General features: G+C 60.4%; 55 protein-coding genes, 3 pseudogenes and 1 other annotated feature (1 of these 59 only partly in view). Of the genes and pseudogenes, 33 read left to right on the plus strand and 25 right to left on the minus strand.

Going from position 1 to position 54,993, the window contains the following annotated elements; genetic code table 11:
- Positions 1-264: 264 nt before the first annotated feature.
- Together RCCGE510_RS10630 and RCCGE510_RS10635 are read right to left on the minus strand one after the other, a co-directional pair.
- The gene (locus tag RCCGE510_RS10630; protein WP_007629766.1) at positions 265-1,074 is read right to left on the minus strand and encodes a class I SAM-dependent methyltransferase; all 810 of its coding nucleotides are present in this window, start codon (positions 1,072-1,074) and stop codon (positions 265-267) included.
- Positions 1,075-1,195: 121 nt separating this feature from the next.
- Positions 1,196-2,077 (minus strand): NmrA/HSCARG family protein, encoded by an 882-nt coding sequence (locus tag RCCGE510_RS10635; protein ID WP_007629769.1) that lies wholly within the window; start codon positions 2,075-2,077, stop codon positions 1,196-1,198.
- A 100-nt stretch (positions 2,078-2,177) separates the two neighbouring features.
- Here RCCGE510_RS10635 and RCCGE510_RS10640 point away from each other — a divergent pair, with 100 nt between their 5' ends.
- Entirely contained in the window at positions 2,178-3,092 is a 915-nt protein-coding gene (locus RCCGE510_RS10640; protein ID WP_007629773.1) for a LysR family transcriptional regulator, read from the plus strand.
- A gap of 11 nt (positions 3,093-3,103) precedes the next feature.
- On the opposite strand, the gene RCCGE510_RS10645 is transcribed toward RCCGE510_RS10640, so the two are convergent.
- The 4 genes from RCCGE510_RS10645 to RCCGE510_RS10660 form a co-directional block, all read right to left on the minus strand.
- Positions 3,104-4,570 carry a SulP family inorganic anion transporter gene (locus RCCGE510_RS10645; protein WP_007629775.1) on the minus strand — a complete coding sequence of 489 codons (1,467 nt, stop codon included), beginning with the start codon at positions 4,568-4,570 and terminating at the stop codon, positions 3,104-3,106.
- Between the two features lie 70 nt (positions 4,571-4,640).
- Positions 4,641-4,696, minus strand: a sequence feature (sul1 is cis-regulatory element that is thought to sense ions involved in sulfur or methionine metabolism; They are found in Alphaproteobacteria).
- A gap of 188 nt (positions 4,697-4,884) precedes the next feature.
- Positions 4,885-5,136: a hypothetical protein gene (locus RCCGE510_RS10650; protein WP_007629777.1), complete on the minus strand. Its 252-nt coding sequence runs from the start codon at positions 5,134-5,136 to the stop codon at positions 4,885-4,887.
- A 56-nt stretch (positions 5,137-5,192) separates the two neighbouring features.
- Positions 5,193-5,573, minus strand: coding sequence for a response regulator (locus RCCGE510_RS10655; RefSeq protein WP_007629779.1), 381 nt, complete (start codon positions 5,571-5,573; stop codon positions 5,193-5,195).
- A 159-nt stretch (positions 5,574-5,732) separates the two neighbouring features.
- The gene (locus RCCGE510_RS10660) at positions 5,733-6,521 is read right to left on the minus strand and encodes a DUF899 family protein (protein WP_037078295.1); all 789 of its coding nucleotides are present in this window, start codon (positions 6,519-6,521) and stop codon (positions 5,733-5,735) included.
- A 335-nt stretch (positions 6,522-6,856) separates the two neighbouring features.
- On the opposite strand from RCCGE510_RS10660, the gene RCCGE510_RS10665 reads away from it, so the two are divergent.
- Together RCCGE510_RS10665 and RCCGE510_RS10670 are read left to right on the plus strand one after the other, a co-directional pair.
- Positions 6,857-7,624: an adenylate/guanylate cyclase domain-containing protein gene (locus tag RCCGE510_RS10665; protein WP_007629783.1), complete on the plus strand. Its 768-nt coding sequence runs from the start codon at positions 6,857-6,859 to the stop codon at positions 7,622-7,624.
- Between the two features lie 161 nt (positions 7,625-7,785).
- A complete protein-coding gene (locus tag RCCGE510_RS10670) occupies positions 7,786-8,241 on the plus strand; it encodes a DUF805 domain-containing protein (protein ID WP_007629785.1) in 456 nt (151 codons plus the stop codon).
- Between the two features lie 140 nt (positions 8,242-8,381).
- Here RCCGE510_RS10670 and RCCGE510_RS10675 read toward each other — a convergent pair whose 3' ends face one another.
- The 3 genes from RCCGE510_RS10675 to RCCGE510_RS33290 all read right to left on the minus strand — a co-directional run bounded on the left by RCCGE510_RS10675 (position 8,382) and on the right by RCCGE510_RS33290 (position 9,760).
- On the minus strand, positions 8,382-8,759 hold the full coding sequence (locus RCCGE510_RS10675) for a hypothetical protein (RefSeq protein WP_007629787.1): 378 nt from the start codon (positions 8,757-8,759) through the stop codon (positions 8,382-8,384).
- Between the two features lie 222 nt (positions 8,760-8,981).
- A complete protein-coding gene (locus RCCGE510_RS10680) occupies positions 8,982-9,371 on the minus strand; it encodes a hypothetical protein (protein ID WP_007629788.1) in 390 nt (129 codons plus the stop codon).
- A gap of 101 nt (positions 9,372-9,472) precedes the next feature.
- On the minus strand, positions 9,473-9,760 hold the full coding sequence (locus RCCGE510_RS33290) for a DUF982 domain-containing protein (protein ID WP_081525701.1): 288 nt from the start codon (positions 9,758-9,760) through the stop codon (positions 9,473-9,475).
- Positions 9,761-9,781: 21 nt separating this feature from the next.
- Here RCCGE510_RS33290 and RCCGE510_RS35960 point away from each other — a divergent pair, with 21 nt between their 5' ends.
- Complete coding sequence (locus RCCGE510_RS35960) at positions 9,782-10,753, plus strand: rhomboid family intramembrane serine protease (protein ID WP_276310632.1); 972 nt, start codon at positions 9,782-9,784, stop codon at positions 10,751-10,753.
- 117 nt (positions 10,754-10,870) lie between these two features.
- On the opposite strand, the gene RCCGE510_RS10695 is transcribed toward RCCGE510_RS35960, so the two are convergent.
- Positions 10,871-11,212: a lipoprotein gene (locus tag RCCGE510_RS10695; RefSeq protein WP_007629791.1), complete on the minus strand. Its 342-nt coding sequence runs from the start codon at positions 11,210-11,212 to the stop codon at positions 10,871-10,873.
- A 224-nt stretch (positions 11,213-11,436) separates the two neighbouring features.
- Here RCCGE510_RS10695 and uvrB point away from each other — a divergent pair, with 224 nt between their 5' ends.
- Positions 11,437-14,403: an excinuclease ABC subunit UvrB gene (gene uvrB, locus RCCGE510_RS10700; protein ID WP_007629792.1), complete on the plus strand. Its 2,967-nt coding sequence runs from the start codon at positions 11,437-11,439 to the stop codon at positions 14,401-14,403.
- 1 nt (position 14,404) lies between these two features.
- Here the strand turns inward: uvrB and RCCGE510_RS10705 are convergent, their stop codons facing one another.
- Positions 14,405-15,907 (minus strand): anti-phage dCTP deaminase, encoded by a 1,503-nt coding sequence (locus RCCGE510_RS10705; protein WP_007629793.1) that lies wholly within the window; start codon positions 15,905-15,907, stop codon positions 14,405-14,407.
- A 498-nt stretch (positions 15,908-16,405) separates the two neighbouring features.
- Between RCCGE510_RS10705 and RCCGE510_RS35530 the strand changes: the two are divergent.
- The 5 genes and pseudogenes from RCCGE510_RS35530 to RCCGE510_RS10730 form a co-directional block, all read left to right on the plus strand.
- A pseudogene (locus RCCGE510_RS35530) lies at positions 16,406-16,530 on the plus strand (GNAT family N-acetyltransferase); the annotation flags it as partial.
- 62 nt (positions 16,531-16,592) lie between these two features.
- Complete coding sequence (locus RCCGE510_RS10715; protein WP_007629796.1) at positions 16,593-17,024, plus strand: hypothetical protein; 432 nt, start codon at positions 16,593-16,595, stop codon at positions 17,022-17,024.
- A gap of 75 nt (positions 17,025-17,099) precedes the next feature.
- Positions 17,100-17,486: a GNAT family N-acetyltransferase gene (locus RCCGE510_RS10720; protein ID WP_007629798.1), complete on the plus strand. Its 387-nt coding sequence runs from the start codon at positions 17,100-17,102 to the stop codon at positions 17,484-17,486.
- 378 nt (positions 17,487-17,864) lie between these two features.
- The gene (locus RCCGE510_RS10725; RefSeq protein ID WP_007629799.1) at positions 17,865-19,592 is read left to right on the plus strand and encodes a calcium-binding protein; all 1,728 of its coding nucleotides are present in this window, start codon (positions 17,865-17,867) and stop codon (positions 19,590-19,592) included.
- 233 nt (positions 19,593-19,825) lie between these two features.
- Entirely contained in the window at positions 19,826-20,293 is a 468-nt protein-coding gene (locus tag RCCGE510_RS10730; protein WP_007629800.1) for a DUF3828 domain-containing protein, read from the plus strand.
- Positions 20,294-20,337: 44 nt separating this feature from the next.
- Here the strand turns inward: RCCGE510_RS10730 and RCCGE510_RS10735 are convergent, their stop codons facing one another.
- Positions 20,338-21,417 carry a preprotein translocase subunit SecY gene (locus tag RCCGE510_RS10735; RefSeq protein WP_007629801.1) on the minus strand — a complete coding sequence of 360 codons (1,080 nt, stop codon included), beginning with the start codon at positions 21,415-21,417 and terminating at the stop codon, positions 20,338-20,340.
- Positions 21,418-22,137: 720 nt separating this feature from the next.
- Between RCCGE510_RS10735 and RCCGE510_RS10740 the strand changes: the two genes are divergently transcribed.
- Complete coding sequence (locus tag RCCGE510_RS10740) at positions 22,138-22,350, plus strand: cold-shock protein (protein WP_003540801.1); 213 nt, start codon at positions 22,138-22,140, stop codon at positions 22,348-22,350.
- A gap of 183 nt (positions 22,351-22,533) precedes the next feature.
- Entirely contained in the window at positions 22,534-23,535 is a 1,002-nt protein-coding gene (gene dusA, locus RCCGE510_RS10745; RefSeq protein WP_007629802.1) for a tRNA dihydrouridine(20/20a) synthase DusA, read from the plus strand.
- 117 nt (positions 23,536-23,652) lie between these two features.
- On the opposite strand, the gene RCCGE510_RS10750 is transcribed toward dusA, so the two are convergent.
- Positions 23,653-24,609, minus strand: a complete 957-nt coding sequence (locus RCCGE510_RS10750) for a trypsin-like peptidase domain-containing protein (protein WP_007629804.1) — start codon at positions 24,607-24,609, stop codon at positions 23,653-23,655.
- Between the two features lie 395 nt (positions 24,610-25,004).
- Here RCCGE510_RS10750 and RCCGE510_RS10755 point away from each other — a divergent pair, with 395 nt between their 5' ends.
- The 4 genes from RCCGE510_RS10755 to RCCGE510_RS10765 all read left to right on the plus strand — a co-directional run bounded on the left by RCCGE510_RS10755 (position 25,005) and on the right by RCCGE510_RS10765 (position 27,320).
- The gene (locus RCCGE510_RS10755; RefSeq protein ID WP_007629805.1) at positions 25,005-25,841 is read left to right on the plus strand and encodes an alpha/beta hydrolase; all 837 of its coding nucleotides are present in this window, start codon (positions 25,005-25,007) and stop codon (positions 25,839-25,841) included.
- 113 nt (positions 25,842-25,954) lie between these two features.
- Positions 25,955-26,191, plus strand: coding sequence for a hypothetical protein (locus tag RCCGE510_RS33300; protein ID WP_007629807.1), 237 nt, complete (start codon positions 25,955-25,957; stop codon positions 26,189-26,191).
- Positions 26,192-26,407: 216 nt separating this feature from the next.
- On the plus strand, positions 26,408-26,617 hold the full coding sequence (locus tag RCCGE510_RS35535) for a hypothetical protein (protein WP_081525706.1): 210 nt from the start codon (positions 26,408-26,410) through the stop codon (positions 26,615-26,617).
- 217 nt (positions 26,618-26,834) lie between these two features.
- A complete protein-coding gene (locus tag RCCGE510_RS10765) occupies positions 26,835-27,320 on the plus strand; it encodes a BA14K family protein (protein ID WP_007629811.1) in 486 nt (161 codons plus the stop codon).
- 126 nt (positions 27,321-27,446) lie between these two features.
- Here the strand turns inward: RCCGE510_RS10765 and RCCGE510_RS34720 are convergent.
- Both RCCGE510_RS34720 and RCCGE510_RS10770 read right to left on the minus strand, forming a co-directional pair.
- Positions 27,447-27,527, minus strand: a pseudogene (locus RCCGE510_RS34720) (DNA-binding response regulator); the annotation flags it as partial.
- A 207-nt stretch (positions 27,528-27,734) separates the two neighbouring features.
- The gene (locus tag RCCGE510_RS10770) at positions 27,735-28,277 is read right to left on the minus strand and encodes an NADPH-dependent FMN reductase (RefSeq protein ID WP_007629812.1); all 543 of its coding nucleotides are present in this window, start codon (positions 28,275-28,277) and stop codon (positions 27,735-27,737) included.
- Positions 28,278-28,480: 203 nt separating this feature from the next.
- On the opposite strand from RCCGE510_RS10770, the gene RCCGE510_RS10775 reads away from it, so the two are divergent.
- From RCCGE510_RS10775 to RCCGE510_RS10785, 3 genes are read left to right on the plus strand one after another with little or no spacing between them, the layout of a single operon-like run.
- Entirely contained in the window at positions 28,481-29,482 is a 1,002-nt protein-coding gene (locus tag RCCGE510_RS10775; RefSeq protein WP_007629814.1) for an ATP-binding cassette domain-containing protein, read from the plus strand.
- On the plus strand, positions 29,479-30,279 hold the full coding sequence (locus RCCGE510_RS10780) for an ABC-2 family transporter protein (protein WP_007629815.1): 801 nt from the start codon (positions 29,479-29,481) through the stop codon (positions 30,277-30,279). The genes RCCGE510_RS10775 and RCCGE510_RS10780 overlap by 4 nt, the downstream gene beginning before the upstream one ends.
- Entirely contained in the window at positions 30,237-31,085 is an 849-nt protein-coding gene (locus RCCGE510_RS10785) for an ABC-2 family transporter protein (RefSeq protein ID WP_192815300.1), read from the plus strand. The genes RCCGE510_RS10780 and RCCGE510_RS10785 overlap by 43 nt, the downstream gene beginning before the upstream one ends.
- Positions 31,086-31,097: 12 nt before the next feature.
- Here the strand turns inward: RCCGE510_RS10785 and RCCGE510_RS10790 are convergent, their stop codons facing one another.
- The gene (locus RCCGE510_RS10790; RefSeq protein WP_007629817.1) at positions 31,098-31,619 is read right to left on the minus strand and encodes a helix-turn-helix domain-containing protein; all 522 of its coding nucleotides are present in this window, start codon (positions 31,617-31,619) and stop codon (positions 31,098-31,100) included.
- Positions 31,620-31,707: 88 nt separating this feature from the next.
- On the opposite strand from RCCGE510_RS10790, the gene RCCGE510_RS10795 reads away from it, so the two are divergent.
- Together RCCGE510_RS10795 and RCCGE510_RS10805 are read left to right on the plus strand one after the other, a co-directional pair.
- Positions 31,708-32,349 (plus strand): dihydrofolate reductase family protein, encoded by a 642-nt coding sequence (locus tag RCCGE510_RS10795; protein ID WP_007629818.1) that lies wholly within the window; start codon positions 31,708-31,710, stop codon positions 32,347-32,349.
- A 267-nt stretch (positions 32,350-32,616) separates the two neighbouring features.
- The gene (locus RCCGE510_RS10805; RefSeq protein WP_007629819.1) at positions 32,617-32,820 is read left to right on the plus strand and encodes a hypothetical protein; all 204 of its coding nucleotides are present in this window, start codon (positions 32,617-32,619) and stop codon (positions 32,818-32,820) included.
- Between the two features lie 25 nt (positions 32,821-32,845).
- Here the strand turns inward: RCCGE510_RS10805 and RCCGE510_RS10810 are convergent, their stop codons facing one another.
- Positions 32,846-33,721, minus strand: coding sequence for a helix-turn-helix domain-containing GNAT family N-acetyltransferase (locus RCCGE510_RS10810; protein ID WP_007629820.1), 876 nt, complete (start codon positions 33,719-33,721; stop codon positions 32,846-32,848).
- A 143-nt stretch (positions 33,722-33,864) separates the two neighbouring features.
- Between RCCGE510_RS10810 and RCCGE510_RS10815 the strand changes: the two genes are divergently transcribed.
- The 3 genes from RCCGE510_RS10815 (at position 33,865) to RCCGE510_RS10825 (ending at position 35,752) form a co-directional block, all read left to right on the plus strand.
- On the plus strand, positions 33,865-34,677 hold the full coding sequence (locus tag RCCGE510_RS10815) for a hypothetical protein (protein WP_007629822.1): 813 nt from the start codon (positions 33,865-33,867) through the stop codon (positions 34,675-34,677).
- 66 nt (positions 34,678-34,743) lie between these two features.
- Positions 34,744-35,358, plus strand: a complete 615-nt coding sequence (locus RCCGE510_RS10820) for a hypothetical protein (RefSeq protein ID WP_007629824.1) — start codon at positions 34,744-34,746, stop codon at positions 35,356-35,358.
- Positions 35,359-35,386: 28 nt separating this feature from the next.
- The gene (locus RCCGE510_RS10825) at positions 35,387-35,752 is read left to right on the plus strand and encodes a hypothetical protein (protein ID WP_007629825.1); all 366 of its coding nucleotides are present in this window, start codon (positions 35,387-35,389) and stop codon (positions 35,750-35,752) included.
- A gap of 145 nt (positions 35,753-35,897) precedes the next feature.
- Here the strand turns inward: RCCGE510_RS10825 and RCCGE510_RS10830 are convergent.
- A pseudogene (locus tag RCCGE510_RS10830) lies at positions 35,898-36,406 on the minus strand (Lrp/AsnC family transcriptional regulator).
- An 86-nt stretch (positions 36,407-36,492) separates the two neighbouring features.
- Here RCCGE510_RS10830 and RCCGE510_RS10835 point away from each other — a divergent pair.
- The 3 genes from RCCGE510_RS10835 (at position 36,493) to RCCGE510_RS10845 (ending at position 39,927) form a co-directional block, all read left to right on the plus strand.
- The gene (locus RCCGE510_RS10835; protein WP_007629827.1) at positions 36,493-37,707 is read left to right on the plus strand and encodes an argininosuccinate synthase; all 1,215 of its coding nucleotides are present in this window, start codon (positions 36,493-36,495) and stop codon (positions 37,705-37,707) included.
- 506 nt (positions 37,708-38,213) lie between these two features.
- On the plus strand, positions 38,214-39,128 hold the full coding sequence (gene ubiA, locus RCCGE510_RS10840; RefSeq protein WP_007629829.1) for a 4-hydroxybenzoate octaprenyltransferase: 915 nt from the start codon (positions 38,214-38,216) through the stop codon (positions 39,126-39,128).
- A gap of 22 nt (positions 39,129-39,150) precedes the next feature.
- Positions 39,151-39,927, plus strand: coding sequence for a phosphodiester glycosidase family protein (locus RCCGE510_RS10845; protein WP_007629830.1), 777 nt, complete (start codon positions 39,151-39,153; stop codon positions 39,925-39,927).
- Positions 39,928-40,066: 139 nt separating this feature from the next.
- Here the strand turns inward: RCCGE510_RS10845 and RCCGE510_RS10850 are convergent, their stop codons facing one another.
- The gene (locus RCCGE510_RS10850; RefSeq protein WP_007629832.1) at positions 40,067-40,669 is read right to left on the minus strand and encodes a demethoxyubiquinone hydroxylase family protein; all 603 of its coding nucleotides are present in this window, start codon (positions 40,667-40,669) and stop codon (positions 40,067-40,069) included.
- Positions 40,670-40,741: 72 nt separating this feature from the next.
- Entirely contained in the window at positions 40,742-42,625 is a 1,884-nt protein-coding gene (locus tag RCCGE510_RS10855; protein ID WP_007629834.1) for an ABC transporter ATP-binding protein, read from the minus strand.
- 235 nt (positions 42,626-42,860) lie between these two features.
- Here RCCGE510_RS10855 and RCCGE510_RS10860 point away from each other — a divergent pair, with 235 nt between their 5' ends.
- Positions 42,861-43,262, plus strand: a complete 402-nt coding sequence (locus RCCGE510_RS10860; protein WP_007629836.1) for a GFA family protein — start codon at positions 42,861-42,863, stop codon at positions 43,260-43,262.
- Positions 43,263-43,347: 85 nt separating this feature from the next.
- Here RCCGE510_RS10860 and RCCGE510_RS10865 read toward each other — a convergent pair whose 3' ends face one another.
- Positions 43,348-43,821 (minus strand): VOC family protein, encoded by a 474-nt coding sequence (locus RCCGE510_RS10865; RefSeq protein WP_007629838.1) that lies wholly within the window; start codon positions 43,819-43,821, stop codon positions 43,348-43,350.
- A 357-nt stretch (positions 43,822-44,178) separates the two neighbouring features.
- Here RCCGE510_RS10865 and RCCGE510_RS10870 point away from each other — a divergent pair, with 357 nt between their 5' ends.
- Positions 44,179-44,394, plus strand: coding sequence for a hypothetical protein (locus RCCGE510_RS10870; protein ID WP_007629840.1), 216 nt, complete (start codon positions 44,179-44,181; stop codon positions 44,392-44,394).
- Positions 44,395-44,522: 128 nt separating this feature from the next.
- Positions 44,523-45,293, plus strand: a complete 771-nt coding sequence (dapB, locus tag RCCGE510_RS10875; protein ID WP_037078307.1) for a 4-hydroxy-tetrahydrodipicolinate reductase — start codon at positions 44,523-44,525, stop codon at positions 45,291-45,293.
- A gap of 8 nt (positions 45,294-45,301) precedes the next feature.
- Here the strand turns inward: dapB and RCCGE510_RS10880 are convergent, their stop codons facing one another.
- Positions 45,302-46,222 carry an ornithine cyclodeaminase family protein gene (locus RCCGE510_RS10880; RefSeq protein WP_007629843.1) on the minus strand — a complete coding sequence of 307 codons (921 nt, stop codon included), beginning with the start codon at positions 46,220-46,222 and terminating at the stop codon, positions 45,302-45,304.
- A 72-nt stretch (positions 46,223-46,294) separates the two neighbouring features.
- Positions 46,295-46,801 (minus strand): GNAT family N-acetyltransferase, encoded by a 507-nt coding sequence (locus tag RCCGE510_RS10885; RefSeq protein WP_007629844.1) that lies wholly within the window; start codon positions 46,799-46,801, stop codon positions 46,295-46,297.
- Positions 46,802-47,879: 1,078 nt separating this feature from the next.
- Here RCCGE510_RS10885 and RCCGE510_RS10890 point away from each other — a divergent pair.
- Positions 47,880-49,295, plus strand: a complete 1,416-nt coding sequence (locus RCCGE510_RS10890) for an aspartate aminotransferase family protein (RefSeq protein ID WP_007629846.1) — start codon at positions 47,880-47,882, stop codon at positions 49,293-49,295.
- A 251-nt stretch (positions 49,296-49,546) separates the two neighbouring features.
- Positions 49,547-50,332 carry a class I SAM-dependent methyltransferase gene (locus RCCGE510_RS10895; RefSeq protein ID WP_007629848.1) on the plus strand — a complete coding sequence of 262 codons (786 nt, stop codon included), beginning with the start codon at positions 49,547-49,549 and terminating at the stop codon, positions 50,330-50,332.
- Between the two features lie 77 nt (positions 50,333-50,409).
- On the opposite strand, the gene RCCGE510_RS10900 is transcribed toward RCCGE510_RS10895, so the two are convergent.
- Positions 50,410-50,832, minus strand: coding sequence for a TIGR02594 family protein (locus RCCGE510_RS10900; protein ID WP_007629849.1), 423 nt, complete (start codon positions 50,830-50,832; stop codon positions 50,410-50,412).
- Between the two features lie 629 nt (positions 50,833-51,461).
- Here RCCGE510_RS10900 and RCCGE510_RS10905 point away from each other — a divergent pair.
- On the plus strand, positions 51,462-53,363 hold the full coding sequence (locus tag RCCGE510_RS10905; RefSeq protein ID WP_007629850.1) for a potassium transporter Kup: 1,902 nt from the start codon (positions 51,462-51,464) through the stop codon (positions 53,361-53,363).
- A 67-nt stretch (positions 53,364-53,430) separates the two neighbouring features.
- Here the strand turns inward: RCCGE510_RS10905 and RCCGE510_RS10910 are convergent, their stop codons facing one another.
- Positions 53,431-54,993, minus strand: partial view of a Na+/H+ antiporter gene (locus RCCGE510_RS10910; RefSeq protein WP_007629851.1) — the 3' portion only. 18 nt of this gene lie beyond the right edge of the window; only the last 1,563 of its 1,581 coding nucleotides appear in the window; the start codon falls outside the window, past its right edge; the stop codon is at positions 53,431-53,433.

Genomic DNA, 54,993 nt, shown 5'->3' on the forward strand with positions numbered 1-54,993 from the left:
CATGAGACGCTTTTGAGCGCGAGCGCGCCGTGGCTAGGACGGAACCTTTCATCCTCCAACGCCACCATTGAAGGCGTGCCACCTCGAGCGCCTATCATTGGGTGCGGCGCCCTCGAACATCCCTCATCCTGAGCCGCGCAGCCCAGAGGGCGAAGCCTCGAAGGACACGCCGCAACGCCGTTTCGTGCATGCGTTGTCTCTAACGCCGGCGCACCCGCCTCGTCCTTCAAGGCCCCTTCGGGCGCGCGTCAGGATGAGGCTCTCTTAGGAGTCGACCGCCACCCTACCCCGGCACGCCAACGCCACCGACGCAAACGACCGCGGCCCATCCGGCTCGCCGGCTTCATATGCGGCTCTCATGGCAACGCCGAGCGCCTTTCGCTTCGCTGACTCGAGCCCCCAGACATACTTGCCGAGCGGCCCCTCGCCTGCGGCGATCGGCCCCCAATAGTCCTCAAAGGAGCGATATTCCATCCGGATCAGCAGCGACGTCTCCTCGACGTCGACAAGGCCCTGGCTGAGGAAACTTTCCTTCATCTCACCGGGCCGCATCATCGGCTGAAAACAATATCGGCGACGCAGCGGCAGCGCATCCTCGTCGAGCATGACAGCCGTGTCCCACATCATCCGCATGCCGGACATCCCGCCGTAATGGTCCCAGACGGCGGCGGCAACCACACCGCCCGGGCGCACGACACGCGCCATTTCCGAAACAGCCTTTCCCGCCTCCGGCACAAAATGCAGCACGAGCAGCGACATCGCTCGGTCGAAGCGGTTATCGTTGAAGGGAAGCGCGCAAGCGTCCGCCTGACGGATCGTGATCCGCGGATCGGTGTTGCGCCGTGTCGCCGCCTCGACGAAAACCGGCGAATAGTCGATGGCGGCGATCTCCTTCAGGCCCGGCTTTTCCGCCAGTGTAAAGGCCAGGCTGCCGGTGCCGCAGCCGACATCGAGGACACGATCTCCATCCGCGAGACCGGCGAAATCGATCAGCAGCGGCGCCAGCCTTTTGCTCCAGCGCCCCATCAGACGCTCATAACCATCCGCACTTTCGACGTTGAAACTCGATGGCATTGAAGTTTCCCCTCCAAGGACGATGGTCTATCGCTATCGAGCCGCGGCGGGCCATCGCCTTCCGCTTAGCCGCGCTGCTCTCCGTCGTCCCCGGCTCAGACCGGGGACGACGGAGAGTGTATCAGGCAGACGCCTTGGCGAGAACACTCCAGTCGACGCCGCGCGCCCAGTCGGCATAGCTGTGCCAGCCGACATCGGGAAAATCGCGGCGCAGGGCAGCGATGTCGACGTCGTAGCCGGTACGGTCGAACCATTCGAACATCAGCGCCGCGTCCTCGCTCTGCTGCCGCATCGCGGCGATCGGCAGTTCCTGGTAGCGTATCGGCCGCTCGAGCGCCTCGGACAGGATCTTCGACTGCTGCTCGCCAGACAATTCGTCGCCGGCAATATCGAAATGCTTGCCGAACACCTGTTCGCGTCGCTCGGCCAAAGCCACGACGAACGCCCCGATATCCTTGATGGTGATCTGTTGCAGCACGCGGGCGGGCGGCAACGCTGCCGCATAGACGCCCTGTCGGAGTCCATCGATCGCCCAGGGCGCCACCGTGTTTTCCATGAAGGCGACGGGCGCACTGACCGTATAGGGAATGCCGAGGCCCGCGACGTGCTTCTCGACGAGATACTTGCTGTCGAAATGCGGAATGCCGGTCTTCTTGTCGGCATCGCCAACGGAGGAATAGATCAGGTGACCGACGCCGGCGGCCTTCGCCGCATTGGCGACGGTGATGCCCTGGCGCGTTTCCGCCTCCGGCCCATTCTCGTAGCTGTTGCCCATCAGGAACATCGTGTCGACGCCCTCAGCCGCCCTCGCCACGGATGCGCCATCGTTGAGATCGCCGGCGACAACCTCGACCCCTGCCGCGGCCAACCGCATTGCGCCGTCGCCGTCCGGTTTGCGTGAGATCGCCTTGACGCGGTGTCCCCGCGCGAGAAGCGCGTGCACGACCGCGCCGCCCTGCTGGCCGGTGGCGCCCGTCACCAGAACGCTTCGTGTGTTACCCATCTGTCTGCTCCTTGGTGTGAACGATAGAGCAAAGTTAAGGCCTGTCGCATTGAACCATAATAGCCTATAGTTGAGAAACATCGTACCATCTGAAGATACAATGCTCGATCTCAACGATATCATGATTTTCGCCCGCGTCATTGAAGCCGGCAGCTTCACCGCCGCGGCGCGCCTGCTCGGCATGCCGAAGACGACGGTCAGCCGCCGTATTGCCGCTCTCGAGCACGAACTCGGCGTGCGCCTGCTGCAGCGCACGACCCGCAGCCTCAACCCGACGGATGCCGGCCGCCTCTATTACGAGGAAAGCAGCCAGGCGCTCCGCACCATCGAAGGCGCCAACCTGCGTCTTGCGGAGGCAAGGACGGAGCCCGCCGGCACGATCCGCATATCGGCGCCGGTCGGCTTCGGCGGCCACTTCCTGCAGGATGCGATCTTCGATCTTTTGGCGACCTACCCGAAGTCGAGGGTCGAGTTGCGCCTGACCGACGACAGGCTGAACCTCGTCGAAAACGGCATAGACCTCGCCTTCCGCACCGGCATTCTGGAGGATTCGACGCTGATCGCCCGCAAGCTCGGCTCTACCCATCGCTTGCTCTGCGCGAGCCCCGACTATCTCGCCCGGTGCGGCGCGCCCGATCGCCCGGCAGATCTCGTCCGCCACGACTGCGTTGTCGCCGGCCACTCCACCCATGCGCAATGGCTGCTTGAAGGCCCGCACGGACAGGAAACTGTTCCTGTCTCGGGGCGCTTTGCCGCCAATGAAATGCAGGCGGTCATGGCCGCAGCGATCGCCGGTTACGGCATCGCTCGACTGCCCCATGGGGTCGCCAATGCCTTCATCAGGGATGGACGGCTGTGCCGCGTTCTCGACGGTTACACGACCCCGGTCGGCGGCTTGCACGTCGTCTATCCGAGCAGCCGGCACCTGCCGCCTCTGGTCAAGACCTTTATCGAACTCGCCGCCAGACGGTTGAACGCGGGAGCCGATGGCAGCGACGACTTCGCCATCATATAGCGGTAGCCCCGCTACACTTCCTTCAGCACCACCTTGCCATCGAGGCTTTCGATCAAGGTCGCACTCGCCTGATTGAGGCCGGCGACTTCCACGGCGATGCCATGTGCCTTGAAGCGCTGCACGACCTTGTCGAGCGCGGCGACGGCGGTGATATCCCAGAAATGCGCCTCGGAGACGTCGATCAGCACCGCCCTGCCGGTCGCGTCCTGAACGTCGAAGGCCTCGACGAAGACATCGGCAGAGGCAAAGAACACCTGGCCTGACACGCGATACGCGCGCCGCCCGGCGGCTTGATCGGACGCCACCTCGATGCGCAACAGGCGGGCGACCTTGAAGGTGAAGAACACGCCGCTGAGCAGCACCCCGACCGTCACCCCGAGCGCTAGGTTGGCAGTGAAGACGGTGACGACCACGGTCGCCACCATGACGGCGCTCGACATGCGGGGGTGGACGACGACCGCTCTGAGCGACGACCAGTCAAACGTGTCGATCGAGACCATGACCATGATCGCCACCAGCGCGGCGACGGGAACTTCGGAGACCCACGGCTTCAGCAGCACCATCAGGATCAGCAGAAACGCGCCGGCAAACAGCGTCGAGAGCCGGCCGCGCCCGCCATATTTCACGTTGCTCACCGTCTGCCCGATCATGCCGCAGCCGGCAATGCCGCCGAACAGGCTCGCGGCTGCATTGGCAAGGCCGAGACCGGTGCATTCGCGGTTCTTCGAACTCGGGGTATCCGTGAGATCGTCAACGACGCTCGCGGTCATCATCGACTCCAGCAGCCCGACCATGGCGATGGCAAGTGCGGGTCCGGCGATGATCCGGAGGGTTTCCAGCGTCAGCGGCACTGCCGGCCAGCCGAACAGCGGAAGCGAATCCGGCAGTTTGCCGAGATCGGCGACGGTGAGAACGGGAAGCCCGAACCCGATCGAGGCGACAGTCAGGATCAGAACGCAGATCAACGGCGACGGGATCGCGGTCGTGATCTGCGGCGTCAGATAGATGATCGCAAGCCCGGCACCCAGCACCGCGTATTCCGTCCAGCCGGCACCGATGATGTGCGGCATCTGCGCGGCAAAGATCAGGATGGCAAGTGCATTGACGAAGCCGGTGCGCACGGATTTCGAGACGAAGCGCATCAGCACGCCGAGCCGCAGCAGGCCGAACACGATCTGCAACAGCCCCGCCAGCAGCCCGGCGGCAAAAAGATATGGCAGTCCATGGGCGTGCACCAGCGGTGCCGCGACCAGCGCGACCGACCCGGCCGCCGCCGAAATCATCGCCGGTCGTCCGCCGGTGAACGCAATGACGATGCCGATGACGAAAGAGGCAAACAGGCCGACCTCGGGATCGACACCCGCCACGAATGAAAAGGCGATGACCTCGGGGATCAGCGCGAAGGTCGCCACCGCTCCGGCAAGCATTTCGCGCATGGGATTGGCGAACCAATCGCGACGGATGGAGGAAAGTAGCATGGGATGGAGTCTCGCAAAGCATGGCCCGACACGCCCTGCCGAGCGGTCGCGTGATTGCATGCAGGTTTTGCGTTGTCTGGCGGATCGGCGGCCAGAAGAGCCACCCGGGGTCTCACCGGGTCCGTGGTGAATGTCGGTGGTATAGACGAGATTTTTACCGCAGCGCAACATTCAAATGGACAGGGATGAAAAGCGAAGCTGCGCGGAATTGATAAGAACCTAAGCACGCCACTGGAGATCGTGCCGGACGGTACGATGAAAACTCGCCGAGAAGATCCTCCTGCGCGATGGCGCGACGAGAGCCGGAGCCACCCTCACTGCCAGAGAAAGTCCGGGCCTGTGCTCTGGGACGTAAGCTTTAATGTGCCATCCGGCTGAACCACATAGGTCTCGAATACACGGTAACCGAATTGACCGAGAAAGGTATTTTTGACCACCGTCCCCGGACGATAGGGTGAATGAATGACCTTTCCGCCATAGGTGAGGCTACCCGAAAGAGGCTGCGGGTCTTCCGCGCTGGCGCAGGCCGTGAGGGTGAAAAGAATGACAACGAGTGTGTGCTTCATCCGGATGATCTCCCGTGAAGGGTCCAGCGACGTGCACGACGTCAATCTGCTTCTTATCAGATCGCGGCTTTGCTGCTGTCAAAATCTTTGCGCCGGGCCGCCTCCGCCCGCGAGAGCGCGCTGACAATCCTCTCATCGGAAAACGGCTTGGAGATCACATCGAGCGCTCCAGCGATACCGTTGCCGACACTCTCCGGACTGCCGGTCACGAAGATGACATCCACGCCGAAGCGGTCGATCAGCCGGCGCGCAAGCTGCGCGCCGCTCAGCCCGTCGGAGAGGTTGAGATCGACGAGGGCTACATCGCTTTTCGGGGCATAGGCGAGAGCTTGCTCCACCGTCGAAACCGGCCCGATAGTCTGGTGCCCTGCCTCTTGCACAATGCGTTCGAGTTCCAAAGCAATAATATTCTCATCTTCTACGATCATGACCTTCATGGCTAAGCCTCCTCATCAAAGCCGGGTGCTCGGGCACATTACCGGCAACGGGTACAACGCCGCCGATCCCAAATGTTTCCACTCTGCATTGAATTCTTTTTACGAGGACGATGGCGCAAAAGGTCCGGCCGCACCGGGCTCGTTACGGCAGCGCTCTCATCACGATTTCTCGTTTGCGCTCTCGGCCCGGAACGCCGCCTCGCCGGCGTCTGAAACCTCGACCCACTTCTTGTCGGGCTCGGCGTCGGCCACATAAGCGTCGTTCCAGTTCCACCACTTGTAGGTCTGGGTCTGAGGATAGCCCTCGGGCGAATCTTCCCAAACTTCCTGGCGGCCGAGCGGCGTAATATCGAGGTAGTTCCAGGTGCCGCCCATCTGCTCATCGCCGCGGTTGTTGATGAAATAGGTGCGGAAGATGCGCTCGCCGTCGCGGTAGAACACATTGGTGCCGTGCCATTCGTCGACGCCGAAATCCTTGTCGAAACTGTCGGTGATCGTCACCCACGGCATCGTCCAGCCCATCCGCGCTTTCAGCCGGGCGATATCGGCCTGCGGCGCGCGCGAGGCAAAGACCAGCGTCGTATCGCGGGCGTTGAGATGGGCGATGTGGGCCACTTGATCGGCCACCATCGAGCAGCCGCGGCAGGCATGCTCGGGCCAGCCGAAGACGCCTGGCTCGTAGAAGGCGCGGTAGACGATCAACTGGCGACGGCCTTCAAACAGTTCGGGCAGGCTGACCTTGCCCTCGGGTCCCTCGAACGCATAGGCCTTTTCGACCGCCATCCACGGCATGCGCCGGCGCTCGGCGGCGAGCGCGTCGCGCGCACGGGTCTGGACTTTTTCCTTTACCAGCATCTGCGCGCGGGCCGCCTCCCAGGCCTCCAGCGGCACGACCGCCGGTCTCTGCATGGTCTCTCCTCTGTTTCCGTTCTCGGCTGAAGCAGTCATGGCGCAATCTCCTCATTGGGGCGAATTCCCGCGCCTCGAAGCCCGGCTCATCGCGCATTACTCGGACATAGTCTCGCATCGGAAATCGAACAGTGGGAGTAACAAGTGTGACCGTATTCCCGTTGCGCCGATCGAGCCGCGGCGGCGGTGACGGGACACCTAGCGATGCTATTCGTCGGACCCACGCAATAGTCGATTTGCCGCCGATCGGTCCGATGGAATGGCGCCACCCGAAATACGTCAGGCCATCGCGGCCCTCGACTATCAGCAGAGTTGCCAAAAGCAGTCGAGTATCGGAAGCTTGTGTCTTGGCTATCAGGGACGGATTGTTCGATATGACCACAGCCTCTTCCAGTGAGCAGGCCAGCCATGGCAACGCCAGAATCTGCCGCGGCTGCTGGGACCAGATGCATATGCCGATCCCGATCGGCGGCCCGCTCGCGTTGCCTTTCCGCGCCTTGGGCATCACCCGCAGCAAGATGAACCCCGATATCTGCACGATCTGCGAACGCTCCTTCAAATATGTCAAGAAGCAGCGCCAGATCACCGTCGACGCCACCATCTTGTTTGCCGATATCAGGGGATTTACGGATCTGTCGGAGCGCATCGAGGCGGTGCAGCTGAGCGAGATCGTCAGCCTGTTCCAGGATCGCTGCGCCCAGGCGATCTGGGCGCATGACGGCATCGTCAACAAGCAGATGGGCGACGGCCTGATGGCGATCTTCAATTTCCCAATCGTCCGCAAGGATCACGCCGCCGCGGCGATCCGGGCCGCCTTCGAGATCCAGCGAAACTGCGCCGCGGCGCTGAACGGCCTGGTGCTCGACACATTGCCCGGCCGCACCTTGGGCGTCGGCGTCGGCATCCATTGCGGCGAGGTTCAGATCGGCGAATTCTCAAGCTTCCGCAGCGATTTCACCGCCATCGGCGGCGTCGTCAACCAGGCCGCCAGACTGGAATCCCAGGCTGCGGCGGGCGAGATCCTGGTCTCGGTGGAAACGGCGGTGAACGCTTCCGACCTCACGGCAGGCGCCGAAACCCGCGTGCTGGCCCTGAAGGGCATCGAGCAGCCGGTGCAGGCACGTGTGCTGGTCAAGCACTGAGCGACGGCGATTGCGGCCTGCTCAAAGCATCATCCCGCCGCCACCATGGCAGCCGCAGTTTCTCACGCTGTGATTGCGAAACATATTCGTCTACCAGCCGGTTAATCCTCCGGAAACAAACATCGCTTATCTCTAAGCCGTTTTAACAGCTGGGGTTTCTCATGGGCAGTTTTTCTCTGTTTCACTGGTTGATCGTCTTAATTCTATTCGGCGTGCCATTGTTCTTCGTCTTCAGAAAACCGCTGGTTGGGGCGAACCGCTTCGGCGGCCGGCCGCAGGCCATGGGTTTCGGCCAGGCGATTGGAAGCTATTTCAAGAACTATGTGAACTTCAGCGGCAGAGCGAGCCGATCGGAATTCTGGTATTCCTCACTCTTCGTCTTTCTCGTCGCCATCGCTTTGCTTGTCGTGGATCGAAGCGAAACCTTGAGCCGGATCTGGTCACTGGCCACGTTTCTTCCGTGGATCGCCGTGGCCGCCCGACGCCTTCACGACATCAACCGAAGCGGATGGTGGCAGCTTCTTGCACTATTACCTCTCATTGGATCGGTCGTCGTGCTCGTATGGTACTGCAGGGCGTCGACAATGGATGATTCCAGGGAAGCCGTGTTCGCGTGAGCAAGGTGTGAGAATGGTCCTCGCGGGTTGAGCGTGTCCGAGGCACCGGTCATCGTCGTAACGCGGACTGCGGGGTGCGCGGTCCGCTTCTGACGGCATCCGGAAGGGACCGGCGAGGTTGGCAAAAGCCCGCCTCCGCCTCAGTACTTCATGTTCCGTAATTCAGGAAAATCATAGTAACGCAGCCGCTTGTCATGGCAGCGAGGGGCATTTTTTGACAGGCCCACAATCATGTTGTTTTTCAAGGTAAGGCCGATATAAGACCAGTTTGAGTTGCTCCGCTCCGTGGTGCGCGTGCAATAAGCATAGATCTGCTTTTCCGGATCAAGCAGAACCACGCTGGAAATCTCGGCCTTCACGAAGTTCCCCGGTTTGATGGTTCCCCGCAGAGCATCGACGTATTCGCGTCGAACCGCATTGGAGGCCGGACGCTGGGAATCCGCAGCGGATTGCGGCGCCGGAGTTTGGCAGCTGGCCAGTGCCAGCGCGATAGCGCAAGCAAGGAATTTGATCTTCATTCAGTTGAATCTCCCGTATCAAGGTCGATAGATCGGCCTTGTTCAGAAGGCTGTGGCTGCAAACAGCAACTCACAGCCCGTACTTCGAGGCTCCGCCCTGCGGGCCGCGCACCGCCGCATGAGGAAGGTTGAGAGGCCGCGCCGTCACAACGCTGGAGGAAAATCGCGCCGCCGCTCACCAAAGCCTGGAGCGGCGACGCGGCCCGAGCCTTCGCGCCTGCGTCAAGTCTTCATGCCGTTCATCTCAGGAAACGGGTAGTAACGCAGCCGCTTGTCTTTGCAGCGATTATCATTCGGCGTCGCGCCGAGGATTTGGCCATCAGTGAAGGAGATGCCGAGATAGGCCCAGTCTCCCCAGCTGTGCTTGGGCACGATCCTTACACAATAAGCATAAATCTGTTTTTCGGGGTCGAGCAGAACCACACTGGAAATGCGCGCCCAGACGACTTCTCCTGCTTCGTGTCTATAAGTTCTCTTGAATACAATATTGATGAAGTTCTGCCGAACTTCATTTGATGGCGGACGCTGCGAATCTGCAACGGATTGCGACACCGGAGCATTGCAGCCGGCGAGCGCTAACAGAGCAGCGCAAACAAAGACTTTTATTCTCATTCAGTAAAATCTCCAAAGAATCGGAGCGCATCGACGCTGCCTATTCCCACAAACACAGCGGGAATAATATTTGCAATACATGGAAACAAATATCGTCGGCGTTACCGGCTGTCAGCCGCATGGCCGGCATCGTCCTCATGATCATCGATCGCCACACCTGCTTCCAGCGCTGCGAGGATAAAGGCCTGCCTCACCGCCTCGGCCGGCATTCGCCCGGCAAGCCAGGCGCAGCAGAAATCGATGGCTCTCTGCTGATGAACGCCGTCATGGATCGGCCAGTCGGAGACAAGTGCATAAAGCGCATCCTGCGGTGAGCGGAGAACCAGCCGTTCACCAGTATCGAGGTCGATGGAAATGGAGTTTTCCCAGAAGGCGGAATGGTCGCTAATGGCAGTCGCACCTGCATCTGAATGGACAGGAAACTAACTGCGGAAGGCCGATCACGGTTCCACTGCAAGGCCGGTGGCAGCGCCAGCGCTCGAAGAGGGGTAGCTGCCAACGCCGGAGAGAGCCTCACTCTGAGGCGCGGAAGCCGAAGGACCAGCGCCCTTGGCGGGTCTATCTCGTCGGTCTGGCTCAATGACGCTAGCACGGTGGGTGTCGGCGCCTCCGGCGGCATCGTCGGACTTTTCGCGGCCGTCATCGTTGGGAGCATCCGTTTCCGGTCGACGCCGATTGCATCCTCCCTGCAAATGGGAGCCATTCAGATTCTGGTCCCCTCGCTGTTGCCGATCTTCAACTCTGCGAGAGACGGTCAAACCATCGATTATGCCGGCCATTTCGGCGGTGCCGTGACCGGCGCGGCACTGTCGCTTCTACTGTTGACCTTCTGGCCGCGGGAGCGTCCGACACCTCGTTATGACAGAGTGGCGATCGCCTTTAGCGCCGCATTCGTGATCATTGCGGCGGGAGCGCTGTGGCCCATCATCAATGCGCGGCACTTCTATCTCACCGATCCGATCGCCAACTATTTCGGCGGCAGGTATCAGCAGGCGATAACGGGATTTGATACAGAGGCAAATCTGAACGGAACCAGGGCTCCCTATGCTCGCGTCTGGCGCTATTTCGCTCAAACCAGAGTGGGTGATCCGAAGGCGCTGGACGATCTCAGAGCCGCCGCCGACACGGCTGATAAAACTGCATGGCCCTATCCCATCTACCGCCTTTTCCTCGGCGAACTGAAGCCCGTGGAGATGGTGTTCAAGGCCGCCGACAGCAACCAGATTTGCGAGGCGATCTTCTACAGCGGCGAATGGTACCTGTTTTCAGGCGCCACGGAAGAAGCGCGCCGGCGGTTCCGAGGCGCCTTGCTGTCCTGCCCGAGCACCTTCATTGAGCACGAGGCGGCAGGATACGAACTGGCCAAGCTCAAAGCGAAATGATCACACGCAGCCACGCCGGCGCCGTACCTCAAGAGAGTCTCACCTGAGGCGCCCCGCAGGGGCCTCAGGACGAGGCGGATGCGCAGGCCTGGCGGCCCCATCCTGCGCGCCGTGCCATTAACTCGGCAGCTTGCAGCCCTTGCTCATACCGGCGGACTGCATAGCGGAAACCTTGCCTTTTGATGCAGCAATTTCGCCTTCCTTGTCTCCCCCGGCAACACTGCCGATCGGGACGCCGACGAGGAAGACGCCGAAAGCATCGCCGTTCGCTGCGCTGATCTGCTGCTTGGACAGATCGTCGAGCTTGGCCTTCTCTTTCTTGAGCTGTACGGCGAGCGCTTCGCAACTGAGGTTCGTATAGGCCGCCATCGGAATATCGACCTGCACGATGGCGTCAGGACGTTTGGCGCAGCCGGCGAGTGCCGCCGTCGCCGCAAATGCAATGATGATCTTGTTCATGAATGGTCCCCGATTCCCGCAGCAGCTGTAACATTGCCGCCCGCAATGCGGGAGATGGCCTGACCTTCAACCACAGACTTTTATTATTCATTTGAGAGAATCCGGTTGCAGGTCTTTGAAGCAGGTACCGCCATCAATTATTCGCCATCCCGAACGATTCATTCGTTTCCCTTTTGTACTCTTCCCCTCTTCCCTTTCGCGCTGACTCTCTCCATATTCGCGCCATGGCCAAATCTCCGAAGAAATCCCCCGCCCCGAATGGCTTCGAGGAAGCCCCTCAATCGTCCTTCGAGGGCGCGCCGCTCTCCGGCTCCGTCGCCGACTGGGTGAAGCAGCTGGAGGCCGATGCCGAAGCTTCCGGCGTCGAGACCCAGCGCCAGATCGCCTCCAAGGCGGGCAAGCATCGGAAGAAGGTCGAGATCGCCGCATCGAAATCGGCGCGCGGCACCTCCATGGGCGGCTCCACCGATCCGAAGACGCGCGCCGCCGCCGGCCTCAACCCGGTCTCCGGCATGGATACGACGCTGGAGGAGGCCTCGTCGCTGCAGGCCGGCACCGCCGTCACCGCCACGGTGGAGGCGCTGTCGGCGTTGATCGAGAGCGGCAATCCGCTGCACAAGAACGGCAAGATCTGGACGCCGCACCGCCCTGCCCGGCCCGACAAATCCGAAGGCGGCATTACGATCCGGATGCGGTCGGACTACGAGCCGGCCGGCGACCAGCCCACCGCCATCCGCGATCTCGTCGAGGGGCTGGAGAATGGCGACCGCAGCCAGGTGCTGCTCGGCGTCACCGGCTCCGGCAAGACCTTCACCATGGCCAAGGTGATCGAGGCGACGCAGCGCCCGGCCGTCATCCTGGCGCCGAACAAGACGCTGGCTGCCCAGCTCTATTCCGAATTCAAGAACTTCTTCCCCGACAATGCGGTGGAATATTTCGTTTCCTACTATGATTATTACCAGCCGGAAGCCTATGTGCCGCGCTCCGACACCTATATCGAGAAGGAAAGCTCGATCAACGAGCAGATCGACCGCATGCGCCACTCGGCGACACGCTCGCTGCTCGAGCGCGACGACTGCATCATCGTCGCCTCGGTCTCCTGCATTTACGGTATCGGCTCGGTCGAGACCTATACGGCGATGACCTTCCAGATGTCGGTCGGCGACCGGCTCGACCAGCGCCAGTTGCTGGCCGATCTCGTCGCCCAGCAATACAAGCGCCGCGACATGGATTTCACCCGCGGTTCCTTCCGGGTGCGTGGCGATACGATCGAGCTCTTCCCCGCCCACTTGGAGGATGCCGCCTGGCGCATCTCGATGTTCGGCGACGAGATCGACGCCATCACCGAGTTCGACCCGCTGACCGGCCAGAAGGTCGGCGACCTGAAATCGGTGAAGATCTACGCCAATTCGCACTATGTCACCCCACGCCCGACGCTGAACGGCGCCATCAAGTCGATCAAGGAGGAGCTCAGGCTTCGCCTCGCCGAGCTCGAAAAGGCCGGTCGCCTGCTGGAAGCCCAGCGCCTGGAGCAGCGCACCCGCTACGATATCGAAATGCTCGAAGCCACCGGCTCCTGCCAGGGCATCGAGAACTATTCGCGTTATCTCACCGGCCGCGATCCCGGCGATCCGCCGCCGACCCTGTTCGAATACATTCCCGACAACGCCCTCGTCTTCATCGACGAGAGCCATGTCACCGTGCCGCAGATCGGCGGCATGTACCGAGGCGACTTCCGGCGCAAGGCGACGCTGGCCGAATACGGCTTCCGCCTGCCCTCCTGCATGGACAACCGGCCGCTGCGCTTCGAGGAATGGGACGCCATGCGCCCCGACACCATCGCCGTTTCGGCCACCCCCGGCGGCTGGGAGATGGAACAGTCAGGCGGCGTCTTCGCCGAACAGGTGATCCGGCCCACGGGCCTGATCGATCCGCCGGTCGAGGTCCGCTCGGCCCGCAGCCAGGTTGACGACGTGCTCGGAGAAATCCGCGAAACATCGGCCAAGGGCTACCGCACCCTCTGCACCGTGCTGACCAAGCGCATGGCCGAGGATCTCACCGAATATTTGCATGAGCAGGGCGTGCGCGTCCGCTACATGCACTCCGACATCGATACCTTGGAGCGCATCGAGATCCTCCGTGATCTGCGCCTCGGCGCCTTCGACGTGCTCGTCGGCATCAACCTTTTGCGCGAGGGCCTCGACATTCCTGAATGCGGTTTCGTCGCCATCCTCGACGCCGACAAGGAAGGTTTTCTGCGCTCCGAGACATCGCTGATCCAGACCATTGGTCGTGCCGCGCGTAACGTCGACGGCAAGGTCATCCTCTATGCCGACCAAATCACCGGCTCGATGAAGCGGGCGATGGAGGAAACCAGCCGCCGCCGCGAAAAGCAGATGATCTATAACCAGGAGCACGGCATCACCCCGGAATCGGTGAAAGCCAGGATCTCCGACATCCTCGACTCGGTCTACGAACGCGACCACGTCCGCGCCGATATCTCAGGCGTCTCCGGCAAGGGCTTCGCCGATGGCGGCAACCTCGTCGGCAACAACCTGCAGACCCATCTCAACGCCCTCGAAAAGAGCATGCGCGACGCCGCCGCCGACCTCGACTTCGAAAAAGCCGCCCGCCTCCGCGACGAAATCAAACGCCTCAAGGCCGCCGAGCTGGCGGTCATGGACGATCCGATGGCGCGCGAGGAAGCGAAGGCTATGGAATGTGGCAAAAGGAACGGAAAAGCCAGCCGCGAGTCTATCTCCCCACCTGTGGGGGAGATGTCCGGCAGGACAGAGGGGGGCGCCACAACCTCCAAGTCTCTCTTCCAGAAACCCTCCAACGACGACATGGGCCCAGGCACCGACACCGCCACCCCCCTCTTCCGCAAACCCCATCTCGACGACATGGGCCGCGACATCTCCGAACCCGCTAGGAAGACCCTCTTCCGCAAAAACGACCTCGACGAAATGACGGTCGGTAGGACGGAAAAGCCAGTCACGGGGCAAGTGCCGGAAAAGCCGGATGCCGCCAAGGGCACGAAGCGGTTTTCACCTTTGCTGGAGGGCCAGCCGGAGCGCGATGATGTGCGGCCGGTCGTGCGCGGGAAGACGGGGGTTGGGAGCTATGAGGATGCGGGCGAGCAGAAGCGCAAGGGGCGGACGAAGGGGAAGACTGGGCGGCCGGGGCGGTGATTTAATTGGCTTGAGAAGAAGTTACCAGCTGCGAAATGATGCTCGAATCCTCATTCTCAATATAAGCAGCGCTTTTATCTTCAATCATAGGAAGAGGGTCTCCATGATACCACTCTTTGCGTTTACCGCTGCTCATCTTGCGAGAGCGTTTTTCAAAAATATCCCGGTAGCGGCGAGGCGAAATGCCAACGAACGGCCTAAACAAGACCTTCTTATCCGCAAGATCGTCGTCGAAAGTTATTGAATCAGCATTAAGTTCCACTGCGTAACTTTTGGGATACGGTTCAAGATACACTAGAGATTTGATTCCAGATGACACAATATGCTTTGCACACATGTGACATGGAAATGTTGTGCAATACATGGTTGCTCTTTTCACCGAATTCCCTAGTCTCGCAGCATCTGTGATCGCAGACATTTCTGCGTGAATCATTCTGCCAAACTCGATAATATCCATTATCTGTGACTCTCGAATGCTTTCGTCTGCCATTATGGTTCGCAACTGATCTATTGCGTTATTCTTGGCAGCAAGCTCTTCAGACAAGAAACCTGAACTACTCATTCGAGAAACTAAATCGTAAAGTATCTGGAGCTTACGCGACTGATTGGCGTCGTTTCCACGCTCAAAGTCACGTTGCGCGCTTTCTCCATCTTCAGCCCAGTATGTTCCTCCAAACGCTTTGGGCACCTCATTGCAGCCCATAGCAACGATTTCACCAGCATCGGTAAATATTGATGCACCTACCTGTCTTGAGAGGTCGATCGAGCGGAGCGAGGCCGCAGCAGCGGTATACATCCCGTACTCCATCTTTGTTGGAGAACGACCGTTATGCCCAAACAGCGCTTCAAAGAAACGGCGCAATGTATCTTCGATACTTCTCTTATTCATTCCATATATAAATACGTCACCGAGATGGAATATATTTGAAATCTTCTGACCAAAACTACCGGTCCCTTCATCGAAATCCTTTTTTATGAGATCGATTGCCTCTTTCTCACATTCATCCTTGTCACGAGTCGTTTCATCGAAATCCTTTATCTTACTCGAAATATCTGTCCTCCGCTCTTTTTCAGAGGCGGAAACCGAAATCTGTATGAACTTGCGTCCATACGTTTTTCGCATAAGCTCGATCTCCTCAGGCCTTTTAAACTGGCGAATTACATAGGCGTGCCCCAAAGCCGGTTTTTCAACGCTTCCTGTGATTCCGGTTCGTTCATCTCTAATCTTTGCGACAGCAAGCGCTGCGAGCGCTGCTGAACTACCTGCGATTTCACAGACTTTATCAGCATAAGCGATAAGCGAGTGATACTTCGCGCTGTATGAATTCTGCTCAATGGTCACATCAGTTTTGATTGCAACCATCAACTCGGTAATACGGAGTGGAACTGAAATGTATCCTAAGTGCTTAAGTTCTTTGACGATGACTGCCTGCACATAATCCAGATCAACGCCTATAGGACCCACAAGCCCAATAAAAAGTTCCGGTTTATTGGCGTCAGCCATACGATTCCCCGCAGCGACAAGCATTGATAAATTGTGAATCAAACGGCGAATAAACCGCTAGGGATATACGCGACTCGCAGCTATCATGAATGCGTCCATAGCAACCTTTGGTGGAGGCGACATTGTCAAAAAAGAGCAATGAAGTAAAGGATGCAAACGACGCCATTGCTTCACATGGTGAATGGCTTCAGAGGCAGCTGCATGTAGCAGCAGAAAATCTAAGTAAAAGGCCTACTGAAAGACGCGGCCCCTTCGAGGTCAGCGACCGGATTATAAACGACTTAAACGAAAGGTTTTCAGTAAAGTCCGGAAACTAAGTCTACATATTTTTCGGATTTTTGCTTTTCGTTTTTCTGCCCAAGGCAATTATCGACAAACTATACCTTTTCAATATTCCGGTGGCGAGTGTGTGGTTTATTGACGAGCGATACAGTCTAGGTTGCAGTTTGCTGAAGATTCCAGACCTCTGCATCGACCGCTTTCCCCTCCGCCACCGAAATTATCGCCCTCTGGTTCGCCGCCTTTTGCCCCGCGCCCCGCGCGACTTCACGCCCATCCTCTCCAACAGCCTCGCCCATATCGGCGCCTACCACGATACGCTCATCGACTTCGTCAACGTCGCATGAGATAGCGGCATTCATACCCCCATCCCCGACACCTCAGTTCATCGGCAAAAAAACCCACAATGTCCGACACCATCCTACGCTACCTCCCAGCCAACCCGTCTTGGCAACCCTCCCCGGAAACCGCCACCAAGGCGGTCTCCTTGCTGGAAACAATCATCCCCGGGGCGGACGACGTGAAAGCGAGCTTCGCGGATGAGATCAGGTTCTACGATCCCGGCGAAAACTGGTCTGGAGTGGCGTGCAGCCGAAGATGGTGGGGCGATGCGATGGAGGCGGCTTCTACCGATGGGTTCAAAGACCTCAACACCGTGGCCCCTTGCTGCGGCGCCGCCGTATCATTGAACGACTTGCGGTATATCTGGCCCGCCGCGTTCGGCCGCTTTGCTCTCGAGGCCCACAATCCAGGCATCGGCGATACCACCGAGGAGCAGGATAGGAAGATGGCTGAATGCCTTGGAGCGCCATTGCGGAAAATATGGGGGCAGGTTTAGGTTATATCAGGACGCTCGCCAGGGCCTGTCACGCCAACCAAAGCGCCGCCAGCATAAGGGAAGGAGCCGCCACCCATGCCAGAACTCCGCATAGACCCCTTCCCCTCCGCTAGCGAATTCAACGCCCTCTGGTCCGCCGCCTGGGGCGCGCCTGCCCCGCGCGACTTCTCCCCTATCCTCTCCCGCAGCCTCACCCATATCGGCGCCTACCACGACAACCAGCTCGTCGGCTTCGTCAACGTCGCCTGGGATGGCGGCATTCATGCCTTCATTCTCGACACCTCGGTTCACCCTGATATGCGGCGGCAAGGGATCGCAACGCGGCTGGTCAGGGAAGCGACGCGGGTTGCGCGGGAGCGTGGCGCGGCGTGGCTGCATGTCGATTTCGAACCGCACCTAACCGGCTTCTATCGCGCCTGCGGCTTCAGCCCCACGGAAGCAGGCCTCATCAAGCTGATGTGAAGTCTCTCGCGCGGGAAGCCGGCGCAAGTCGAAGCTAGAACCAACCTGCGATAGTGGGGCGACCAATGGCGCCGCGCAGCACCACTGAAAAGTCCACAGAAAACACAATTTTAGCGAGAGCATCCCGCTCGAAATGAAAGACAATACTATTTAGGAGACCGAAGAATGGCTTTGAGTTCTCAAATTAAAATTCATTTCGCAGTATTTCATCCTTAGTTTTTCATTAAAAAAGCAATGAAAAGACACAATTCTGCATTGAAAACTTAATCGGGGATTGGCATAGATCCCCGAGGGGTTGTCGTCCGCTGAGCAATAAAACAGTTCTTTCGCGGATTTCTCATTTTTCCGAGTACAACGCATCTTTTGGGGAAAGATAATATGGCCTTGAATATTTTAGACACGAACGGAACAACGATTACCAAGACAGGCGCCGAATTCGAAGCTTACGACGTTATCCGGCACTCCGCCGCGAATCCTTCCTCGCCTGTCACTCTGATTGTCTCGGATTCCGGCGTGGCCGACCTGGCCGCCGAATTGGGTTCGGTCTCCGCGAATGTGACGGGCTCGGGCAGCGGCAATGTCATCACGACGGGCGCCGGTAACGATCAGCTTCACGGCGGTGATGGCAATGACACCCTGAGTGGCGGCGATGGCAATGACCTGCTCGCAGGCAGAGACGGCAATGATATCCTAAATGGTGGCGGTGGCGATGACCAGGTCGTGGGCAGCGTAGGAAATGACATCATCAGGGGCGGCGCAGGCAACGATACAATCTCAGATGGCGATGCTGGCGGTCGCACCCCTGAGGTCTTTGATATCGATGCGGGCGATGGCAACGATGCCATCACCGTGCAAGGATCCGCTCCAATGGTTTCCGGAACGATCGATGGCGGTGCCGGAATTGATTCGCTCCAAGCCTCTGAGCTAAGAGGCCTGACGATCAAGAACATCGAAGTCCTTGAAACCGCGGGATATTGGGTTTCCGGTTCGAGCGCGCAGTTCGAGAGCTTTGACAAAATCGTCTGGTCGACCGATCCGTTCCATGATTTCAACCCCGCATTGGCATTGACGGACAGCGCTCACCTCGATCTTTCTGACGAGTTGGGAGGCCATGGAGCTTTCGTCACCGGCTATGTCTCCGGTATCGACGTCAAGACCGGCAGCGGCAATGACGAATTTACCGGCACAGACGGCAATGACATTTTCGATGGCAGCGGCGGCAACGACATCCTCAATGGCAAGGCCGGCAATGACAAATTGACCGGCGGCGCCGGTAACGACACCATCAATGGCGGCGCGGGCATCGACACTGCGATCTTCTCCGGCAATTTCGCCAATTACTCCTTCGCAATGAACAACGGCGATCACATCCTGACGAGCGCCGCGGAAGGAACGGATACGCTGACAGACGTCGAATTCGCGCGCTTTGCAGACGGCGTTTACGATTTCGCTCAGGGAACCTTCAAGCCCAATAGCAGCAATAGCGCGCCGACCAATATCCAGCTCTCGAAGACCGCCCTCTCCGAGGACACGCCGATCTGGACCACGCTCGGGCTGCTCAGCGCCAAGGACGCCGATGGTGACACCCTCACCTACAAGCTCATCGACGGCGCCGACGATCACTTCCGCCTCAATGGCAATCGCATCGTCACCTCGAAGGCTTTGGATTACGAAACCGCCAAATCGCACACGATCAAGGTGGCGGTCTCTGACGGCAAGGTCACTGTCGAAAAAGACATCACGATCAGCGTTCTCGACGTCAACGAAGCCCCAGTCAATAAGGCGCCGATCAATCTCGCCTTCTCGCGCGGCTCGATCTCCGAGAACGTCGCGATCGGCACCTCGGTCGGCCTTCTCTCCGCCGTCGATCCGGAAGGCGGCGCGGTGAAGTGGCGGCTGACCGATGATGCGGACGGCATCTTCAAGCTCGTCGGCAACAAGATCCAGACCAAGGCTGCGATCGACTTCGAAAGCAACCATAGCCTGACCTTCACCGCCGAGGCCTATGACGCGGCTGGAAACACCACCAGCCACGATTTCACTATCGCCGTGAAGGACGTCTTCGAGCCGTCGTTTTCGACCCTGTCGCATGAGGCATTGATTTAATCGCGATATGATCGCCGGTGGACGCAAGATGCGTCACCGGCGATCTCGACAAAAAGAGGCCGGACTGCCCGCCTCGCTACCTCGAGCGGCCGACTTTCCTGGTAATAGCTCGCAGACACCAGCCGGAGGCTGGCAAGGCCAGCGGCCGTGCCCGGGCAATCCCCTTTCAAAAATGCAGCTCCACCTCGACATCCGTTTCGGTTATGATTTCTGCTCATCCGAGGAGAGCCCGCATGCGCCTACCCACATTCATCCTCGCCCTTGCCGTGTCGGCGCTCGCAGCCCTGCCCGCATCGGCCGAGACCTACAAGACGCCGAAGGCGCTGCTCAAGGCGCTCTACAGTTACAACACCGACAATAGCGACGCCGAGGCGCCCTCGCCGTATTCGATCTTCTTCTCCGACCATCTGAACGAGCTGCTCCAAGCCGATCTCGACAACACGCCCGATGGCGATGTCGGCGCGATCGACTTCGATCCCGTCATCGCGGGCCAGGACGGCGCGGCGAGCGACGTCAGGATCGGCCAGCCGATCCTGCTGGATGATAAGGCCGAGGTGGAGGTGCAGTTCGAAAACGGCGACGAGGTGACGCTCTTCTACACCCTGGTGCGGCAGCACGGCGGCTGGAAGGTCGACGACATCGCCAATCAGAAGGGGGAAAATCCGTGGAGCCTAAGCGCGTTGCTGAATGATGCGCAATAGGCGGTAGCTATACCGAAAGAGCAATCGCCGCACCCCTTCGACCTTTACTCAGGGCTGACGAAGAATCCGGCCGAGGGACCCGAGCGTTTCCTTAGGCGTGGAAGCCCAAGAGCTGTGACCGCCAAAACGATGACTCCGATGGCGCCTGGGCTGACCGGAAGCGGAATGAATGCAGTTACAAGAGCGCCGGAGACAAGCAGCAAGATCTGAATCAAGGCGATAATGATTGCGATCACAATCAGACGATTATTCGCGACCTTGAGTCTTCTAACATAAGAGAAAACAATGAGCGGGATCAGGACCGATGCCATTGCCAGAGCGATAATTTGCAGAGGCAACCCCTGTGCCGCAGCAATAAAACTTGGGGCAATGAAACCGATGAGGCCCAGCACATAAACTGCAGCGGTGATTGCCAGGACCGGCGGCCAGATGAGAATTTCCCTTGGCTCAACCGTCCCCTCTTCGATGGCGCCAGTCTCATGACATGCCGACCTCCACAAGACAGCCGTGACAACCACCGCAGCGACCGACAACACGAGATAACTCGCGACGATCAGCCATTGCGTCGAAGGCACGGCTCCCGTTCTCGTCATTTCGACTGAAGCGACCACGTTGTTTGGTAGGCTCAATAGGATCGGGATCGAATACAACGGCCAAAAGCCGTCGCGCAGGCCCGCGATCCTTATCCGGTCGGAAAGGAAGATCGTAAACGCCGTCGCGCCCATGTAGGATGCAATCGTGAGCATGGTGAAATTAGTCACCTTGTCATCGACGAGACCCGTCGCGCCCAGGCCGTCTGATATGGCGTAAGCCTGCATAGCAGCAACGACTAACGCGATCACAACGACGACTACAGCTCCTGAGGCAATGTTTCCACTTTGCTTGTCCTTCCGCTGGAGCCAAGGAAAACCGATCAACCGTGCGATTTCCGCAAGTCCTAGCGCGGCGTAGAGGGGCATCAATCCAAGAGCTAGGATCGATACGCGAGAGAGCATGACTGAATCGACAGTGTAATTCAGGCCGGTAAAAGCGTCCAAATCGATCCCGGGGAGCGGGATATGCAAACCCAGCATGTAAACGATGCCGATAAAAGCGAAGGTGATGACCGTTGGCCGCGAATTCATTCGACTTCCTTCGGTCACCAATCTTGATGGTTCGCGGCCCGCGAGTGCCACCCACAGCGTGTAGTGAGTCGGATCATGCGAAGTCAAGGACTTCCGAATCGGACTTAAACAGCTCCTGCATTCTGGCCACCAGCCGATGGCGCTCCATGATTTCCTTTCAGTGCCCGGCCCGACTGTTTGGCTAGCCAGCATTCTAGCTTGCCGAGTTCCAATCAATTTTCGTGCAGCTTCGGCCGCTCGGTCCAGCTTGATCCTGTCACCTACCCTCCCGATCACGTTCCGCAAGTCTCTGAAATTTGAGACTTGCGGGCTGTGACCCAAATCCTGTTTGCCGACGCCACCGCCCCTCATCCCGTTTCGGCACGAAATCCCACTACGGCACAACCATGCAAGGAACCGCTAACTCTTCCTCAAGTATCTGAATCTTCGGCATTTCCTGCCATCGATGCGGGCATGCCAAAAGAATCCCACTTGCTTTTTGCCCGAAAAGCTGGCACCAATTTGATACTCGGGCATTTGCATGCCGGTGACTGGACTGATGTGGTAATCCCTTCCGTTTGGAAGGCGGCGCGGGACTACCCGCCTACGTAGACGTTCTTTCCCCGTACGTGACTTCTCCGACTGACCCTTCGTCCCAACCGATCGGGGCGAAAGCTAAAGCCGTCCGCTTCCTCTCGGGGGCGCGGATACTACACAGACTAAGGGAAAAGGACGATCCCAATGGCCACCAAGGGCACCGTAAAATTCTTCAACCAGGACAAGGGTTTTGGTTTCATCACGCCGGACGGCGGCGCAAAGGACGTTTTCGTCCATATCTCTGCGCTGCAGGCTTCTGGCATCCAGTCGCTGCGCGAAGGCCAGCAGGTTACCTTCGACACCGAGCCGGACCGCATGGGCAAAGGCCCGAAGGCCGTCAACATCTCGGCTTCGTAAGTCAGACTTCCGCTTCGGCGGCTTGAACGGCGCTCCGCAAGGGGCGCCGTTTCTGTTTGCAGTGACCGTCATTTGTCGATCGCACCGCCAGATGTTATATGCGCGTTTGATGAACGACCCCGCCCCGCGGCGGTGCGGCGCCTCATTTGCGGCACCCGGAGAACAACGAACAATGGAACGTCGATGACGCAGAAGAGCCCGATTTTTGCGGTCGCCCCGATGATCGATTGGACGGATCGGCATTGCCGTTATTTCCATCGCCAGATCAGCCGGCAGGCATTGCTCTATACCGAGATGGTGGTGGCCGATGCGATCATCCACGGTCCGCGCGATCGGCTGCTTAGCCATGACGCCGCGGAACATCCTCTGGCGCTGCAGCTCGGCGGATCGGACCCGGTAAAGCTTGCCGAGGCGGTGAAGATCGCCCAACCTTACGGATTTGACGAGATCAACCTCAATGTCGGCTGCCCTTCCGACCGGGTGCAGTCGGGCACCTTCGGCGCCTGCCTGATGCTGACACCGGAGACGGTGGCCGAATGCGTCGCGGCGATGAAGAGGGTTGCGACGGTGCCGGTGACGGTGAAATGCCGGATCGGCGTCGACGAGCAGGAGCCGGAACAGGCGCTGCCGGCGCTGATCACCCGCGTTCTCGATGCCGGTGCAGACGCGATCTGGATCCATGCCCGTAAAGCCTGGCTGAAGGGTCTGAGCCCGAAGGAAAACCGCGAGATCCCGCCGCTCGACTACGAGATCGTCTACCGGATGAAGCAGCGCTGGCCCGACATCTTCATCGGCATCAATGGCGGCATCCGCACGCTGGATGAAGCCGCCGCCCATCTCGAACATGTCGACGGCGTCATGCTGGGCCGCGCCGCCTACCAGAACGCCGCGATCCTGTCCGAAATCGACCAGCGCTTCTTTGGTGCGCCGGCGGCCGAACCGGATTGGGAAGCGTTGCGCGACCGGATGATGTCCTATGCCGAACACCACATCGCGGCCGGCGGCCGGCTGCAGCACGTGGCCCGCCACATGGTCGGCCTCTTCACCGGGCTGCCCGGCGCCAGGCGCTACCGCCAGATCCTGTCGACCGACGCGGCCAAAAGCGGCGCCGGGCCGGAGGTGCTGGCGGCAGCCTTTGCGGCTGTCGATTTTTCGGGGACGAATCAGGAAGCAGTCAGCGCCTGACGTGGGGCGATGCCTTCGCCGGCATGACTATCCTGCAGCCACTTTGATATGTTTCCTCAAACCAAAGTGCAGTCCGGGCGGCGGCCAAAGCCGATTTGTTGCGTGGTCTGCAACGACTCACGTCCGCGCCGTCGGCAGCAAGGTCTTCTTCACGATCCGGCCCGCCACCGAAAACACCAGGATTTCCGTCTCCTTGCTGATCCTGCTGCCATCCATCAACCGGACGATATCATCGACCCCGCCGACCGGACTGCCGTCGATCGCGAGGATATAATCGCCCTCCTGCAGCCCTGCCTTTGCCGCCGGCCCTTCCGGCTCGACGCGGCGGATGCGGACGGAGGTGGTCTGCACCGTGCCCGCCGCCAGTGCCACCCGGCGCGGCAGCACGATCGTATCGCCTGCAATACCGATGAAGGCGCGCCTGACCTGGCCGTAGCGGAGAATTTCCGAAACGACGAAATTGGCCGTATTCGACGCCACGGCAAAGGCGATGCTCTGCGCGCCCTGGATGACGGCGGTGTTGACGCCGATCACCTCGCCGCTGGAAGACACCAGCGGTCCGCCTGAATTGCCGGGGTTGAGCGCCGCATCGGTCTGGATGACATCCTCCATCAGACGGCCGCTGGCTGCCCGCATCGACCGGCCGAGCGCCGAGACGATCCCGGCGGTGACTGTCCATTCGAAACCGAGCGGGTTTCCGATCGCGATGGCGATATGGCCCCGGCGCAGACGTTGGGAATCTCCGAGTTTTGCCCAGGCGCCGGTGCTGGTATTGGCGCGAATGAGGGCGATGTCGGTATCGACATCGCGGCCGAGCACCCGGCCCTCGGTGACGAAACCATCGGGCGTGGTAATGCGAACGACTTTGGCGTCGTCGACCACATGGCTGTTGGTGATGATCAAGCCGTCAGGCGAGATGGCGAAACCCGAACCATGCCCTTGCCGGCCACCGACCCTCTCGATCCGGCTGACGGCCGGCCCGACCGTGTCGACTGCTGCGGCGATCGATTGCGAATAGGCATCGATCAGCGCCCCTTCATTGTGAGGCGCTATATCCTTGTCCATGTAACCCATGATGTGATCCTCAGGCGGCGGCCACGGCCATCCGCCGCCGGCGAAGTGGTCGCCGTTGCGACGGTGGCCATTGTGCTGTTGTTGAGGATTAGATGGTTGGGCGTCGACCGGCGTTCAAGTGAGGGCGGCATCCTCCAGCGTCCCGCATCCTGAGCGGCGAACGCCGTAACTCGGCTCCCTGCACCCGTAACGCGTCGACCGGGAATGCCCCTGCCCATGGATCCTCCTCCGATAAAAAATTCTGTTATGTCAATTGAATACAAAGAGTAGCTTGATGAGATCGTCGACATATACCAACCTCGCCCCGCGCAGGCGTGCCCATGGCCTTGTCAATCTCGCGGGCGACGACGCAGACTTCTGATCGCATCAATCCAACCCACCAACGGAGTTAAAAGATGAGCACAGTCACCACCAAGGACGGCGTCGAGATCTTCTACAAGGATTGGGGGCCGAAGACCGCCCAGCCGATCATGTTCCATCACGGCTGGCCGCTCTGCTCCGACGACTGGGACACCCAGATGCTGTTCTTCCTCGAGAAGGGTTTCCGGGTTGTCGCCCATGACCGGCGTGGCCATGGCCGTTCCAGCCAGGTGGGCGATGGTCACGACATGGATCATTATGCCGCCGATGCGGCAGCTGTCGTCGAGCATCTCGATCTCAGGAACACCGTCCATATCGGCCACTCCACCGGTGGCGGCGAAGCGACCCATTACGTCGCCCGCCATGGCCAGCCGCAGGGCCGCGTCGCCAAACTCGTCATCATCGGCGCCGTGCCGCCCATCATGGTGAAAACCGATGCCAATCCCGGCGGCTTGCCGATCGAGGTCTTCGATGACCTGCGCAGGCAGCTGGCCGCCAATCGCTCGCAATTCTATCGTGACCTGCCGGCCGGCCCATTCTACAGCTTCAACCGGCCGGGTGCGAAAGTATCGGAACCAATCATCAACAATTGGTGGCGCCAGGGCATGATCGGCGGCGCCAAGGCGCACTACGACGGCATCAAGGCCTTCTCGGAAACCGATTTCACCGAAGACCTGAAGATCATCACCGTGCCGACCTTCGTCATGCATGGCGACGACGACCAAATCGTGCCGATCGCCGACTCCGCTTTGATCTCGTCCAAGCTGCTGCAGAACGCCAAGCTGAAGGTCTATGAAAAATTTCCGCACGGCATGTGCACGACCCATGCCGATATCATCAATCCGGACATCCTCGCCTTCATCAAGGAATGATCCGCCGGGTCGCGGGCGCCGATGCGGCGCCCGCGACATGACTTGACCGGCCACGACAGATTTTGCGCACACGTCGGCTGCAATAGACAGGCGACCCCGACCACCTCTATTTTTTGAAAACCGCTTACGCGTTTTCTCATGAAACCGTTTTCGCCGATTTGCGTTTAGCGGCCATGACAAGAGAACGTGAACCATCATCAAAGGCTTATCGGCAGGATCGCTTCGAAAACACCGAGCGAGCCGCCAAGGAAACCATCGAAGCGGAGCAGCGGGCTCGCCGCGAGAAAACCAGAAGGCTGAAAGAACTGCGTCTGTCGCAGCAAGGCGGCAAGGACCCCGCAACCAAGTAGATCTCCACGCTTGCGCTACCTGTGGCCGACGCGCCAGTCGGTCTCATACTCAGTTGCGCCGCCCTCGCCCCATCTTTCCCGGCGAGTTTCCTGGTGTGCGCGCGCCCCGAATTGTTTTTGAACATCGGACGTTCGCCCATCTTGCAGAGCGGAGATCGCGAAATTATCTTTTTTTCACCGATAGCGATTCACGGCATCAAAAGAGGGCAGATTGCGATGTCAGACAAGCTGTTCAGCACGCGTGACGAACCGCTCGCATCCGAAGATCTCGATGTATGCAGGCGTGTCCATGAAGCGCTGTGTAGCCAGCTCCAGATTGACCGAGCAGGCGAGGAAGCCGCCCGTCTCGGCGCCCTTGTCATCGAGCTTTACCGGCAAGGCGTGCATGACGAGAACCAGCTTCGATTGCTGGCTGGCGGAAGGTGAGCCTGATAACACACCACCCGCTATAGGCTCGAACGCAGCATTCTTTCCGGTCTGCGGCAGGCCGCAACCCACCGCACCGAACGCCGGTGGCCGAACCGCATTTTACCCCGATGCGTTAGCAGATACGCACATATATCGCGCCTCTCATCTCAAAATGAAACCTATAGCCTTTCCGTGCGTTACCCCTTCGATACATCCGTTACCCAAGGTGAGAGACATGAAAAGATTCGCCATCATTGCCCTGTCGATAGCCACGGCTTTCTCCGGAATGCCGGCCTCGGCAGGCCCGGCCTTCGTGCCGAGCCCGGCGCAATTGGCGCAGCCGGCGCCTCGAAGTGCCGATGCCCGTATCGTGACCGTCGGCTGCAATAACTTCACCAACTGCCCTGGGCAGTTCGGGAATGATCGCAGGTGGTACCGAAACCGCCACCACTATCGCGATCGCAGCAATTACCGCGACGACCGCTATGGATGGGATCGCCGCTATGATCGACGCTATCGCCACCACGACAATAGCGGCGCCATCATCGGCGGCCTCGCCGCCGGCGCGCTGATCGGCGGCGTCATCGCCTCGCAGCCCCGCGCTTATTCTTCGCGCGGCTACAGCTCGCATGCCGACTATTGCTATAGCCGCTACCGGTCCTACCGCGCCTCCGACAACACCTTCCAACCCAACTACGGCCCGCGCCGCCAGTGCCGCTAAGCCGATCCACCACCCGCCAGCATCGAGCCTCGCATGAAGATGCGGGGCTTTTTGATGCCGTACGGGAAACGCCAAATCCATGTCGCCCAAAAGTGTGCGGCGATTTTGGGACAACGGCATACATAAATCCTTCATGAGATAACCGACGTCGCGGATATTATGGATCGCGACGCCGGCACCGGCATCGACCAGCCGCTCGCGCAGCCGGTCATGCTGCCGCAATTGTTGAGGTCCAGCACAAAGGATATCCGCGGCATCTGGAGATCAAGATGATCCAACCTATCCTCCGTTTCCTCAAAAGCATTTCCTCTCCGCCTTCATCCTCGCAGCCCCGCTCGTGATACTGCACACGCTCCAGGGAAAAACAGCATTCGAGAGCGGCTTGCTGATGGAGATCCGATGACCGGGCGGACCTCAGGCGGTTTGGCCGCCGGCCTCGCAATAGGCCGAGAAGGCCTGAAGATAGGCCTGCACCCTCGAACGGTTCTCCGCCGTCTCGATGGCCCGCAACACCTCGGCCGGTTCCAACTTCATCAGAGGGAGCCGGAGGAAGATATCCCCTGCGAACCGCTCGGTGATGGTCGCAAGGATCGTGCGCAGACCTGCCAGCATGTCATCGCCCCGATGTGATGCGTGCAGCAGCGCGACCGGCTTGTGGACGATCTCTTCTCCTGACACCAGCCAGTCGATAGCATTCTTGAGACCGCCGGGAATGGATCGCACATATTCCGGGCTGGCAATGATCACCCCGTCGCTCTCAGCGATCACGTCGATGAAATCCCGCACCGCCGTCGGCAGAGCGTCCCCCTCGAGATCCGGCGAAAACACCGGCAAACCGCCCACGCCATCGAAGATCGCAATTTCGATCTCACTTGGGGCGACGTCGCTGATAGCCCGCAGCATCGCCGTATTGGTGGAATCGCGCCGAGCGCTGCCGGATATTGCGAGAATCTTCATGACCCCAACAGCGATCGATTGAACATGCCTGTCAACGCAAAAGGCTGCGGCGCCGTGTCTCTTTTCAGATAGGCAAAGGACGCTGCAGCGCTTTGAAATGCGCGATTGAGTGATGGCCAAAAGCGACTTTTGCTTGCACTGGCCGAGCCCGGCGTTAGCCTGGGTTCCAATCCTCACAGCTGCCGAATCGGCGGGAAATACATATGACGGCTTTGATCGAGGCACGGGGCGTCAGCAAGCGCTTCCGGCAGCACAAGAGATTTCCAGGCCTGCTTGGTGCCCTGAAGACGCTGGTGACGAGCGAATATACCGAAGTTCTGGCCGTTTCCGACATCGATTTCGACGTCGCGGCCGGCGAAGCCGTGGGGTATCTCGGCCCCAATGGCGCCGGCAAATCCACCATGATCAAGATGATGACCGGCATCCTGGTACCGAGCGCCGGCACGCTTACGGTCCTCGGCCGCACGCCGCATCTCAAGCGAATGGAGAATGCGCGCGAGATCGGCGTTGTCTTCGGCCAGCGCAGTCAGCTGTGGTGGGACCTGCCGCTGGTCGACAGTTTTACCTTGCACCAGCGCATCTACGACATCCCTGTTGCCCGCTATGCGGACAATCTCCGGCGCTTCAGCGAGCTGCTCGACCTCACGCCCTTTCTCGACCGCGCGGTGCGTCAGCTCAGCCTCGGCCAGCGTATGCGGGCCGAGATCGTGATGTCGCTGCTGCACGATCCGAAGATCCTGTTTCTGGACGAACCGACCATCGGGCTCGATGTGGTCGCCAAGGATGCCGTGCGGCGTTTCCTGGCCGAGATCAACCGCGAACGCGGTGTCACCATCATCCTCACCACCCATGACCTGCAGGACATCGAAACCATCTGCCCGCGGCTGATCATGGTCGATCACTCGAGGCTGATCTTCGACGGCGAATTGAGGAGCCTGCGCGCCGCATTGGGCTCGGCCCGGCGGCTGACCCTCGAATTTGTCAGCGACCCCGGGCCGCTGCCGCTCAGCACCGCGACGCTCGTCAGCGACGAGGGTCTGCGCAAGAATTATCTGATCGAACGCGAAGACGTTTCGCTGGTCAGGATCCTGTCGGAGGTCGGAAGCGAGCGCGACCTGAAGGATGTGGCGCTGCACGAGCCCGACATCGAAGAGGTCATCCGCACCTTCTACCAGGGCCGCAACGCCAGGGCGCGGGCGTCATGAGCGCTTATTCCGCCTTCGCGCGCAGCGCTTTCCATTCCCAGCTCGCCTACCGCAACGAGGTCTGGGCCAACATCTTCGGCAAACTGGTGCAGGTCGTTGCCCGTGTCGCCATCTGGCTGGCCGTCTATGCCGGCGTCGGCGCAACGATGGTCGACGGCGTCTCGCTGCAGCAGATGGTGACCTATGCGCTGCTTGGCGGTGCAGTGATGGGCGCTACCCGCCCGGAAAGGATCATCAACGAGATCGGCCGGTCGCTCAAGACGGGGGACGTCGCCGTCTGGTTGTTGAAGCCCATCTTCTATCCGCTCTACATCTTCGCCAATGAATGCGGCAGTTTCGGCTATCGCCTGATGACGCAGGTCATCCCGACCGTCGCCGTCACAGCCATGTTCTACGGCATGCTGCCGCCGGCAAGCCTGTTCGACGGCGCCATGTTCATCGCCTTCTGGGCGCTTTCCTTCATCCTGCTGTCGCTGATGTCGATGTTCTGCGGCCTCATCGCCTTCTGGCTGATGACGAGCTTCTCGCTCGACTGGATCCTCGGCGCCCTGCTGCAATTGTTCTCCGGCCTGCTGGTGCCCTTCTGGTTCTTCCCCGAGCCACTGGCGACGATTGCCCGCCACCTGCCCTTCGCCTGGGTGGTCTATTATCCCAATGCTGTCTATCTCGGCCAGCTTTCGGTTGCCGACACCTGGCTGCATTTCGGCCTCGGTCTCGGCTGGGCCGGATTGTTCCTCCTGGGCGTCCTTTGGCTATGGCGCTCAGCCTCCACCCGCATCACCGTGCAGGGAGGCTGACCGTGCTGCTTCATCATCTCCGCGTGATTCCGCTGCTGGTGCGCATGTATATCCGCTCGCAGATGGAATATCGCGGCGCCTTCTGGCTCGATCGCCTCGCACAGATCCTCTCCTATGGCAGCGTCTTCGCCACCATCGCCATCCTGCTTGCCCGCTTCGATACGTTGGGCGGCTGGAGCTGGCCGGAGCTCGCGCTGCTCTACAGCTTCCAGCTGCTGGCCTATTCCCTCGGCGCGGCGATGAGCTTCACGCAGTTGCGCGATCTTGAGGAACTGGTGCGCCTCGGCACGTACGATGCGCTGCTGGTCAAACCGTTCAGCCCCTGGGTCTATCTGATCTTCTCCGGCCTCAATATCGGCTATGCCGGCCACATCATCCTTGCCGTGCCGCTGCTCGGCTGGGCGGTTTTCTCCGTCGATTTCGCCTGGTCGGTCCCTTCAGCCCTGTTCCTCGTCGCCGCGCTGGTCAGCGCCACGCTGCTGACCGCCGCCCTGATCACCATGATCGGCGCCACCGCGCTGATCTGGGTGCGCTCCAACCATTTGTTCTCGATCTTCTTCGGCTTCTGGGAACTGATGCGCTACCCTCTCAACATTTTTCCCGGCAGCATCCAGATCACCCTCCTCACCGCCGTTCCGCTGGCGCTAACCAGTTCGGTCCCCGTCGCCGCCCTGCTCGGCAAACCCGTCCCGATCCTTGGCGACTGGGCCGGCCCAGCGGCTCTGGCGGCCGGCCCGGTCTGGGTGCTGATCGCAATGGCGTACTGGCGATACGCCACCGGCAAATACCAGGGCGCCGGCGGCTGACCTTTCTCTAAATCATGAGACAGGCGCCGACGATTTCGCGCGGACCTCGAGGAACGCCGCCGTCAGCTTCGCCAGCACCGCCGAAGTGCACGTGCCATTGGCTCCACCGATCGGATCGACGATATGGATTTGCCGGAGATCCTCCATGAATTCGTCCCAGAGCGGCTGCCCGCCTTCTTCGAGAAGCTGCGCTCGGATGCTCAGTTCCTCGCTGACCGGCAGATGGCGCCGCCCCCAGGCGCCGATCATGGCGAAGACGGGAACAAGCTGGATCGCCGGCTCCTCGAGGCTGTAGATCGCTTTCTGGCTGTGGCTCGGATCATCCCGCCTGCTGATAAACCCGAGCGAGAGCAAGCGCTTCAGCCTGGCTGCCAGGATATTCGAGGCGATCCCTTCCTCCGAATGGGTCAGAAGATCGCGGAAATGGCGACGGTTGCCAAACATGATGTCCCGGATGATGATGAGGGTCCACCGATCTCCCAGCACTTCCATCGTCAGGTTGATCGGGCAGCCCGAGCGCAGTTCGATATCCACCAAGCATCTCCTTCAAAAACCGGTTGCATTATAGGATCACCTATGCGACAAAGCAACCAGTTTCAATTTACAATCAGATGGAGGAACCATGTCCAAGGTGCGTGTCGCAGCATTTTCCCTTTCCGTGGATGGTTTCGGCGCCGGGCCGGAACAAAGCATGCAGGATCCGCTCGGCAAGCGCGGGCATGAGATGTTTCAATGGTTTTTCCATACCCGCACGTTTCGCGCGATGCAGGGAAAGGACGACGGCTCGCAAGGAATTGACGAGGATTATGCCGCCCGTGGCATGGCCAATTTCGGCGCCTTCATTCTCGGGCGCAACATGTTCGGGCCTGTTCGCGGCGACTGGCCTGATGAGACCTGGAAGGGTTGGTGGGGGCCAAACCCGCCCTATCACGCGCCGACCTTCATCCTGACGCACTATCCGCGCGAACCCCTTGTCATGGAGGGCGGCACGACCTTTCACTTCGTCACCGGCGGCATCGAAGATGCACTTGAAAAGGCGAAGGCCGCGGCCGGCGGCAAGGACGTGAAGATCGGCGGCGGGGTCAGCACCGTCCGCCAATATCTGCAGGCCGGCCTGATCGACGAATTGCATTTCGCCATCTCGCCCGTCGTGCTCGGCAAGGGAGAAGCGATGTTCACAGGTATCGATCTGCCGGCCCTCGGCTTCCGCGTCGCCGAGCATGTGGCGAGCGAACACGCGACGCACATCGTGCTGGCAAAATAGGCTCGGCCGCCGATCGGGATCGGCATCCGCTCACACCAGCGCGTGCCGCAGCATGCCTGCGGCGGCAATGGCGATGATCGCGGTCGGCAGCACTCTCGACAGGGCCAGGCCATTCCCGGGAAAATCGGGCCGACGCCAAACCGTGTCAGGAGAATAGCAATGGTGTTGCTGGGGAATGAGCGTAGAGTGAGCCCATCGGCCCATCGGCATCGGCACGACCGCTTGAGAGACCATAGGTGCTCTTGCCGCTTCACGGAGGGCACGACTATGCTCCTGTCGCTCATCTCACTCAACGATGATGAAATCACGATCGTCACCGATGCCGTTCGGCAATGGTGCTGCGAGAGGAAGCTTGACATCGACAGCGTCGAAGGGCGCCGCGCCATCACCGTTGCCGTCGATCTCGTCCAGATGAACACTGACCGCGACAGGATTTTTGCCGAGCTGTCGAAGCAGTTGGACCACCAGTAGCCCCCCAGCGGTGGCTTCGAGAGGCCTAAAGGCGCTTTTCAAAGAAGGTGTCGGGATATGGGTCGTCATTGAACCGGTCGATCTCATGCCAGCCGCTTCCCCGATAAAGCTGCTGCGCCTCGGAAAGCGCACTGTTCGTATCCAGGCGCAGGAGCTTGACGGATAGCTCGCGGGCGATAGTCTCGGCGGCAAGCATGAGGCGTGTTGCGAGCCCGAGGCCACGGGCGGCGGGGGCGACCCAGAGCCTCTTAATCTCGGCGACCTCGCCGCCACTGCCCTTCAATCCGACACAGCCGATCGGCAGGCCATCGGACAAGGCCACCAGGAACACACCGCGCGGACGGGTCATATCCTTGGCATCGGGATCGCGGGACAGCGACACATCGAAGCCGTTCTTAAACCGGCGTGCGAGTTCGCCGTAATATTCGCTCAGGCAATAGCTGGCGTCCTCGTGCCGAGGATCCTTTTCCTCGATCACGATCTGATCGCGTCTCAGCGAGAGAGCAACGATGTCCATGGCGCGCAGAAGTTCTTCCGGGCGGCGATGGTGTGCCAGAAATGCCTCCGCCTGCGCATCGGAAAGCGCTTCATAGGCCTGGAACTCGGACTTACCGATTTTGGTCAAACTGGCGACGCGGCGACGCGCGTCCTCAGCATTCGGCACCGTCTCGATAAGACCTTCCTCTTCCAGACTGCGCAGCAGACGGCTCATCAAGCCCGAGTCGAGACCGAGATAATCGCGGATCACCGCAACATCCGATTGTCCCCGGCCGATCGAATTGAGCACGCGGGCCGCACCCAACGGACGCCCGCGTCCGAGGAAAGAACTATCGAGAGCGCCGACTTCGGAGGTGACGGCACGGTTGAAACGACGGACGCGGAAGACAGGATCGCAAGCCATATTATCTGACTTAAGTCAGATAATTAATCCTGTCAATTCGGAGCACTCAAAAGCAGAGGTAGGAGCGATCGGCGTCCTGCAACCATCTTGCAGATCGCCATCCCCTCGCCTATGGCATTACAACGTCCCGCAAGGCCTTCCCCGTGTTCCGTTTTGCTCTCCACGTCCTGATCGTTCTCCTTCTGACGCTGCTCACGCAGATCGGCGGCGTCGCCTATCTCATCGCGCTTGCCGCGTCGCGCGCCTGGGGCATCCGGCGCATGCTGGCCAAGCTCGCCATCTTCCTGCTTTTCTATGCCGGTGCGACATTTGCCGCGGGCCTCACAGCCCCGATGCTTGGACGGGTTCCCCTTTCCTGCATATCAAGCATCACAGACCGGCTGGTCGTCCGCTCCCCGATCTATTGCCTGCTGAACCGCAACTATGTCACGCCGGACCTGCGCGATCTGGCAAAAGCGCTTGCCGCCCACATGGACGAGGAATTTCCCGGAACCGTCACCGTCGCGCTGGATGCGAATTTCCCCTTCGTGAACGGCTTTCCGCTGCTGCCGCATCTGTCGCATGCCGACGGAAAAAAGCTCGACTTCGCCTATTATTACAAGGATGCGGACGGCGCTTTACTCAATGGCGTCACCCGCTCCCCAATCGGTTATTTCGCCTTCGAAGAGCCGGCCCCGGGCGACGAACTGCCCTGCAAAGGGCGCAACGACTGGCTTACCACCCGTTGGAATTTCGACGCGCTGCAGCCGTTGTTTCCGGCCTATCGCATCGACGAGCAGCGCACATCGGCTGCGGTCGCCTGGCTGACGAGCGAAGGCGTGGCGCGCTTCGGCCTGCAGAAGATCTTCATCGAGCCGCATTTGAAGAACGCGCTTGGCATTTCCGACAGCCATGTCCGCTTCCAAGGTTGCCGCGCCGCCCGCCACGACGACCATATCCATATCCAGGTTGAATGAGCGTAAGCTACAAGGATTGAAAACCCTATTGCGCCACCCGGACTATGTCAGGGGAGGTTGCTCCGTATGAATATTTTCATGCTGTTGATCGGTTTTCCAGGCGTCGGGAAGCTCGCGATCGCCAAAGAATTGAGTTCGCTTTTCACCGCAAAGATTGTCGACAATCATTGGTTCAATAACCCGATACTCCGCCTCCTGGATGACGACGGGACATCTCCCCTCCCAGCAGGAATATGGGAATACACCGGAAGAGTTCGGCAAGCCGTCTTGGATGCGATCGTCGCCTATAGCGCGCCCTCGACAAACTTCATCTTCACGCATGCCGGCATTGAAGGCGATCAGCGTAGCATGCGTACTTTTCAAAAAATTGCTGCCGCAGCTCAACAGCGCCAGTCCTTGCTGGTGCCCATCCGATTGCTCTGCGACGAGGATGAGCTGGCACGCCGCATTTCCACCCCCGCACGCCGCATCCACTTAAAATCAATAGATGTAGAAGCCTCGAGAGAACGCAGCCGACGAGCTTCTGTTCTCGATCCGCAGCATCAAAATACGCTCGTCTTGGACGTAACATGCGCATCACCGGGGGAAAGTGCGGCCGCTATTCGAAACCATGTTTTGAACGCTGCATCTAGCCGGAATGTTGCAACCATCTCTGCCGCAGGTGGTGAGAGGGAACAATAGACCTTCATCGGCCCAGGGGAGACATGCCATGAAAGCCCTCACGATCCTCTTCCTGATCGAAACGTGCCTCTATGCCACTGCCTCGCTCACCCATGCCGGCTTCATCCTCGAAGGACACGAACATCATCAGGCAATGATCGCCGAAGCGGTGATAGCGGCGACTCTTCTGCTCGGCCTGATCTCGCTTATCCTCAACCGGCGATGGAGCCGAACGGCGGCGTTTTGCGCCCAAGCCTTCGCCCTCTTCGGCACTCTCATCGGTGCCTTCACCATCGCCGTTGGCGTCGGCCCCCAGACCACGCTCGATTATATCACCCATGGCGTGATGATCCTGCTCCTGCTCTTGGGCCTCATCCGGCTGGCGAAAAGCGGCAACGCTCCTCCCCATCAGTAGAGCCGGCCTCGGGCGAGCCTCACTGAGGTGCCCATCCCTGGCACCGCCTCTCTCCAGCCTCATCCTGAGGCACCCCGCAGGGGCCTCGAAGGACGGGGCTGGCCACCCCCGGCGCCCATACGGCTAGCAAGGCGCCACGCCCGACCTACCGAACCGGCAGTTCATAGCTCCGCTTCAGCGTCTCCATCGGCACGTCGGTCTTGACGCTGAGCACGCTCGGAATGCGCGTCAGGTGGTCGGCCTGGAAACGCCAATAGCTGTGCAAATCGGCGGTGACGATGCGCAGCACGGCGTCGCACTCGCCCGTCGTCAGGTAACATTCCATCACCTCGGGAAACCGTCTGACGGCTTCGGCGAAGCGCAGGGTGACCTCGGCATCCTGGGTCTTGAACCAGACGCGGGCAAAAACCGTCAGCCCCGCCCCGACCTTTGCCGGATCCAGCACGGCGACATAGCGATCGATGATCCTGGCTTTTCCAGAAGCCGCACGCGGCGCAGGCAGGGCGAAGGCGACAGCCCCACCTCCTTTGCCAGCTCCACATTCGAAATGCGCCCATCGCGCTGAAGCACGCGCAGGATATGGCGATCAATCGCATCGACGACAAGCCGGCATTTTGTAGCTCCAAGTCCTTCTGTAGTGGCATAATATGTCAAACATTCGCAATTTCGAGAACACTGCGCAAGCTCATTGCGCAAGACATGATCTATCGTACCAAGCATCGAGTTTTTGGAGATGACTAATGGTAGGAAAGATAGATAAGATCGCGCTCGCTTATTCCGGCGGGCTGGATACCTCGATCATCCTCAAATGGTTGCAGGAGAGCTACGGATGCGAGGTCGTCACTTTCACCGCCGATCTCGGCCAAGGCGAGGAACTCGAGCCGGCGCGGGCGAAGGCGGAAATCCTCGGCGTGAAAGACTTCCGCATCGTCGACCTGCGAGAGGAATTCGTCCGCGACTTCGTCTTCCCGATGCTGCGGGCCAACGCGCTTTATGAAGGCCAGTATCCGCTCGGCAGTTCCATCGCCCGGCCGCTGATCGCCAAGCATCTGGTCGCCATAGCCCGCGACGTCCGCGCGGATGCCGTCGCCCACGGCGCGACGGGCAAGGGTAACGACCAGATCCGCCTCGAACTCGCCGTCAATGCACTCGATCCGTCGATGAAGGTTATCGCTCCCTGGCGCCAGTGGAACATCCGCTCCCGCATCCAGCTGCTGGAATATGCCGCAAAGCATCGGATTCCGGTGCCGAAGGACAAGCGCGGTGAAGCGCCCTTCTCGATCGACGCCAACCTGTTGCACACCTCGAGCGAAGGCAAAATCCTCGAGGATCCGGCCGAGGTCGCGCCCGAATACATCTACCAGCGCACCGTCGACCCTGTCGATGCTCCCGATGTCCCCGAGACCGTCACCATCGGCTTCCAAAGCGGCGATCCGGTGTCCGTAAACGGCAAGGCGATGACGCCGGCCACCTTGCTCACCGAGCTCAACAGGTTCGGCGGCCGGCACGGCGTCGGCCGGCTCGATCTCGTCGAAAACCGCTTCATCGGCATGAAATCGCGGGGGGTATACGAGACGCCGGGAGGAACGATCCTGCTTGCGGCCCATCGAGGCATTGAATCGATCACGCTCGATCGCGCCGCCGCCCACCTGAAGGACGAGATCATGCCCCGCTACGCCGAGCTGATCTACAACGGCTTCTGGTTCGCCCCCGAGCGGGACATGCTGCAAGCCCTGATCGACCGGAGCCAGGATTTCGTCAGCGGCGAAGTGACGCTAAGGCTCTACAAGGGATGCGCCTCGGTCATCTCTCGCACCTCCCCTCGCTCGCTCTTTTCCGCCGACCTCGTCACCTTCGAGGAGAGCTCCCTCGCCTACGACCATCACGACGCCGAAGGCTTCATCAGGCTGAACGGATTGCGGCTTCGAAGCTGGGCAGCCCGCAACGGAGCATGAGCGGCCGGCCCTGCGTCCGCCGGCGAATTGAAGCTCACAGCACGGAACTCAATTTAAAACGATTTTAAAATTCCCGTCCGAAAGCTAATCGATTTTAATTTTAGTATTAAAATTTTCTTGTTGCAGCGCAAAAGAATTTAACCATTATTTCTCCAGATGCTCAGTGTGTTCTTTGGAGGAACTCGCATGACTATGACCTTTCCGCTAACCGAAAAGCGCGACGCGGAAGCATTGCTGAAGCACCTGACGTTGCACAAACTCAGCTGTCCGGGAAACTGCGTCGTGTCGCTGAAGGCGTACGTCGCCCACGTGTCTTCCTCTCATACCACGGCACTCGGTACCGCTCGTACCGCCTGGTAGGGATCGGCGGTTCACGACAAACATCGAATGCAAGTCACGGCAGACGGCCGTTGCAGTACTTGCAAAAATTCCTATTCTCGGCGTCGCCGATGGCGATGAAAAGCTGAGGCATCCAGCCTGTTGCGATAGGAATTTTAGATTACATCATGACGACACTCAGCCGCCCTGATCTCAGCGACATCCGCCATGGCGACTGGGTGGATCGCCGATTGCCGGCCACATGGCGGCCATATACGCGGCTGGCGCGGCTCGATCGCCCGGTTGGAATCTGGCTGACGCTTTTCCCCTGCTGGGCCGCCCTCATCCAGGCATCGCATGGTCTGCCGAACGTCTTGCAGTTGGCGATCTTTTCTCTCGGCGCCTTGCTGATGAGAAGCGCCGGCTCGACGGTCAACGACATCGCCGATCGGAAGTTTGACGGCCATGTGGAGCGGACTCGCTTCCGTCCGTTGGCAAGCGGGGAGCTCCGCACCCTGCACGCCTTCGGCTTCCTGGCCGTAGAACTGATGGTTGCGGCCTCGCTTCTACTCTTCTTGACACCCTATAAGCGCCTGGTGGCAATCTCGGTTCTGCCGCTCGTCTTCATCTATCCGCTCTGCAAGCGCTTCACCCACTGGCCCCAGGCCGTGCTGGGCGCCGCGTTCAATTGGGGGATGCTGATGGCATGGGCCGAGCTTGCAGGCCATATTCCGGCCGGCGCCGTTCTGATGTGGGCCGGGGCCATCGCCTGGCAGATCGGCTATGATACGATCTATGCCTATGTCGATCTGAAGGATGACACCCGCCTCGGCCTGAAGTCGACGGCAATCCTATTCGGCAGGCACGGCAAGGTGTGGATCAGCTTGTCCTATGCGCTGGCCGTCGCGGCGTGGTCGCTCGGCGGCTGGCTGTTGGAGATGTCGCCGCCCTATGCGATCGGAATGCTGGTGATCGCAGCCCACCTTGCGTGGCAGATCCGGCGGATCGACCTCACCCGCCCCGACCTGAATTATCGCCTGTTCCGAGCGAATATCCTGACTGGTGTACTGCTCGCCTGCACGGCTTTGTCGGGCACATTTTGACGAGGTCGAGACCGTGAAACCAATGACCTATCTGAAGCAGGGTGTGCTGGCCGTAACCATGATGCTGGCAGCAATGGTGATGTCCCCGCATCGAGCGCATGCCGGACAATGCGAGCGGGAAACCCTTGAAGATGCGGCATACGTCGTCTGCACGCTGGCCCCTGAAAAAGCCGACCTGCGCCTGTTCTGGAAGGGTGCCGATGGCGAGCCGTACCGCGCTTTTGCAAGCCTTGCCGAAGTCATCCATGCAGAGGGGAAGACCTTGGTGTTGGCCGTCAACGCCGGGATGTACCGGGCCGACTTTTCGCCGATGGGACTGTATGTCGAGAACGCCAGGGAATTGAAACCCGCCAATACTGCAAAGGCCGAAAGCTCCACCGGCCAGGTTCCGAATTTCTACAAAAAGCCGAACGGCGTGTTCTTTCTGGGTGAAACAGGCGCCGGCATCCTCCCTACAGATGAATTTCTAAAGCGTGCGCCCAAAGTGCGGTTCGCCACACAGTCCGGCCCGATTCTCGTCATCGCCGGCAAGCTGAATCCGATCTTCATCCCCGGCTCGACGGATCGAACCCGCCGAAGCGGTGTCGGCGTCTGCGCGGCCGGCACGGTTCGCTTGGCGATCAGCGAAGACGGGGTGAATTTCCACGATTTCGCGCGGCTCTTCAGCGAACAGTTGAAATGCCCCGACGCCTTGTTTCTCGATGGCGGACACGGTGTCGGAATTTACCATCCGGCAATGGGCCGCAACGACCGCTCCTGGCACGGCGGCTACGGCCCGATGCTCGGGCTTGTCGAATAGCGCAGGGAACTGGCCTTCATCGGGACCGGCGTTGGTGCGTTTGCTAAGACCGCCAGACGCAATATTCCGACAACACGATGCCCACCGGCCTCAAAACTGACAGTCTCCTCCGCGGCCATTGCTGCCTCTAAACTCCCCATCAAAGCCTATCCCTTCCCGCACGCATCATCTCAGCGCGCATCCAGCTCGAGGCTCCCCAAGTGGAGAGCCAGATCATCAGGTCGGTCAAGGCCCCGACGACGGGCAGGAGCAAGGCGTGGCTCAGGCCGCGTCTCTTCTGGCTGTCCTCGGCTTTCTTCAGATGCGCCAGCTCCTGTTCCTGAATCGACCCGATGAGGGCGTGAAGCCCGGGATCGCGCTCAGCAAGGAAAGCCAGTTGGTCTTCGAGGTGGCGATGGACTGTGCTTTCCACAGCCTCTGTGCAGATCCAGATCATGTTGCGCCCGCCAAGCGCCGTCAGGATGCCGAGCACGAAGCCGCCGAGGCTCCAGAATGCCATGACGCGACAGGGCTTGGCGCTCCTTGAAGGCATTGCCTCGCGAAACAGCCGGCAATGCTCGATCTCGTCCTCACGCATCTCCTCAAGCGCCGGCACGATGTCGGGAAACAGCCGCCGGGCGAGCAGGATCTGGGCGCCATAGATCCTGATAGCGCCGAACTCGCCCGCATGGTTGACCTTGAGAATGCGACGGATGGTGACGTCGGGGTTGCGCATGCGCGACCCGCTCGACCGATTGATCATGACCACCCTTGCCCCGGTTCCCTTGCCGCAATAGGCAGGATTGCCGCCGCGATCGTCAAGGGGCGCGTCGACTCAGTCAGCCCCAGGCGAACCCGGCAAGGGGTCGTCGATCTCTTCGGGGATGAAGCCGCCGGTCTGGCGCTTCCACAGGCGGGCAAACAGGCCGTCGCCTTCGACCAACTCCTCTGGCCTGCCCTCCTCCACGATCCGTCCGTGATCGAGCACGACGATCCGGTCCATCCTGGCGATGGTCGAGAGGCGGTGGGCGATGGCGATCACTGTCTTTCCCTCCATGACGAGGTTCAACCGCTCCTGGATGGCGGCTTCGGATTCGCTGTCGAGCGCCGAGGTCGCCTCGTCGAGCACCAGGATCGGCGCGTCCTTCAGGAGAACGCGCGCGATCGCCACGCGTTGCCGCTGGCCGCCTGACAGTTTGATGCCGCGGTCGCCGACGAAGGCGTCGTAGCCCCTGCGGCCCTCGCTGTCGGTCAGATCGGCGATGAAGGCATCGGCGCTCGCCATCTTCGTCACCCGTTCGATCTCGTCCTGCGTCGCCTCCGGCCGGCCGTAGCGGATGTTATCGCCGACCGACCGGTGCAGCAGTGCGACATCCTGCGCGATCACCCCGATGGCGCGGCGAAGACTTGATTGCGTGACCGCGCGGATATCCTGCCCGTCGATCAGGATTGCGCCGTCCTTGATGTCGTAGAAGCGCAGCAGCAGATTTGCGAGTGTGGTCTTGCCGGCGCCGGAAAGGCCGACCAGGCCCACCTTCTCGCCGGGCCGGATCGTCAGAGACAGGTCGTCGATGACTGATTTGCCTGACTTGTAGGCGAAGTGGAGGTTCTCGAAACGTATTTCGCCGCGCTGAACACTGAGCTCGGTCGCATCCGGCCGGTCGGTGATCGTCGGAGGTGTGGTCATGACGGGCATGGCGTCCTTGATCGTGCCGATCGCCTGGAAGATCTGCTGGCCCATCTGGAGGAAGACGAAGATCTGCGTCGACAGCCGGTGAAGGATGTAGACTGCGCCGACGAACTCGCCGACCGTCAGGAAGCCTTTGACAAGGCCGGAAAATCCGATCGACAACATGGTCAGCCACAGCAGCGTGTTGAGAATGACGACGGTCACTTCCGACGAGCGATAGATACGCTGTTCGCTGTGCTGCATCTGCACGGACTTCTGGATGATGCGGCGGATGGCGCCGGCCTCGCTGTCTTCGGCCGCAAACTGCTTGATCATCTGCATGTTGGTATAAAGATCGGTGATGGCGCCGGCGACCAGGCTGCGCTGGTTGGCGGTGCGGCGGGAGCGCTCGACGAACGTCGGCACGATCCTGGCGGTGAATGCGATGTTGAGCGCGATCCAGACGACGACAGGCAGGGCGAGCTGCCAGGCGAGTGCGCTCAGCAGGATAACAGAGCCCACCAGCTGCATCAGGAAGCGTGGAATGGACTGGAAGCCGGCAAGGATCTGCTGCTGGACGGCGGAGGATACCTGCGAGAGGCGTGAGGCAACCTGGCCCGCATAGAGATCATGGAAGAAGGCAAGGTCTTGCCGCTCCACCGCCTTATGTCCCTGCCATTGAATGGCAGCCGGCATGCCGATGCCTAAAGTATGCGAGTTCAGGGTATTCAGCATGAACGACACGATCGGCATGACCGGAAAGATCAGGAAACCCAGAACGGTCAACAGCAGCCATTCATTGTGCAGAAAGGCGGCGGCGCCTTGTCGCGTCACGCCATCGACGATGACCGAAAGCCCCCAGACGATCGTCAGATTGATCAACTCGAACACCATGGAGCAGAGCGCAAGCGCGATCAGCACGCCGCGAAACATCGAGATGAAGTGCAGGAGCACCGTCACCGGACCTTTGGAAGGCAGCGGCCGGTAGGGAATGTCGAGCGGCCGGATCAACGTTTCGAAGGGACGGTAGATCGCATCGGAAATCGGCATGGGCCGCTCGGATCAAATTGGGAGGAAGCGTGGACTCGGCTACGCCAAGTCGTATGGGATCATTTTTCTGCCGTTACCTCAACTAGAAATTTTATAAATTGACCAAACGGGAATATCGCCAGAACAGAGCCTGGCGAGCGGGCGAAAGCGAGGCGCTCGAAAGCCCCAATTGCGGTCGTCGCGCGATTGGGGCAGGATACGCCCCTGGAGAGACAGCAGGATTGAACGAATACTCATGCTGACGGGCTCATGTCATTGCGGCAAGGCAAGCTGGACGCTCGAAGGCGATCCCGGCTCGATCACCGCCTGCAACTGCACGCTCTGTCGGCGCTACGGCACGCTGTGGGCCTATGATTACGAAGGCGAGCGTATTGCGCTGACCGGGCAAACAGCCTCCTATACCCGCTCCGGCCCGGAGACGTCGTCCCTCGAAATCTTGTTCTGCCCGTCCTGCGCCTGCGTCTTGAGCTGGCGCGGCCTGCGGCTTCAGAAGGATGGCCGCCGGCGCATGGCGGTCAACATGCGGCTTGCGCCGCCAGATCTCGTCGCCGATCTGTCCATCGATCACTTCGACGGCCTGGATACGTTCGAAGATCTTCCGTCCAAAGGGCGCTGCGTGCGCGACCTCTGGTTCTGACAGCCTGTCCCGTTTCCGAAGGACCCTGGAAATCTAGGTCAATCCCACCGGACCTGACGCTCAGGAAAACCTTCTGCGTGAAGGTTCAGCCGCGCCAAGCCGCCTCGAGCGCCGCGATGTCGATTTTCCTCATGGTCATCATCGCATCGAAAACACGCTTTGCCTGGTCACCACCTGCCGCAAGCGCTTCGGAAAGAATACGCGGCGTAATCTGCCAGGACACACCCCACTTGTCTTTGCACCAGCCACACTCGCTTTCCTGGCCGCCATTGCCGACGATGGCGTTCCAGTAGCGGTCGGTTTCCTCCTGATCGTCGGTGGCGATCTGGAACGAGAAAGCCTCGCTGTGTTTGAACGCGGGACCACCGTTCAGGCCGATGCAAGGAATACCCGCAACGGTGAATTCAACGACCAATACGTTTCCCTGCTTGCCATCCGGATAATCTCCCGGTGCACGAATGACGGCGCCGACGGCACTGTCTGGAAATGTCGCGGCATAGAAGCGCGCAGCCTCCTCGGCGTCTTTGTCATACCATACGCAGATCGTATTCTTCGCCATTGCGCGGCTCCTTTCGCTCTTCGTTTCGCATTTCACACTGACATAAGAGGCAAACCGTCTTTCTCCAGCCCAGTCCGAGCGATTTCACGCGAGCATTTGCTGAGCGCTGCTAAAATTGGTGGAGACGCCGCCAACCTCCCTCCCTCATCCCGTCACAGGGATCCAGCACGCCCAAGTCCTGGGTCGCGGGAGATAGCCTGGTTCAGACAGAGCACCACGAGATTCATAAAAACAAAGACCTGAAGCCGTCTCATGAATCAAAATCTGAACAATGCGGTTTTTGTGTCCTCGACACAAAACTCGTGTCAGACTGCGTAAGCTGCGCATCGCCTGCGCGCCGATCGAAAGGGCCGAACCATGCATAAATTCACCGTTACCCTCACCCGGGAGATCGAGGCAGATACTGCCGAAGAGGCTGCCCTGCTCCTGTATCAGGAACTATCAGGGGGACCAGTGCCTGAGCGCTATACTGTCATCGACGAGACAGAGGTGACCACGGAGGTGAAGCTGGATCGGAAAAAGGCGGATGAATTCGCCAGCATCGATCACACCGCCGACCCGGGCAATTGGTAACGTCAGGCGTCCGAAGGATATCCGGCTTTGCGCCGGGAACCGAATGCGACAGTTGCAAATCCCCTTCTCCGGCGCGAATGCCGGATGCAAACAGCCTCCCTTCGGAAATATCGCAGTAAGGTAAGACAGTGACCTCACCAATCAAAATAGCCGTCGCCGGCGCGAATGGCCGCATGGGCCGTGCCATCCTGCCGCTGCTGGCGGCCGATCCGGTTTTTGCGTTTGTCGGCGGCATCGGTCGTGAGGGCTCTGCAGGCGCTGGGCTGATCGACCGATCGGCTGCGATCGCGGAGGCCGACGTGATCCTGGATTTCACGACGGGACGTGCCGCCGCCGAACTTGCCGGTCTGTGCGCGGCGGCGGGCGGACCGGCCCTGGTGATCGGAGCGACGGGTTTCGACCGGGATGAACTCGACCGGATATCAGAGGCCGCCCGCACCATTCCGATCCTGCGCTCCGGCAACTTCTCGATCGGCGTCAACATTCTGATCAGCCTCGTCGCCCAGGCGGCGCGCGCCCTTCCCGCGCAGGACTGGGATATCGAAATCCTCGAAGCCCATCACAACAGGAAGATTGACGCGCCCTCCGGCACGGCGCTGATGCTCGGCGAAGCGGCGGCCGAGGGCCGTGGCGTTTCCCTCGCATCCGTCGAGCGGCGCGGGCGTGACGGCATCACCGGCGAGCGCCCACCCGGCGAGATCGGCTTCGCCGTGCTGCGCGCCGGCGGGCTCGTCGGAGAGCACAGCGTACTCTTTGCCGCCGCCCAGGAAGTGGTGACGCTCTCGCATTCGGCTCTCAACCGCGGCATGTTCGCCCGCGGCGCACTTTCTGCCGCTCGCTGGATCGCAGGTCAGGCACCCGGCGAATACGGTATGCGGGATGTCCTGGGTCTTCCGTAATAAGCGCCTCACAAGATATCGAGGATTGCCGAAGCGACGACGACTTCGGTTCCAGCTAGGCCGACCGAGCAGAACAGCGTCGTCTCCCCAAGCGATCCTCGCCCCGCCGCCTTCCCGGCAATGATGTCGGCAAGGTCGGCCATGCGATCTTCGTTGCCGGAGCCGGCGAGGAAAAAGGGCGAAGCGTAGGCGTGGGCCTGTTCGGGAGAATCCGTCGCGATTACCGCTGCGGCATCAGCGACATCCAGGCCGAGTTCGTATCCCTGAAGCGTTTTCGGGCCGACCGTATTGACGTGCACGCCGGGCTTCAGATCCCGCGCATGGATGACAGGCGTTTGGCTGGTCGTCGCACAGATGACGATGTCGGCGTCATCAACCGCTTCTGACACACTGCCGACAGGCTCCACCTCCAGCCTCAGGGCGTGCTGCATCTCGGTTGCGAAGGTGGCGCGATTTTTCTCGTCGCGGCTATAGACGCGGACGCGATCCAGTTTTCGGACGGCTGCGGCCGCGGCAAGCTGGGTTCGCGCTTGCGCGCCGCTGCCGAGGATTCCGACGAACTTGGCGTCCGGCGCGCTGAGATGGCGGATGGCGAGACCTCCGATGGCGCCGGTCCTGAGGTTGCCGACGCGCTCTCCGAGGACGATGCCCTTGAGCTTGGCATCGTCGGCCGACCACACCGCGACGATTTGCGAATGCTCCGTTCCGCCGAATGTTTCATAGACCCGAAAGCCAGCGAGCGGCTTGTCGCCGAGGATGCCGCCGACGGTGAACACCAGATCGCCTCGATCGGGAAAGGACACATGATGCCGGGGGGGCGAGATTAGCCGATTGCCGACTCTGGCGAGAAAAGCGGTCTCGAGCGCATCGATCGCGACCGCCATCAAGGTGTTGCCGGCCAGGTCTTCGTCTCTCAGGATCTTCGTCACGGCAAACCTCCAGCCTATGCCAGCATTGCGAGGTCAATAGGAGAGCGCATGCGCGGAAATTCCCCGTCATGCCTAATCGACCAGACGGCGGGCCATTATGACGTCGTCGATCTCCCTGCCCTCTTCCAGAACCCCAGCAGGAATCCTCCCGACCTCGGAGAAACCCTGCCGCTGATAGAACCGAATTGCCGCCGGGTTTTCCGCGCTGACGAACAGTTCCAGCTGCCGGATGCCGATATGGCGCGCATGATCGGAAACAACATCGAGCAGCCTGCCGGCAAGACCGGTGCCACGCAGGCTCTTTCCGATGTAGACCATGATGATCGTCGCGCGATGGGCCATCTTGCTCGACCGCTGCCGTAGCAGGCCCATTATACCGACGGGCTCATTATCCTGAAACGCAATGAAAACCGGCTCGCTCAAGCGGTTGCGCCACTCCTCAAGGGAAAGAGCCGACCAGTCTTCGTAGCGGCTGGCAAAGGAGGAGGGTTCGGTGCGAAGCGCTTCCAGACGGATGCGCCGGAAAGCCTCCACCTCGCCCGCCTGGATATGCCTGATCGTCACGCCGCTTGCATCCATTCGGAGACCTCTTGAGATACCTCACTATCGTCATTGCAGAGGGCTCCGGCCGATGCAAGCGGAGCGACTTTCGGTTCCAGGTTGGGTAGCGATGATTTCGCTTGAACGCCTCGTGTCGCCACCTAGGAGGAGAGGTGTGCCCCGATAATTTGTGGCGGACGCCATGGTCTCGACCTGGCTACTTTCTGCCATCGTCTCGCTCAGCCCCTCACAGAGAGAGCCGCACCCTGAGGCGACCGGTAAGAGCCTCGAAGCGCGAGGCGGAGCTCCGCCTGCAGTTACTGCGCCGGAGTTCCCACCCGACCGCCTTTCCGGACGCCCGATTGATCGGACGGCCCCACCGTCGGTGGGTTCGTCGGCCTGAGGTTCCATTGATCAGGCGGCCGGACGGCTGGTGGGTTGGTCGCCGGGTCAGGGGTCGACCCTACAACTAGGTCATCAGATGGGTCGCCGGCCGCCGTCGCCGATTCATCAGTTGACCACTCGGTCGTTTGGTCGCCCGGCTTGCCCATCTTGAAGGGTGTAATCTGATGGATGATGACGAGAAGAACTATCCCGACCATCACGCACACCAGCGTATAGAGAAAGAAATATTTCAGTGCATATCCCTCGCTGATTGGCAGAGCGGCCTTGACAGCGGCGCAAACGATATTTGCGCATCATTGAATGATACTTGGAGAGAACGCAATAGATTTTAAGCAGACGTTAAGGATTTCAGAAATGAACAGCAGATGATAAATTGGTTATTGGAGAAATGAGGAAGCATCTCCCGTTATGCTCGATTTATCTTCAGCATCCCGGTAAAGGCGAGACGCGCGCCAAAGGCGGCTGCGAGCGCCCACTCAGATCCTCCTGTATCGCGCCAGGGGCTTTGAGGAGGCTACAGCTCTCGCGCTCATGGCAACGAGGATTTCGGGTTATGCTATGGCAGGAGGACTCGGCATGGCCGTGCGCCAGCCGGTGTTGTGCATCCTCGCGGCGCTGCCAAGACAGCGCCGGCGATATCGGCTACAGTGTCTGCGCCGGCAGCCCGCTTCGAGGGACGGGCCCTCTAGTTCGCCGGCGGCAGGGGATCCGCATGTCGGCAATCGCATCTCTGTTTCAGGAAGCCGCGCGGCTTGCGGCCGGGTTCCGGCAGGCAGCGCCCGCCCGCCATGTACCCACTCGCGGCTACGCCGCCTCCCTCGCCGCCTTCGATGAGCCGCTGCCGGCCGCCAGTTCCGATATGCTCGATGTTATCAGGCAGTTGGCGAATGATGCCGAACCGGGGCTTCATGCAACCACTGGCCCGCGCTTTTTCGGCTGGGTCATCGGCGGCTCGCATCCGGTCGGCGTCGCAGCCGATTTCCTTACTAGCGCCTGGGGCCAGAATGCCGGAAACCATACCGTCGCTCCGGCCGCGGCCGCAGTCGAGACCGTCGCGGCAAGATGGCTTCTCGATCTCCTGAAGCTCCCGGCCGAAAGCTCGGTCGGCTTCGTGACGGGCGCGACGGTGGCGAACTTCACCTGCCTTGCCGCCGCACGTGGCGAGGTATTGCGCCAGGTAGGCTGGGATGCCGATGCCAACGGCCTGTTCGGCGCGCCCGAGATCACCGTGCTGATCGGCGATGATGCCCACACGACGGTGTTCTCGGCGCTGCAATTCCTGGGCGTCGGCCACGACCGCGTGCGGCGCGTGCGCACCGATCCGGTGGGGCGGATCGACCCGGCCGCGCTGGCGGACACGCTCGATACGGTCTCCGGTCCAGTCATCGCCATTCTCCAGGCGGGGCAGATCAATACCGGCGCCTTCGACGACTTCGCCGCCATCATCCCCCTCTTGAAAGCGAAAGGCGCCTGGGTGCATGTCGACGGTGCCTTCGGCCTCTGGGCGCAGGCATCGGAGAAGACCAGCCATCTCAGCCGCGGCATCGAGGCGGCCGACAGCTGGGCGACCGACGGACACAAATGGCTGCAGACGCCCTATGATTGCGGCTATGCGATTGTCCGCAACGAGCTCGCCCATCGCCGCGCCATGACCATCGCCGCAAGCTATCTGCCGCTCGCCGGCGAAGGCGAACGGGATCCCTCCCATTACGTGCCGGAGCTTTCGAGGCGCGCGCGCGGCTTTGCCACCTGGGCGATGCTGAAACATCTCGGCCGCGAGGGGGTGGCCGCCCTCATCGACCAGTGCTGCGCCTCGGCGCGGCTGGCGGCCGATCTGCTCGCCCGCGAGCCCGGCATCGCCATTCTGAACGACGTGGCGCTGAACCAGCTCGTCATCCGCTTCGGAGCCGACCTGCCCTCCGAAGAAGGCGACGCGCTGACCCGAAAGACGATCGAAAAGATCCAGGCGGACGGCATGATCTTCGCCGGTGGCGCCAAATGGCGCGGCCGCAACGTCCTGCGCCTCTCCGTCACCAATTTCCAAACGACCTCCGATCAGGCAGAACTGGCGGTGGAGAGCATCATCACTGCGTTCAGGAGCGTCAGCGAGAATTCCCATCCGCGCTAACCTGCAATTGCGTCCGTCGCCAATCCACCGCCTTGCAGAGTCTGGCCGCTGGTACTGCGGGGTGACACAAGCCGCGCCCTCTCCGACCTCATCGTGAGGTGCCCTGCAGGGGCCTCGGAGGACGAGGTCGGCCACCGTGTTCGGGGCCGAGCGGTGTCCATGAACACGCATTCTCGCCCCACCGTCTTCCCATTGCCACGCCCCGCGACTATAGCTCGCCGCCCATTCGGATCGGACAAGGAGGAAGAGCCATGAACGCCAATGATGTCGCTGCCCATTGGGAGAGCAATGCCGAGACCTGGACGATCTATTCCAGGGCGGGCCACGACAAATATCGTGACGCGCTGAACACACCGGCCTTTCTCGAGATACTGCCATCCGTCGCGCGCCTTGCCGGGCTCGACCTCGGCTGCGGCGAAGGCTCCAACACCCGCGCCGTCGCCCGTCTCGGCGCCCGCATGACCGGGCTCGATATCGCACCGACCTTCATTCGCTACGCTCGCGAGACCGAGACGCAAGCGCCGCTCGGGATCGACTACGTGCTCGGCGATGGCGAAAGCATCGATTTCCCGGAAGCGAGTTTTGATTTTGTCACCGCCTTCATGTCGATGATGGACATGGCCGACCAGCGCCAGGTGCTGAAGGGCATCCAACGCGTCCTGAAACCCCGCGGCTTCCTGCAGTTTTCCATCCTGCATCCCTGTTTCGTACCGCCGACGCGCCGCAATATCCGCAACGAGGCGGGGGAGCCCGTTGCGGTAGAGATCGCCGATTATTTCGATGAGAGCGACGGCCGGATCGAGCGCTGGATCTTTTCCTCCATACCCCAAGCGGAGCGGGCAAGGCTGACGCCCTTCGCCATCCCGCGCTTTCACCGGACGCTGTCGACCTGGGTTTCGATGATCGTCGAAGCGGGACTGACGATCGAGGCCTTCGGCGAGCCGATGGCCTCGCCGGAAGTGGCACAGGCCGAGCCCGTCGTCGCCGACACCCGCATCGCGCCGATCTTCCTTCACATCAGGGCGCGCAAGCTCTAAACTCGCCGCCATCGACGTTTGGGAAATCGTTCTTAAGGAGCGGTCACGAACTCAGCTTTGCTGAAGGCAAATCGGCATCATCGTCGCACTGCGACGACCGAGCTGGCGCGATACCTGGACAGTTGCACCCGGTTGGATTGATTGCCGCCGAACAGGTAGACGTACTGCCGGCGCGCGTCGATGTGATCGAAAAGGCTCACATGAAAGCGCCTGCCGGTGCGGATCACCACGACATCCCCCCGTCGGGCGGCGCGGAAGAATACCGGCCTGCCGAACTTCCTCCAGGACACCGCCATATTGGGGTTGGGCGGCGGCTGCCGCGAAGATCGTTTGGCGACAAAGGCCAGGAACGCCCCGCACCACGATACCCTGCGCGGATTGATACTGAGGAAGGAAATGGAGCGTTCGTGCATACTCTTGTACTTGGATGCCGTGCCCAGCATGTCCGCCTCACAGGGCACGGCAAGCACCATGAGGACGATGACGAGAATAACTTTCATAGTTACCCACCATTGTTTGTATAATGTTGAAATTCCGAAATGTGGCAAAGAATAAATCAGGCGCGGCAACGTAGATGCCAATTATGGCGTGATTTAGAAACAACTAATACTGGCATTTTGGCGGCGATAATTTGTCTGAAACGAGGCCGAAATTCACCCAGGCTAGCCATCAATCTCGGACGCACCCGACCATGGAAAACCCCAGCGAAACGCATAGTTTGCAGGCAATAGGGGCTAATCCGAACCAGGCCCGTTCAGACGAGATGGCCCGCACCTGCAAGTGCTTGAGCAGCAAGATCATTCGCGAAATAGTTGACAACACTGCGCCACGCCAGGTCATCACCTATACGAGCTATATTAAAGATAATCATGAATAATACTTAGACGCACCGGGAAATACAGCGCGCCTAGCTCCGGTCACCCAACAAAAGCCGATGATCGCCCCTGCTGGTTGCGGACATGAAGGCCCCCCGGACAACCGACAGCCGCCGCGCGTGTCAACCGTATGGTTGCACCGTTTTGGGCACCCTGACCGCTCACAAAAAATTCGCACGCCGCATCAATTTACTTGCCGTTCTGCATTGCGGCATATGTTTGTGTCCATGGCCAAGTGGCATGAGCGGGGAACCATGACGTCGACACATGCAGACAAGACGGGTGAAGGTACCGGCCGAAAGGGTTTTGTCGGGCTGGTTGTCGGCGCAATCGGCGTCGTTTATGGCGATATCGGCACCAGCCCGCTCTATGCCCTCCGTGAGGCACTGAGGCCGTTTGCCGCCGATGGCGTACACGAGGCCGAGGTCATCGGTCTCATTTCACTGATGGTCTGGACGCTGACGATCATTGTGACCTTCAAATACGTGCTCTTCCTTCTCAGGGCGGACAATGACGGCGAAGGCGGCACGCTTTCGCTTCTCGCCCTGCTGATGAAGAAGATGGGCCGAAACGTGCCTGTACTCTTTTTCGCCGGGCTGATTGGAGCGGCTCTCTTCATCGGCGATGCAATGATCACGCCTGCTCTGTCGGTCATGTCGGCGCTCGAAGGCCTCAAGCTCGTCACACCGGCCTTTGCCGAATACGTACCGCTTGCCTCGGCTGCGATCATGATCGTTCTGTTTGGCGTCCAGTCGCGGGGAACGGCTGCCGTCTCGACGTTTTTCGGGCCGATTACGGTGTTGTGGTTTTTGGCCATGGCGGCAGGCGGTCTGATCCATATCGGTGACGACTGGACGATTCTGGAGGCGCTCAACCCGATCAATGCATTCCTGTTCCTCACCCATGCCGGCACTGTCGGCCTCATCGTGCTCGGAGCCGTCTTTCTGACCGTCACCGGCTGCGAAGCGCTCTATGCCGATCTCGGGCATTTCGGCCGCCGCCCGATCCAGACCGCATGGTTCGTGCTCGTCTTTCCGGCGTTGCTCCTCAACTATCTCGGCCAGGGCGCGCTGGTTCTTGCCCATCCCGAAACGGCGGCCAATCCGTTCTTTCTGATGTATCCCGATTGGGCCTTGCTGCCGGTGGTTCTGCTCGCGACGATGGCGACGATCATCGCCAGCCAGGCTGTTATCACCGGTGCATTTTCGCTGGCCCGCTCGGCGGTTCACCTCGGCTTCCTGCCGCGGCTGCGGATCAAGTTCACGTCGGAGACCAACACCGGCCAGATCTACGTGCCGAGCGTCAATCTTCTCCTGCTGGTCGGCGTCTTGATGCTAATCTTTTCCTTCCGCGACTCCGAGTCGCTGGCGACGGCCTACGGCATCTCGGTGACCGGAACCATGGTCATCTCGACCATGCTGGTCTTCCAGTTCCTCCGGGCCGTCTGGGGCTACTCCCTTGTGCTCGCCGCCGTCGTGCTGCTGCCGCTCTTCCTCATCGAAGTCCTGTTCCTGGCGGCCAACCTCTTGAAAATCTACGATGGCGGCTGGGTTCCGGTCGCCCTTGCGCTGGCGATCATGATCCTGATGTGGACGTGGACCCGAGGGCAGGCCTATCTGAAGCGGCTGCGCGCCAACAACGAGATCCCGCTCGATTCCTTCATAAGGTCGATCGAACGAAAGTCGGACCATTCGCCGGTCACCGTTCCGGGAACGGCGGTTTTCCTGACCAGCGTTCCGGATCGGACGCCGAATGTTCTGCTCCATAATCTCAAGCACAATCACGTGCTCCACCAACAGAACGTCATCCTGAGCGTCTGGACCGAAGACGAACCTTATGTACCGGACAGCCGCCGCATCAAGATCAGCCAGCTTTCGCCACGCTTCGTGCGCCTCGATCTCACCTTCGGCTTCATGGACGACCCCGATGTTACCAGAGCCCTCGCCCTCTGCCGGGAGGGAGGGTTCAAGTTCGAGATCATGAAGACCTCCTTTTATCTCGGCCGCCGGAACCTCGTCAGGACACCGAACACCGGACTGCCCGGCTGGCAAGAGCGCATATTCATGGCGCTGGAAGGCTTGGCGATCGATCCCTCCGACTATTTCAACCTGCCGTCGAACCGTGTCGTCGAACTCGGTGAACAGGTTGCCATTTAGCGCGTGGCGGCGAAGAGAGCTACGAAAGTTGGCCGCTTCGCAAACTCCACGCGTGAGACACTGAACGTCAGGCCTTGGCCGAGATCGCGCTCAGCTCCTCGAGATCGAGATCGCGTTCCAGCTCGTCCAGCGTCTCGTCATCGATGTCGCCGGCGCGGTGGAGACGAATGAGTTCCTGTCGCCCTGTCGCAACAGCTTCCAGAACGACGTCGAAATGCGCGTGGAGCAACGGCACGTAGTGCTCGGTTCTCTCGGCATAATCGACGATCGCCGTCGCTCTGCGCTGGTAGCGCTCCAGCAATTGAGGGTGGATGAGCTTTCCCTCTGTGTCATATGCCAGGTTTTGGACGATCCCGAGCTGCACCCGTGCCATGGCAGCTTCGGCCTGGCTCATTGTTAGGCGCGGTCTTTCCGTCTCCGGCGCCAGCCGCGCCCAGGCAATCACTCGGCCCAATGTGGTGCCCTGCACCAGCACGGTGCCGAGAATGACGGCGAAGGACGTGACGAGAATGAAGTCACGGCCCGGGAAATCCTCGGGCAGGCTCAACGCCAAGGCGAGCGTGACCACCCCGCGCACGCCTGCCCAACTCAGAACGGTCGCCCCGCCTGCTCCGAGCGGCCGGGCACGCGTCAACCCGAGTGCTGCACATGACTTGATGACGAGGTCGGAGGCGAAGACCCAGACAAAACGTGCGGCCACGAGCGTCATGAGGATTGCCAGCATCGGCAGTCCCATGGTCGCAATCACGGTGGTAACGCCGCCGCCGCGTTCGACGACATCCCGGAGCGACAGCCCGATCAATGTGAAGACCGCCGCTTCCATCAGGAAAATCATCACCGTCCAGAACGATGTGCCGCGCATGCGCGTCGCCGCAGAGAAAACGGTGTGCTGGTGCCAGGAAGCGATCAGGCCCGTGCTGACGGTGGCGATGACGCCGGAAACATGCAGCAGTTCGCCCAACAGATAGGAAATCCAGCCGAGCAGCACGGTAGCCGCGATGATCAGATAGTCGTCGCCGAGATGGCGGATGAGTTTGACCCATGCCGCTCCGACCACGATCCCGACGATGGCGCCGCCCAGCGCCAGCACGAAGAAGTCGCCGACCGCCTCGCCGGCGCTGAAAGCGCCCGTTGCGGCGGCGGCAACGGCAAAACGGAAGAGAACCAGGCCGCTCGCATCGTTAAGCAGGCTCTCGCCTTCCAGCAGAATCTGAAGCCGCCGAGGCAGTCTGACGCGCTCCAGCACGGCGCGCGCCGAAACCGCGTCCGGCGGCGCAACAATCGCGCCCAGTGCCGCGCAAGCGGCCCAGGGAAGTGATGGAAAGATAAGATGAACGACAACAGCCACGACGGCGCAGCTGAAGAGAACCGCGCCCACGGCAAGCGAGGCGATCCCGATCATATGTCGCCGCAGCCGCGACAACGCAATGGACCAGGCGCCATCCATCAACAGCGGCGGCAGGAAGATGACCAACACCAGCTCGGGATCGACCGATATCGCCGGCAGCCCCGGCACAAAGGCCAGCAAAGCGCCACCAGTCAGCAGCGCGACGGACGGCGGCAGTCCGAGCCTATGGGCGGCATACTGCAGCGCGATGATCGCGAGAAACATCGCGATAACAAGCTCGAA

The sequence above is a fragment of the Rhizobium sp. CCGE 510 genome (assembly GCF_000292525.1).
In the GTDB taxonomy this organism is placed as follows: Bacteria; Pseudomonadota; Alphaproteobacteria; order Rhizobiales; family Rhizobiaceae; genus Rhizobium.

Bases quoted from the DNA above. Each gene is read 5' to 3' on its own strand.
- RCCGE510_RS10865 (WP_007629838.1), bottom strand. From the start codon at position 43,821: ATGGCGAAGAATACGATCTGCGTATGGTATGACAAAGACGCCGAGGAG.
- RCCGE510_RS10845 (WP_007629830.1), top strand. From the start codon at position 39,151: ATGACCTATCTGAAGCAGGGTGTGCTGGCCGTAACCATGATGCTGGCA.
- RCCGE510_RS10785 (WP_192815300.1), top strand. From the start codon at position 30,237: ATGGCGCTCAGCCTCCACCCGCATCACCGTGCAGGGAGGCTGACCGTG.
- RCCGE510_RS10810 (WP_007629820.1), bottom strand. From the start codon at position 33,721: ATGGCTTGCGATCCTGTCTTCCGCGTCCGTCGTTTCAACCGTGCCGTC.
- RCCGE510_RS10635 (WP_007629769.1), bottom strand. From the start codon at position 2,077: ATGGGTAACACACGAAGCGTTCTGGTGACGGGCGCCACCGGCCAGCAG.
- RCCGE510_RS10630 (WP_007629766.1), bottom strand. From the start codon at position 1,074: ATGCCATCGAGTTTCAACGTCGAAAGTGCGGATGGTTATGAGCGTCTG.
- RCCGE510_RS10715 (WP_007629796.1), top strand. From the start codon at position 16,593: ATGTCCGACACCATCCTACGCTACCTCCCAGCCAACCCGTCTTGGCAA.
- RCCGE510_RS10765 (WP_007629811.1), top strand. From the start codon at position 26,835: ATGAAAAGATTCGCCATCATTGCCCTGTCGATAGCCACGGCTTTCTCC.
- RCCGE510_RS35535 (WP_081525706.1), top strand. From the start codon at position 26,408: ATGTCAGACAAGCTGTTCAGCACGCGTGACGAACCGCTCGCATCCGAA.
- RCCGE510_RS10850 (WP_007629832.1), bottom strand. From the start codon at position 40,669: ATGATCAATCGGTCGAGCGGGTCGCGCATGCGCAACCCCGACGTCACC.
- RCCGE510_RS10650 (WP_007629777.1), bottom strand. From the start codon at position 5,136: ATGAAGCACACACTCGTTGTCATTCTTTTCACCCTCACGGCCTGCGCC.
- uvrB (WP_007629792.1), top strand. From the start codon at position 11,437: ATGGCCAAATCTCCGAAGAAATCCCCCGCCCCGAATGGCTTCGAGGAA.
- RCCGE510_RS10825 (WP_007629825.1), top strand. From the start codon at position 35,387: ATGAAAGCCCTCACGATCCTCTTCCTGATCGAAACGTGCCTCTATGCC.
- RCCGE510_RS10655 (WP_007629779.1), bottom strand. From the start codon at position 5,573: ATGAAGGTCATGATCGTAGAAGATGAGAATATTATTGCTTTGGAACTC.
- RCCGE510_RS10860 (WP_007629836.1), top strand. From the start codon at position 42,861: ATGCTGACGGGCTCATGTCATTGCGGCAAGGCAAGCTGGACGCTCGAA.
- RCCGE510_RS10750 (WP_007629804.1), bottom strand. From the start codon at position 24,609: ATGGGTTACATGGACAAGGATATAGCGCCTCACAATGAAGGGGCGCTG.
- RCCGE510_RS10665 (WP_007629783.1), top strand. From the start codon at position 6,857: ATGACCACAGCCTCTTCCAGTGAGCAGGCCAGCCATGGCAACGCCAGA.
- RCCGE510_RS10820 (WP_007629824.1), top strand. From the start codon at position 34,744: ATGAATATTTTCATGCTGTTGATCGGTTTTCCAGGCGTCGGGAAGCTC.
- RCCGE510_RS35960 (WP_276310632.1), top strand. From the start codon at position 9,782: ATGGACAGGAAACTAACTGCGGAAGGCCGATCACGGTTCCACTGCAAG.
- RCCGE510_RS10735 (WP_007629801.1), bottom strand. From the start codon at position 21,417: ATGAATTCGCGGCCAACGGTCATCACCTTCGCTTTTATCGGCATCGTT.
- RCCGE510_RS10725 (WP_007629799.1), top strand. From the start codon at position 17,865: ATGGCCTTGAATATTTTAGACACGAACGGAACAACGATTACCAAGACA.
- RCCGE510_RS10720 (WP_007629798.1), top strand. From the start codon at position 17,100: ATGCCAGAACTCCGCATAGACCCCTTCCCCTCCGCTAGCGAATTCAAC.
- RCCGE510_RS10640 (WP_007629773.1), top strand. From the start codon at position 2,178: ATGCTCGATCTCAACGATATCATGATTTTCGCCCGCGTCATTGAAGCC.
- RCCGE510_RS10870 (WP_007629840.1), top strand. From the start codon at position 44,179: ATGCATAAATTCACCGTTACCCTCACCCGGGAGATCGAGGCAGATACT.
- RCCGE510_RS10645 (WP_007629775.1), bottom strand. From the start codon at position 4,570: ATGCTACTTTCCTCCATCCGTCGCGATTGGTTCGCCAATCCCATGCGC.
- RCCGE510_RS10890 (WP_007629846.1), top strand. From the start codon at position 47,880: ATGTCGGCAATCGCATCTCTGTTTCAGGAAGCCGCGCGGCTTGCGGCC.
- RCCGE510_RS10705 (WP_007629793.1), bottom strand. From the start codon at position 15,907: ATGGCTGACGCCAATAAACCGGAACTTTTTATTGGGCTTGTGGGTCCT.
- RCCGE510_RS10775 (WP_007629814.1), top strand. From the start codon at position 28,481: ATGACGGCTTTGATCGAGGCACGGGGCGTCAGCAAGCGCTTCCGGCAG.
- RCCGE510_RS10755 (WP_007629805.1), top strand. From the start codon at position 25,005: ATGAGCACAGTCACCACCAAGGACGGCGTCGAGATCTTCTACAAGGAT.
- RCCGE510_RS10905 (WP_007629850.1), top strand. From the start codon at position 51,462: ATGACGTCGACACATGCAGACAAGACGGGTGAAGGTACCGGCCGAAAG.
- RCCGE510_RS10730 (WP_007629800.1), top strand. From the start codon at position 19,826: ATGCGCCTACCCACATTCATCCTCGCCCTTGCCGTGTCGGCGCTCGCA.
- RCCGE510_RS10795 (WP_007629818.1), top strand. From the start codon at position 31,708: ATGTCCAAGGTGCGTGTCGCAGCATTTTCCCTTTCCGTGGATGGTTTC.
- dusA (WP_007629802.1), top strand. From the start codon at position 22,534: ATGACGCAGAAGAGCCCGATTTTTGCGGTCGCCCCGATGATCGATTGG.
- RCCGE510_RS10900 (WP_007629849.1), bottom strand. From the start codon at position 50,832: ATGAAAGTTATTCTCGTCATCGTCCTCATGGTGCTTGCCGTGCCCTGT.
- RCCGE510_RS10675 (WP_007629787.1), bottom strand. From the start codon at position 8,759: ATGAAGATCAAATTCCTTGCTTGCGCTATCGCGCTGGCACTGGCCAGC.
- ubiA (WP_007629829.1), top strand. From the start codon at position 38,214: ATGACGACACTCAGCCGCCCTGATCTCAGCGACATCCGCCATGGCGAC.
- RCCGE510_RS10895 (WP_007629848.1), top strand. From the start codon at position 49,547: ATGAACGCCAATGATGTCGCTGCCCATTGGGAGAGCAATGCCGAGACC.
- RCCGE510_RS10780 (WP_007629815.1), top strand. From the start codon at position 29,479: ATGAGCGCTTATTCCGCCTTCGCGCGCAGCGCTTTCCATTCCCAGCTC.
- RCCGE510_RS10695 (WP_007629791.1), bottom strand. From the start codon at position 11,212: ATGAACAAGATCATCATTGCATTTGCGGCGACGGCGGCACTCGCCGGC.
- RCCGE510_RS10885 (WP_007629844.1), bottom strand. From the start codon at position 46,801: ATGGATGCAAGCGGCGTGACGATCAGGCATATCCAGGCGGGCGAGGTG.
- RCCGE510_RS10670 (WP_007629785.1), top strand. From the start codon at position 7,786: ATGGGCAGTTTTTCTCTGTTTCACTGGTTGATCGTCTTAATTCTATTC.
- RCCGE510_RS10770 (WP_007629812.1), bottom strand. From the start codon at position 28,277: ATGAAGATTCTCGCAATATCCGGCAGCGCTCGGCGCGATTCCACCAAT.
- RCCGE510_RS10835 (WP_007629827.1), top strand. From the start codon at position 36,493: ATGGTAGGAAAGATAGATAAGATCGCGCTCGCTTATTCCGGCGGGCTG.
- RCCGE510_RS10855 (WP_007629834.1), bottom strand. From the start codon at position 42,625: ATGCCGATTTCCGATGCGATCTACCGTCCCTTCGAAACGTTGATCCGG.
- RCCGE510_RS10660 (WP_037078295.1), bottom strand. From the start codon at position 6,521: ATGACTGCTTCAGCCGAGAACGGAAACAGAGGAGAGACCATGCAGAGA.
- RCCGE510_RS10805 (WP_007629819.1), top strand. From the start codon at position 32,617: ATGCTCCTGTCGCTCATCTCACTCAACGATGATGAAATCACGATCGTC.
- RCCGE510_RS10740 (WP_003540801.1), top strand. From the start codon at position 22,138: ATGGCCACCAAGGGCACCGTAAAATTCTTCAACCAGGACAAGGGTTTT.
- RCCGE510_RS10680 (WP_007629788.1), bottom strand. From the start codon at position 9,371: ATGAGAATAAAAGTCTTTGTTTGCGCTGCTCTGTTAGCGCTCGCCGGC.